The sequence below is a fragment of the Gemmobacter sp. LW-1 genome, assembly GCF_001303875.1.
GTDB classification, from domain to species: domain Bacteria; phylum Pseudomonadota; class Alphaproteobacteria; order Rhodobacterales; family Rhodobacteraceae; genus Gemmobacter; species Gemmobacter caeni.
Genome location: NZ_LJSC01000036.1, coordinates 56,420 through 100,733, shown reverse-complemented (window position 1 = coordinate 100,733; position 44,314 = coordinate 56,420). Strand labels below are relative to the sequence as shown.

The 44,314-nt window shown below is 64.6% G+C and carries 43 protein-coding genes and 1 tRNA gene (1 of these 44 only partly in view); 26 read left to right on the top strand and 18 right to left on the bottom strand.

Going from position 1 to position 44,314, the window contains the following annotated elements:
• The 5 genes from AO684_RS22205 to AO684_RS08780 form a co-directional block, all read right to left on the bottom strand.
• Window positions 1-254, bottom strand: a 254-nt coding sequence (locus AO684_RS22205; protein WP_304437865.1) for a GcrA family cell cycle regulator, incomplete at its 3' end; no start/stop codon positions are given.
• Window positions 255-361: 107 nt separating this feature from the next.
• Window positions 362-1,087 (bottom strand): proteasome-type protease, encoded by a 726-nt coding sequence (locus AO684_RS08795; protein WP_054302380.1) that lies wholly within the window; start codon window positions 1,085-1,087, stop codon window positions 362-364.
• Window positions 1,088-1,156: 69 nt separating this feature from the next.
• Complete coding sequence (locus AO684_RS08790; protein ID WP_054302379.1) at window positions 1,157-1,981, bottom strand: transglutaminase family protein; 825 nt, start codon at window positions 1,979-1,981, stop codon at window positions 1,157-1,159.
• Entirely contained in the window at window positions 1,981-2,931 is a 951-nt protein-coding gene (locus tag AO684_RS08785) for an alpha-E domain-containing protein (protein ID WP_054302378.1), read from the bottom strand. The genes AO684_RS08790 and AO684_RS08785 overlap by 1 nt, the downstream gene beginning before the upstream one ends.
• A gap of 6 nt (window positions 2,932-2,937) precedes the next feature.
• Complete coding sequence (locus AO684_RS08780) at window positions 2,938-4,329, bottom strand: circularly permuted type 2 ATP-grasp protein (RefSeq protein WP_054302382.1); 1,392 nt, start codon at window positions 4,327-4,329, stop codon at window positions 2,938-2,940.
• Window positions 4,330-4,641: 312 nt separating this feature from the next.
• On the opposite strand from AO684_RS08780, the gene AO684_RS08775 reads away from it, so the two are divergent.
• The gene (locus AO684_RS08775) at window positions 4,642-6,468 is read left to right on the top strand and encodes a M3 family oligoendopeptidase (RefSeq protein WP_054302377.1); all 1,827 of its coding nucleotides are present in this window, start codon (window positions 4,642-4,644) and stop codon (window positions 6,466-6,468) included.
• Window positions 6,469-6,509: 41 nt separating this feature from the next.
• Here the strand turns inward: AO684_RS08775 and AO684_RS08770 are convergent, their stop codons facing one another.
• The gene (locus AO684_RS08770; RefSeq protein WP_054302376.1) at window positions 6,510-6,878 is read right to left on the bottom strand and encodes a hypothetical protein; all 369 of its coding nucleotides are present in this window, start codon (window positions 6,876-6,878) and stop codon (window positions 6,510-6,512) included.
• A 71-nt stretch (window positions 6,879-6,949) separates the two neighbouring features.
• Complete coding sequence (locus AO684_RS08765; RefSeq protein WP_054302375.1) at window positions 6,950-7,261, bottom strand: ETC complex I subunit; 312 nt, start codon at window positions 7,259-7,261, stop codon at window positions 6,950-6,952.
• Window positions 7,262-7,609: 348 nt separating this feature from the next.
• Between AO684_RS08765 and uvrB the strand changes: the two genes are divergently transcribed.
• Window positions 7,610-9,787: an excinuclease ABC subunit UvrB gene (gene uvrB / locus AO684_RS08760; RefSeq protein WP_054302374.1), complete on the top strand. Its 2,178-nt coding sequence runs from the start codon at window positions 7,610-7,612 to the stop codon at window positions 9,785-9,787.
• Between the two features lie 45 nt (window positions 9,788-9,832).
• Here uvrB and AO684_RS08755 read toward each other — a convergent pair whose 3' ends face one another.
• A complete protein-coding gene (locus AO684_RS08755; protein ID WP_054302373.1) occupies window positions 9,833-10,150 on the bottom strand; it encodes an antibiotic biosynthesis monooxygenase in 318 nt (105 codons plus the stop codon).
• 49 nt (window positions 10,151-10,199) lie between these two features.
• On the opposite strand from AO684_RS08755, the gene AO684_RS08750 reads away from it, so the two are divergent.
• Complete coding sequence (locus tag AO684_RS08750) at window positions 10,200-10,388, top strand: hypothetical protein (protein ID WP_054302372.1); 189 nt, start codon at window positions 10,200-10,202, stop codon at window positions 10,386-10,388.
• Here the strand turns inward: AO684_RS08750 and AO684_RS08745 are convergent.
• Window positions 10,363-10,665 (bottom strand): hypothetical protein, encoded by a 303-nt coding sequence (locus tag AO684_RS08745; protein ID WP_054302371.1) that lies wholly within the window; start codon window positions 10,663-10,665, stop codon window positions 10,363-10,365. The two genes, AO684_RS08750 and AO684_RS08745, sit on opposite strands and share 26 nt — an antisense overlap.
• A 45-nt stretch (window positions 10,666-10,710) precedes the next feature.
• Window positions 10,711-12,084 (bottom strand): aspartate aminotransferase family protein, encoded by a 1,374-nt coding sequence (locus AO684_RS08740; RefSeq protein ID WP_054302370.1) that lies wholly within the window; start codon window positions 12,082-12,084, stop codon window positions 10,711-10,713.
• Window positions 12,085-12,243: 159 nt separating this feature from the next.
• Between AO684_RS08740 and doeA the strand changes: the two genes are divergently transcribed.
• The 14 genes from doeA to AO684_RS08670 all read left to right on the top strand — a co-directional run bounded on the left by doeA (window position 12,244) and on the right by AO684_RS08670 (window position 24,663).
• Window positions 12,244-13,425, top strand: a complete 1,182-nt coding sequence (gene doeA / locus AO684_RS08735; RefSeq protein WP_054302369.1) for an ectoine hydrolase DoeA — start codon at window positions 12,244-12,246, stop codon at window positions 13,423-13,425.
• Window positions 13,426-13,429: 4 nt separating this feature from the next.
• Window positions 13,430-14,428: a N(2)-acetyl-L-2,4-diaminobutanoate deacetylase DoeB gene (gene doeB / locus AO684_RS08730; protein WP_054302368.1), complete on the top strand. Its 999-nt coding sequence runs from the start codon at window positions 13,430-13,432 to the stop codon at window positions 14,426-14,428.
• Between the two features lie 115 nt (window positions 14,429-14,543).
• Window positions 14,544-15,005, top strand: a complete 462-nt coding sequence (locus AO684_RS08725) for a GNAT family N-acetyltransferase (RefSeq protein WP_054302367.1) — start codon at window positions 14,544-14,546, stop codon at window positions 15,003-15,005.
• 51 nt (window positions 15,006-15,056) lie between these two features.
• Window positions 15,057-15,133: transfer RNA gene (locus AO684_RS08720), tRNA-Arg, on the top strand.
• 30 nt (window positions 15,134-15,163) lie between these two features.
• A complete protein-coding gene (locus tag AO684_RS08715) occupies window positions 15,164-16,012 on the top strand; it encodes a PaaX family transcriptional regulator C-terminal domain-containing protein (RefSeq protein WP_054302366.1) in 849 nt (282 codons plus the stop codon).
• Between the two features lie 182 nt (window positions 16,013-16,194).
• Window positions 16,195-17,400: a 3-oxoadipyl-CoA thiolase gene (gene pcaF, locus AO684_RS08710; protein ID WP_054302365.1), complete on the top strand. Its 1,206-nt coding sequence runs from the start codon at window positions 16,195-16,197 to the stop codon at window positions 17,398-17,400.
• Between the two features lie 18 nt (window positions 17,401-17,418).
• Window positions 17,419-18,417, top strand: a complete 999-nt coding sequence (gene paaA / locus AO684_RS08705) for a 1,2-phenylacetyl-CoA epoxidase subunit PaaA (protein WP_054302364.1) — start codon at window positions 17,419-17,421, stop codon at window positions 18,415-18,417.
• Window positions 18,418-18,475: 58 nt separating this feature from the next.
• Window positions 18,476-18,760, top strand: coding sequence for a 1,2-phenylacetyl-CoA epoxidase subunit PaaB (gene paaB / locus AO684_RS08700; RefSeq protein WP_054302363.1), 285 nt, complete (start codon window positions 18,476-18,478; stop codon window positions 18,758-18,760).
• Window positions 18,760-19,527: a 1,2-phenylacetyl-CoA epoxidase subunit PaaC gene (gene paaC, locus AO684_RS08695; protein WP_054302362.1), complete on the top strand. Its 768-nt coding sequence runs from the start codon at window positions 18,760-18,762 to the stop codon at window positions 19,525-19,527. The genes paaB and paaC overlap by 1 nt, the downstream gene beginning before the upstream one ends.
• Window positions 19,528-19,532: 5 nt before the next feature.
• Entirely contained in the window at window positions 19,533-20,060 is a 528-nt protein-coding gene (gene paaD, locus AO684_RS08690) for a 1,2-phenylacetyl-CoA epoxidase subunit PaaD (RefSeq protein WP_054302361.1), read from the top strand.
• A gap of 33 nt (window positions 20,061-20,093) precedes the next feature.
• Window positions 20,094-21,170 carry a 1,2-phenylacetyl-CoA epoxidase subunit PaaE gene (gene paaE, locus AO684_RS08685; RefSeq protein WP_054302360.1) on the top strand — a complete coding sequence of 359 codons (1,077 nt, stop codon included), beginning with the start codon at window positions 20,094-20,096 and terminating at the stop codon, window positions 21,168-21,170.
• An 8-nt stretch (window positions 21,171-21,178) separates the two neighbouring features.
• Entirely contained in the window at window positions 21,179-21,931 is a 753-nt protein-coding gene (locus tag AO684_RS08680) for a Phenylacetic acid catabolic protein (protein WP_054302359.1), read from the top strand.
• 69 nt (window positions 21,932-22,000) lie between these two features.
• The gene (gene paaZ, locus AO684_RS08675) at window positions 22,001-24,052 is read left to right on the top strand and encodes a phenylacetic acid degradation bifunctional protein PaaZ (protein ID WP_054302358.1); all 2,052 of its coding nucleotides are present in this window, start codon (window positions 22,001-22,003) and stop codon (window positions 24,050-24,052) included.
• Window positions 24,049-24,663: a transferase hexapeptide repeat family protein gene (locus AO684_RS08670; RefSeq protein WP_054302357.1), complete on the top strand. Its 615-nt coding sequence runs from the start codon at window positions 24,049-24,051 to the stop codon at window positions 24,661-24,663. The genes paaZ and AO684_RS08670 overlap by 4 nt, the downstream gene beginning before the upstream one ends.
• A 238-nt stretch (window positions 24,664-24,901) precedes the next feature.
• On the opposite strand, the gene AO684_RS08665 is transcribed toward AO684_RS08670, so the two are convergent.
• The 6 genes from AO684_RS08665 to paaG all read right to left on the bottom strand — a co-directional run bounded on the left by AO684_RS08665 (window position 24,902) and on the right by paaG (window position 29,588).
• Window positions 24,902-25,879: a formylglycine-generating enzyme family protein gene (locus tag AO684_RS08665; protein WP_054302356.1), complete on the bottom strand. Its 978-nt coding sequence runs from the start codon at window positions 25,877-25,879 to the stop codon at window positions 24,902-24,904.
• A complete protein-coding gene (locus AO684_RS08660; RefSeq protein WP_054302355.1) occupies window positions 25,879-26,199 on the bottom strand; it encodes a hypothetical protein in 321 nt (106 codons plus the stop codon). The genes AO684_RS08665 and AO684_RS08660 overlap by 1 nt, the downstream gene beginning before the upstream one ends.
• 104 nt (window positions 26,200-26,303) lie before the next feature.
• Window positions 26,304-26,903, bottom strand: a complete 600-nt coding sequence (locus AO684_RS08655; protein ID WP_054302354.1) for a TetR/AcrR family transcriptional regulator — start codon at window positions 26,901-26,903, stop codon at window positions 26,304-26,306.
• A 104-nt stretch (window positions 26,904-27,007) separates the two neighbouring features.
• Window positions 27,008-28,318, bottom strand: a complete 1,311-nt coding sequence (gene paaK, locus AO684_RS08650) for a phenylacetate--CoA ligase PaaK (protein WP_054302353.1) — start codon at window positions 28,316-28,318, stop codon at window positions 27,008-27,010.
• 29 nt (window positions 28,319-28,347) lie between these two features.
• Window positions 28,348-28,779 carry a hydroxyphenylacetyl-CoA thioesterase PaaI gene (gene paaI / locus AO684_RS08645; RefSeq protein ID WP_200907799.1) on the bottom strand — a complete coding sequence of 144 codons (432 nt, stop codon included), beginning with the start codon at window positions 28,777-28,779 and terminating at the stop codon, window positions 28,348-28,350.
• Between the two features lie 14 nt (window positions 28,780-28,793).
• Window positions 28,794-29,588, bottom strand: coding sequence for a 2-(1,2-epoxy-1,2-dihydrophenyl)acetyl-CoA isomerase PaaG (paaG, locus tag AO684_RS08640; RefSeq protein WP_054302351.1), 795 nt, complete (start codon window positions 29,586-29,588; stop codon window positions 28,794-28,796).
• A 101-nt stretch (window positions 29,589-29,689) separates the two neighbouring features.
• On the opposite strand from paaG, the gene paaN reads away from it, so the two are divergent.
• The 7 genes from paaN (at window position 29,690) to AO684_RS08605 (ending at window position 37,848) form a co-directional block, all read left to right on the top strand.
• On the top strand, window positions 29,690-31,342 hold the full coding sequence (gene paaN / locus AO684_RS08635; RefSeq protein ID WP_054302350.1) for a phenylacetic acid degradation protein PaaN: 1,653 nt from the start codon (window positions 29,690-29,692) through the stop codon (window positions 31,340-31,342).
• 33 nt (window positions 31,343-31,375) lie between these two features.
• Complete coding sequence (locus tag AO684_RS08630) at window positions 31,376-32,515, top strand: ABC transporter substrate-binding protein (protein ID WP_054302349.1); 1,140 nt, start codon at window positions 31,376-31,378, stop codon at window positions 32,513-32,515.
• Window positions 32,516-32,608: 93 nt separating this feature from the next.
• Window positions 32,609-33,481 carry a branched-chain amino acid ABC transporter permease gene (locus tag AO684_RS08625; protein ID WP_054302348.1) on the top strand — a complete coding sequence of 291 codons (873 nt, stop codon included), beginning with the start codon at window positions 32,609-32,611 and terminating at the stop codon, window positions 33,479-33,481.
• Between the two features lie 4 nt (window positions 33,482-33,485).
• Window positions 33,486-34,442 carry a branched-chain amino acid ABC transporter permease gene (locus AO684_RS08620; protein WP_054302347.1) on the top strand — a complete coding sequence of 319 codons (957 nt, stop codon included), beginning with the start codon at window positions 33,486-33,488 and terminating at the stop codon, window positions 34,440-34,442.
• Window positions 34,439-35,215 (top strand): ABC transporter ATP-binding protein, encoded by a 777-nt coding sequence (locus tag AO684_RS08615; RefSeq protein WP_054302346.1) that lies wholly within the window; start codon window positions 34,439-34,441, stop codon window positions 35,213-35,215. The genes AO684_RS08620 and AO684_RS08615 overlap by 4 nt, the downstream gene beginning before the upstream one ends.
• The gene (locus tag AO684_RS08610; RefSeq protein ID WP_054302345.1) at window positions 35,202-35,903 is read left to right on the top strand and encodes an ABC transporter ATP-binding protein; all 702 of its coding nucleotides are present in this window, start codon (window positions 35,202-35,204) and stop codon (window positions 35,901-35,903) included. Before AO684_RS08615 ends, AO684_RS08610 begins: the two co-directional genes overlap by 14 nt.
• Window position 35,904: 1 nt before the next feature.
• Window positions 35,905-37,848 carry a 3-hydroxyacyl-CoA dehydrogenase NAD-binding domain-containing protein gene (locus AO684_RS08605; protein WP_054302344.1) on the top strand — a complete coding sequence of 648 codons (1,944 nt, stop codon included), beginning with the start codon at window positions 35,905-35,907 and terminating at the stop codon, window positions 37,846-37,848.
• Between the two features lie 7 nt (window positions 37,849-37,855).
• Here AO684_RS08605 and AO684_RS08600 read toward each other — a convergent pair whose 3' ends face one another.
• Window positions 37,856-40,726, bottom strand: a complete 2,871-nt coding sequence (locus AO684_RS08600; RefSeq protein WP_152968386.1) for a PAS domain-containing protein — start codon at window positions 40,724-40,726, stop codon at window positions 37,856-37,858.
• A gap of 90 nt (window positions 40,727-40,816) precedes the next feature.
• Entirely contained in the window at window positions 40,817-41,734 is a 918-nt protein-coding gene (locus AO684_RS08595; RefSeq protein WP_054302342.1) for a LysR family transcriptional regulator, read from the bottom strand.
• 100 nt (window positions 41,735-41,834) lie between these two features.
• Between AO684_RS08595 and AO684_RS08590 the strand changes: the two genes are divergently transcribed.
• Window positions 41,835-43,043: an acyl-CoA dehydrogenase gene (locus AO684_RS08590; RefSeq protein WP_054302341.1), complete on the top strand. Its 1,209-nt coding sequence runs from the start codon at window positions 41,835-41,837 to the stop codon at window positions 43,041-43,043.
• 67 nt (window positions 43,044-43,110) lie between these two features.
• Window positions 43,111-44,314, top strand: partial view of an alpha-ketoacid dehydrogenase subunit alpha/beta gene (locus AO684_RS08585; protein ID WP_054302340.1) — the 5' portion only. Its footprint extends 980 nt past the window's final position; only the first 1,204 of its 2,184 coding nucleotides appear in the window; it begins with the start codon at window positions 43,111-43,113; its stop codon lies beyond the right edge, outside the window.

Below are 44,314 nucleotides of genomic sequence, written 5' to 3'. Positions count from 1 at the left end.
TCTGCCGCGCGCGGGGCCGGTTCGGGGGCCGGGCGCGGGGTTTCGACGCGCGGGGCCGGAGCCTCGACCGCGACCTCTTCCTCATCCTCTTTGCCGCCAGCGCCGCCGACACGGTTCGACAGGCCCAGACGGTGAACCTTGCCGATCACCGCGTTGCGGGTCACGCCGCCCAGCTCTTTGGCGATCTGGCTGGCGCTCTGGCCTTCAGACCACATCCTCTTGAGCGTCTCGACGCGCTCGTCAGTCCACGACATGCTGTTCTCCGGCTTGGGTCTCCCGCGGCACGGCCGGGCGCGGGGTCGGACGCTATTTTACCCTGCCACGCCGCAGATACAAGCCATGCAGATGAAGCGCGTCCGCCTCAGACCTCGATCTGGGTAAAGCCGTCGCGCAGGGCTCTGGACCAGGCCTCGCTCATGGCGCGGAACTGTTCGTCCCCGGCCTCGATCCGCCGCCGCATGCTTATCTGGCAGGCGTCACGCTCGATCACGCACATATCTAACGGCATACCGACCGAGAGGTTGGACCGCAGCGTGGAATCCATGCTCAGCAGTACCGCCTTCTGCGCGTCGGCCAGCGAGGTTTCAGGCCGCACCACCCGGTCAAGGATCGGTTTGCCGTATTTGTGCTCGCCGATCTGGAGGAAGGGGGTATCCTCGGTCGCCTCGATGAAGTTGCCCTCGGGATAGATGAGGAACAGCCGCATCACACCGCCGCGCCGCTGACCTGCGACAATCATCGAGGCAGAGGCGCTTTGGCGCATCGCATTCATCTTTTCGTCCACCTCGGTCCGGACGGAGGCCAGCATATTGCCGACGATCTCGGCCACCTTCAGCATGGTCGGCGCCTTCAGGATCGAGGTTTCGCCGTCGGCGTCGGGTTCTTCGATGGCTTCGCGCAAGCGGGCAATGGTGGTTTGCGTCACGCTGAGGCTGCCAGCAGTCATGATGGCGATGACACGCTCGCCCGGCTCTTCGAAAGTGAACATCTTGCGGTAGGTCGAGATATTGTCGAGTCCGGCGTTGGTCCGGGTGTCCGACAGCAGCACCATGCCTTCATTCAGCAGAAGGCCTACGCAATAGGTCATGTTCGTTTCCGTGAGTGGCGTTTGGCGCAACACTAGGGCCGCGCCCACGCGGGCGCAACCATCGCTTTGTTATTGCTGCTCCTGTTGCTGGCCCTGCGTGCAGACGGCGACCCGCACCGCCATGGTTTCAGCGCCGGGGCCGCGCGCGATGCCGCGGATCGGCGCCGCATCCTGTGCGTCGAAGCCGGAGGCAAGCCGGATGTAGCGTTCATCCGGGCAGCAGGCATTGGCCGGATCGAAACCGACCCATCCCAGACCGGGCAACCAGATTTCGGCCCAGGCATGGGCGGCCTCTTGCGCCTTGCCCCCGGCATCCGCGAACAGGTAGCCCGAGACATAGCGCGCGGGCATCCCCCGGTGCCGTGCAATGGCGATCAGGGCATGGGCGTGATCCTGACAGACGCCTTCGCCCAGACCCAGTGCTTCGGCGGCTGTGGTATGCGCCTCGGTCACGCCGGGGCGATAGGCAATCGCCTCTGCCACGGCAGCGGAAAGGCGGTGCGCGGCCTCCAGCGGGCCGTCGGCACCTTCCGCCGCCTCTGACAGATCGACCAGCGCGGTATCGACGCGGGTGGGCAGGGTGTCGCGCAGATAGACTTCGGGGCGCACCGTCTCGCGATGGCCACGCAGAACCCCGGCAAGGTCGCGGGTATCGACCGTGCCGGTGACCTGCACCAGAATTTCACTGACCGGGCCGATGACGGACCAGGCGCTGATCCGGTCGCCCGCGCCGTCGCGGAAGCTACCGCCCTGAAGTCCGTCGCTGACGGTAACCTTCCAGTCCAGTACCGTCTGCCCTTCGAACACCGAAGGCGTCAGGCGATGGCTTTGCACCACACCGCGCACGGGCGCGGCATAGCGATAACAGGTGACATGATCGACGGTCAGACGCATCAGCGCAGATCCCCGCTCAGATAAGATTCATGGATGGCAGTGCCCAGTTCGGCGGAATCGCGGATGAACCGCGACAGAAACTCGTGCAGCCCCTCGTCGAAAATCGCCTCGACATTGGTGGTTTCCAGCTCGTTCAGCATGGCGGTGGCCTTGCCCTGTGCAGGCATGGTGCGGCCATAGGCCTTGGCCAGCCGCGTCAGGTGGTTGCCTACCCCGGAAACACAGGTGATGAGCGAGCGTGGGCTTTGCGGATTCAGGATCAGGAAATCCGCGATCTTGGCCGCCGTCACCTCGCCGCCATAGGCCCAGTGGAAGGCGCGATGCGCCCCCATGGCCCGCAGAAGCGTCGTCCATTGATAATTGTCGAGCCCGGACCCCACGAATTCGATGCGTGGCAGCAGGACGTAATATTTCACATCCAGCATCCGGGCGGTGTTGTCGCCGCGTTCCAGATAGTAGCCGATATTCAGGAAGTTGTAGCCGTCATTGCGCAGCAGCGTCGCGTCGATGGCGCCGCGCACCATGGCGGTGTGGCGCATCACCCATTCGGTCAGGCGGCTGAGTTCCAGCTCGCTGCGCGGGGTGCGTTCCAGTTGCCGCAACTCCTGAAAGGCGGTGTTCAGCGCGTCCCAGACCTGGCTGGTCAGCGCTGTGCGCACGATGCGGCCGTTTTCCCGCGCCGCCGTGATGCAGCTTGCCACCGAGGAGGGGTTGTCGCGGTCGAAGAACAACCAGCTTTCAAGGTTGCGCTGTACCGGGTCACCGTATTTGTGGGAAAACCCGTTGGCCGTGCCCGAGGATTGCAGCAGGCTGTCCCATTCGTTGCGATAGCCATGGGTGGAGGGCATCAGCGTGATGCGCGATCCCACTTCCAGCAACCGCGCCGCAATGTCGGCGCGTTCCATATAGCGGGCGATCCAGTAGAGGTTGTCTGCGGTTCTGCTCAGCATCAATGATTACTCCGCCAGCACCCAGGTATCCTTGACCCCGCCGCCCTGCGACGAGTTCACCACAAGGCTGCCGTCTTTCAGAGCCACGCGGGTCAGCGCGCCGGGCACGAGGTCGATGCTTTCGCCGACCAGGCAATAGGGCCGCAGGTCCACATGGCGTGGTGCGATGCCTTCGGCCACGAAAGTCGGCGTCGTGGACAGCGCAAGCGTCGGCTGAGCGATATAATTGTCGGGATCGTCGAGAATCTTCAGCCGGAAGGCCTCGACCTCGGCCTTGGTGGATTTCGGCCCGACCAGCATGCCGTAACCGCCTGAGCCATGCACCTCTTTCACGACCAGTTCGGGCAGGTTGTCGAGCACATATTTCAGATCATCCGATTTGCCGCATTGCCAGGTCGGCACGTTGTTCAGGATCGGCTCTTCCCCCAGATAGAAACGCACCATTTCGGGCACGAAAGTATAGACAGCCTTGTCATCCGCCACGCCCGCACCGGGTGCGGAACAGATCGCCACCCCGCCGGAGCGGTAGACATCCATCAGCCCCGGCACGCCCAGCATGGAATCCGGGCGGAAGCACAGCGGGTCGATGAAGGCATCGTCAATCCGGCGATAGATCACATCCACCTTCTTCGGGCCTTCGGTGGTGCGCATCCAGACAAATTCGCCCTCTACGAACAGATCCTGCCCTTCCACCAGTTCGACCCCCATCAGATCGGCGAGGAAGCTGTGTTCGTAATAGGCGCTGTTGAAATGGCCGGGGGTCAGCAGAACCACGCGCGGCTCGCCCGTGCATTTCGCGGGCGCGACCGAGGCGAGTGTACGGCGCAGCCTTTCGCTGTAGCTGTCGACCGGCTGGATGCGGTTCTCGCGGAACAGATCGGGGAACATCCGCATCATGATTTCGCGGTTTTCCAGCATGTAGCTGACACCCGAGGGCGTGCGGCAGTTGTCTTCCAGCACAAAAAACTCGTCCGGCCCGGTGCGCACGAGGTCGATGCCGACGATGTGGCTATAAACTCCCTTGGGCGGCACGAAGCCGACGACGGCCTTTTCGTAAGCCTCGTTTTCATACACCAGACGCGCCGGGATGCGCCCGGCCTTCACGATCTCGCCCCGGCCATAGACATCGGCCAGAAACATGTTCAGCGCCCGCGCGCGCTGCTTGATGCCGCGTTCCAGCCGGGTCCATTCCGGGGCGGTGAACACGCGGGGAAACATGTCGAACGGGATCAGCCGATCCGGGTCGCCGCCCTCGCCATAGACCGCGAACGTGATGCCGATGCGGCGAAACAACGTTTCAGCCTCGGCCTGCTTCATCTGCCTGAGCTCGGCCGGCATATGCCGCATCCAGTCTTCCAGCCGCGCATAAGGCGCGCGCACTGCGCCGTTATCATACATTTCGTTGAAATAGGTCGTCACTGAAGCGCCCCCGATCTTGCTGATTTCAGTTAAGCGTCGCCCCGGCGGACATGAAAGCGGCGGTGACGGTTTTCGCGGCAAAAAGGCCCGAAACCTGCCGGGAACAGGGTCATTCGCCTAATATTTGAGCAAATTCTGGTGAATTGCAGGAGCCAAAGCCTTTCGGATGGCCGAATCCGGGCGAAAATTCCCTATCGCGTGCATCAGATTTGCATGGCCCGGAAGGGCCTGAGGCTTGCGCTTGGTCCCTTCGGGAACCTAGATGGGAACAAACATGCTTGAGGTTCCTCCATGACACTTCCGCTTCCTTCGCCGGTTTTCGATGCCAATGCCGCCGGGGGCGGGCTGGGCAATCTGCCCGAATGGGATCTGACCGATCTTTACCCCGCGCCGGATGCGCCCGAAGTTGCGCGCGACATGGCCTGGCTGGAAAAAGCCTGTGCCGATTTCGCGGCGGCCTATGAAGGCAAGCTGGCGGACCTCGATGCTGCCGGGTTGCTGGCCTGCGTGCAGGAATACGAGGCAATCGACGTGATCGCCGGGCGCCTGATGTCTTACGCCGGGCTGCGCTATTACCAGAACACCATGGACAGCGAGCGCGCCAAGTTCATGGCCGATGCGCAGGACCGTGTCACCACCTTCACCACGCCGCTGGTGTTCTTCAGCCTGGAGTTCAACCGTCTGGAAGATGCGGCGCTGGACCGGCTGCTGGCCGCCAATGCCGATCTGGCCCGCTACAAGCCGGTGTTCGACCGGATGCGCGCCATGCGCCCGCACCAGCTTTCGGACGAGTTGGAGCGCTTCCTGCATGACGAAAGCGTCGTCGGCGCCTCGGCCTGGAACAAGCTGTTCGACGAGACGATGGCAGGCCTGATGTTCAAGGTCGCGGGCGAGGAGGAGGAGCTGAACCTCGAAGCCACGCTGAACCTGCTGACCGATACCGACCGCGCGAAACGCGAGGCTGCGGCGCGGTCGCTGGCCGAAGTCTTTGATCGCCATATCAAGCTGTTTGCGCGGGTGCACAACACGCTGGCCAAGGAAAAGGAAATCCATGATCGTTGGCGCAAGATGCCCAGCCCGCAGCATGGCCGCCATCTGTCGAACCATGTGGAACCCGAGGTGGTGCAGGCTTTGCGGGATGCCGTGGTTGCCGCCTATCCCAAGCTCAGCCATCGCTACTATGCGCTGAAGGCGAAATGGCTGGGTCTCGACCGGCTGCAAGTCTGGGACCGCAACGCGCCGCTGCCCATCGAACAGCCGAAAACCGTGGACTGGGATACCGCACGCAAGACGGTTTCCGATGCCTATGCCGCCTTCTCGCCGCGTCTGGCCGAACTGGCCGAGCCGTTCTTCACGCAGGGCTGGATCGACGCAGGTGTGAAGCCCGGCAAGGCCCCCGGTGCCTTCGCGCATCCGACCGTGACGACGGTGCATCCCTATGTGATGCTGAACTATCTTGGCAAACCGCGCGACGTCATGACGCTGGCGCATGAGCTTGGCCATGGCGTCCATCAGCGGCTGGCGGCGGCACAGGGGGAACTGCTGTCCTCGACCCCGCTGACGCTGGCCGAAACCGCCAGTGTGTTTGGCGAGATGCTGACCTTCCGCAAGCTCCTGGACGGCGCCAGAACCCCGGCCGAGCGCAAGACCTTGCTGGCGGGCAAGGTCGAGGACATGATCAACACGGTGGTGCGTCAGATCGCCTTCTATGATTTCGAATGCAAGCTGCATGCGGCGCGGGCGGAAGGGGAACTGACCCCCGACGACATCAATGCCCTGTGGATGAGCGTGCAGGCCGAAAGTCTTGGCCCGGCCTTCGATTTCATGGATGGGTATGAGACCTTCTGGGCCTATATCCCGCATTTCGTGCATTCGCCGTTCTACGTCTATGCCTATGCCTTCGGTGACGGGTTGGTGAACGCGCTTTACGCGGCCTATGCCGATGGTCTGCCGGAGTTCCAGGAGAAGTATTTCGATCTGCTGAAGGCGGGCGGCTCGAAGCACCACAAGGAACTGCTGGCGCCCTTCGGGCTGGATCTGTCCGATCCCGGTTTCTGGCAGAAGGGGCTCGACATGATCGCGGGCTTCATTGACGAGCTTGAGGCGATGGAAGCCTGATCCTGAACCGGCCCTTCGGGGCCGGTTTTCATTTGTGGTCGTCAGAAATGTGCTTTGGGCTCATCGGGTTTGCCCGCCGCCACAGCGAGCAAGCCGCCGACAAGGCAGAAGCCGATCGGGAACATGGTGAAGACGCCAAAGCCGAAGGCCAGATAGATCAGACCCGCCGACAACAGCATCAGAATACCACCCCAGAGCGCGCGCGCCCGCGCCATGGCGCCGCCTGCAATGGCCAGCAACGGGGCGAGGAAACTCGCAAGCCGGATAGTCTGCGCATTCTCGAACTGGCCGAACATCCGCCCGACTTCGGCGTGATTCTGAACGACCTCGGTATAGCCGAAGCTGAAAAAGCCCACGATCATGGCGAAGATGCCGCCAATCAATCCCAATACCAGAGCGGCGTTGCGCATGGCCTGTCCTTTGCTTCGGTCCGGGAAATCACATGGGACCAGCGGTGCGCCCGGTCAAGGGCACGGCAGGGTCAGTGCGTCCAGGCGCTGCGACGGTTGGTGGCGAAATTCTCGCCATAGCCCAGCGGGCGCACGTTGGGTTTACGCTTGTGGGTTTCCAGCACTTCGAACTCGATCCCGTTGTCACGGGCGTAATCTTCCGCAGCTTCGCGGCTGTCGAAGCGCAGCTTGACCTGGGTGGTGGTATCGGTGGTCGAAGTCCAGCCCATCAGCGGATCGACCTCGCGCGCGCTGGCCTGTGCAAATTCCAGCACCCAGCCCTTTGTCTTGGCGGTGCCCGATTGCATGGCGTTGCGGGCGGGCTGGTAGATGCGTGCGCGCATGGGAAGCTCCTTGCAGATCTGCCTTCTTATTGGCGAAAACCGCAGGTTAGGCAAGGGCCGCCGCAGCGAAATCCGCCGCCTGAGCAAGGTCTGTCGGCTGGTCTGGGAGTGTGGTTGGGGTGTGGGGTGCGACCAGCCGACAGTGCGTTGCTTGCCCCGTTACGATGCGGCATTCTGCAAAGCTTCACAACCAAAAGCTGAAATCGATGCAATCAATTTTCTGTAAAATTGATCCGTCCATCTTCAGACTCTGGCAATCAGGGTTAACACTGTCTGAAAGGCAGCAGGTATTCGCCCCTTGAACCGGAACAAAAACGGATCATCTTGAGGGCAAGCCAAGGAATCGCCATGCCGCACAACAATACCAACGCCCCGACCGAACGGCCCGAGGTGCTGACCCGTCCCAAGCTTGAAGGCGGGCGTCGCTTCGTCATGCATTCGCCCTTCCAGCCCGCAGGCGACCAGCCGACGGCTATCGCGGAACTGGTGGGGGGCGTGCAGGCGGGGGAGCATGATCAGGTTCTGCTGGGCGCCACCGGCACCGGCAAGACCTTCACAATGGCCAAGATCATCGAGGAAACCCAGCGTCCCGCCATCATCCTTGCGCCCAACAAGACGCTGGCTGCGCAATTATATGGCGAGTTCAAGGGCTTCTTCCCCGAAAACGCCGTCGAGTATTTCGTCAGCTATTACGATTACTACCAGCCCGAAGCCTATGTGCCGCGGTCGGACACCTATATCGAGAAGGAAAGCCAGATCAACGAACAGATTGACCGGATGCGCCACTCGGCCACCCGGGCGCTTCTGGAACGCGACGATGTGATCATCGTGGCCTCGGTCAGTTGCATCTACGGTATCGGCTCGGTCGAAACCTATTCGGCCATGACGCAGGACCTGGTCGTCGGGCAGATGTATGAACAGCGGCAGGTGATTGCCGAACTGGTGGCCCAACAATACCGGCGCAACGATTCGGGCTTCCAGCGCGGCAGTTTCCGGGTGCGGGGCGACAGTCTGGAAGTCTGGCCCGCCCACCTTGAGGATCGGGCCTGGCGGTTTTCTTTCTTCGGGCCGGAACTGGAAAGCATCGTCGAATTCGACCCGCTGACCGGCGCGAAGACCGATGTGTTCAAGCAGATCCGTATTTACGCCAACAGCCACTACGTCACGCCGCGCCCGACCATGCAGCAGGCGATCAAGGGTATCAGGCTGGAGCTGAAGCAGCGGCTGGAACAATTGGTGGGGGAGGGCAAGCTGCTGGAGGCGCAGCGGCTGGAGCAGCGCTGCAATTTCGATCTGGAAATGCTGGAGGCGACCGGCGTCTGCAACGGGATCGAGAACTATTCACGCTATCTGACAGGTCGCGCGCCGGGTGAGCCGCCGCCGACGCTGTTTGAATTCATCCCCGACAATGCCATTGTTTTCGCCGATGAATCCCACGTTTCCGTGCCCCAGATCGGCGGCATGTATCGCGGTGACTATCGGCGCAAGTTCACGCTGGCGGAACACGGCTTCCGGTTGCCTTCCTGCATGGACAACCGGCCGCTGAAGTTCGAGGAATGGGACGCGATGCGCCCGCAGTCGATCTTCGTTTCGGCCACCCCGGCGGCGTGGGAGATGGAGCAGGCCGGCGGCGTCTTCGCCGAACAGGTGATCCGCCCGACCGGCCTTCTGGACCCGGTGGTAGAGATCCGCCCGGTGGAAATGCAGGTCGATGACCTGCTGGACGAGATCCGCCGCGTCGCGGCGCAGGGGCTGCGGGTTCTGGTCACCACGCTGACCAAGCGCATGGCCGAAGACCTGACCGAATATTTCCACGAACAGGGCATTCGCATCCGCTATATGCACTCGGACATCGACACGATTGAACGCATTGAAATCCTGCGGGATTTACGTCTGGGGGCCTTTGACGTGCTGGTGGGCATCAACCTGCTGCGCGAGGGGCTGGATATCCCCGAATGTGGGTTGGTTGCCATTCTGGATGCGGACAAGGAAGGGTTCCTACGGTCGGAAACCTCGCTGATCCAGACCATCGGGCGGGCGGCGCGGAATGCCGAGGGTCGGGTGATCATGTATGCTGACCGGATCACCGGCAGCATGGAACGCGCACTCGCCGAAACCAATCGGCGGCGCGAAAAGCAGATGGCCTATAACGAGGCGCATGGCATCACGCCGCAGACGGTGAAGAAAAACGTCGAGGATGTGCTGGCGGGTCTGTGGCAGGGCGATACCGATCAGGCGCGCATCACGACCAGGGTGGACAAGCCCATGGTCGGGCAGAACCTCGCGGCGCATCTGGAAGCGCTGCGGGTGCAGATGCGCAAGGCCGCCGAGAACCTCGAATTCGAGGAGGCCGCGCGCCTTCGGGACGAGGTCAAGCGTCTGGAGGCCGTGGAGCTTGCCGTTGCGGACGATCCTCTGGCCCGGCAGGAAGCCGTGGAAGAGGCCGTCGATGCAGCGGTGAAGCAAAGCGGACGGTCCACCGCCGGGCGGGCGGGGCAGCGCGGCGGCAACAAGCGGCGGCGCTGAACCGGCGTCAGCGGACGGGCAGGGCCCGCCCGCCGGGTTGCGGCGTTAAAGAACAGCCGCCACTTCGTACATCACCGGCTCGAAACTGCGGCAGAGCGTGGCGATAACCTTGTTGCGCTGGCGCATCTCGGGGCTGCGCAGCATGGCCTGATAGTCCTCGCGCCGCTGCCATTGCGAATAGTTGCAGATCCGGGTCTGCGCATCATTCATATGCAGGCCCGCCGCGATGAAACCGGGTTGCTTGCTGATGAATTCGCGATAGGCGTCTTCCAGCGCCTCCATCAGGTCATGGGCGGTGCCGGGGCTGAGTTCGAATGTGGTGATGACGGTCTGGCCTTGAAAGGCGGTGCGGATGTCTGGCATGGTTGGCTCCTCCTGCCCAGGCAGCCTAACAGAAAAAGCCAGAGGAAACATGCGCCTCATCGACGCCGACCATCCGATGTTCGCCCGGCCCGTGGTACGCTGGCTGACGGCGGTGCTGCCGCTGATCTGGGCGGGGCTGGAACTGGCGGCGGGGAATACCGGCTGGGCAGTCATGTTCGGTCTGGCGGGCGCGGTTGCGGTCTACGAACTGATCATCGTCGGCCCTTCGGGCAAGTGACGCGGGCGCGCATCTCGCCGCTGTCACCCCGCACGGTCGAAGGCAGCACGTCGCAGCCGGTGAGCCACGGAACCACGGCGATCATGGTCGCCCGGATGTTCGCATGTTCCCCTGGCGCGACCCAGCCTTCGCGGATGACCTCCACCTGATTGGCCTTTCGGTAGACGGTGTAGCGATGGCCGTCGACAACGGTTTCATGCCGTGCGCCGCCGAACATCAGCGGCGCGGGCTGGGCGCCGCAACCGGCGCAGAGCAGGAGCAAAAGCAGGATTCGCATCCTGCCACCTTGCGCGCCGATTGGTTGACGAATGCCTAACGCAGGTTAGCCGAGCACGGATTTCACCGCATCAGCGGCGGCGGCGATCACCGTATCGGCCTCGGCCTCCGTCAGGCAGAGCGGCGGGGCGAAACCAAGAATATCCCCCTGCGGCATGGCGCGGCCGATCACGCCACGATCCAGCAGCGCGGCGGCAATGGCGGGACCGACCTTGCGTGCGGGATCAAAGAAGCGACGGTCGTCGCGGTCTTCGACAAATTCCACTGCCGCCATCAGTCCGGCGCCGCGCACTTCACCGACATGAGCATGCCCGGCCAGCGCATTGGCCAGCCCCCTGCGGAAATGCGCGCCGATTGTGCCGGCGTTCTGCACCAGACTCAGATCGTCGATCAGCCGCAGGTTCGCCACCCCGGCGGCGGCACAGATCGGATGCGCGGAATAGGTCCAGCCGTGGCCCATCGGCCCGAAGTCATCCGATCCCTGCACCAGCACCTGCCACAGCCGATCCGACACGATGGACCCCGACAGCGGCGCATAGGCCGAGGTCAGCCCCTTGGCGATGGTGATGAGGTCCGGCTCCATCCCGTAATGGGTCGACCCGAACATGGTGCCGAGGCGCCCGAAGCCCGTCACCACCTCATCCGCCACCAGCAGGATGTCGTATTTCTTCAGCACGGCCTGAATCGCGGCCCAATAGCCCTCTGGTGGGGGCACAATGCCGCCGGTGCCAAGGATCGGCTCGCCGATGAAGGCGGCGATGGTGTCGGGGCCTTCGGAAAGGATCAACTCTTCCAGCTTTGCCGCGCAATGGGCGCTGAACTGCGCCTCGGTCATCGAGCGATCCTCGCGGCGGAAGAAATAAGGTGCCTCGGTATGCAGGACGGGCGCGCGCGGCAGGTCGAAATGCGCGTGGAACAGCGAAAGGCCGGTCAGGCTGCCGGTCATCACGCCCGAGCCGTGATAGCCGCGCCAGCGCGAGATGATCTTCTTCTTCTCGGGGCGGCCGAGGATATTGTTGTAATACCAGATCAGCTTGATGTTCGTTTCATTCGCGTCCGACCCGGAGAGACCGAAATAGACCCGGCTCATATGGGCAGGCGCGCGTTCGATGATCATGCGGGCCAGGGTGATGCTGGCCTCGGTGCCGTGCCCGACATAGGCGTGGTAATATGCGAGCTCGCGGGCCTGTTCGGCAATCGCTTCAGCGATCTCGGTCCGGCCATATCCCACGTTCACGCAGTACAGCCCGGCAAAGGCGTCTAGGCTGCGCTTACCCGCGGTATCGGTTATATGGCAACCCTCGCCCCCGGCGATGACCCGGCGCGCGCTTTCGCCCCGCGCATGCATGCCCATATGGGTGGAGGGGTGAAAGAAATGGTCGCGGTCCCAGGCATTCAGCTCGTTGTCGTGGTCGGCCATGTCGGTCCTTTCCCTGCGCTTTGCCCCAAGGCTAGACCAAGGCGCCCTGCCGATCCAGCCGCAAGGCCAGGCGCTTGATAATGTCTCCCGGCAAGCTAACCTGCATCGGCGTGACGCGCTGCCAGAGCGGGAATGCGTCGCAGAAGCGGAGGCGTGGAAATGTCGGATGTCATCCTGAAGTTCAGCCGCGAGGAATATGCCGCCCGCCTGGAAAAGACCCGGCGTGCGATGGAGGCGAAAGGGGTCGATCTGCTGATCGTCACCGATCCCAGCAATATGAACTGGCTGACCGGCTATGACGGCTGGTCGTTCTATGTCCATCAATGTGTCGTGGTGCTGCCGCAGGGCGAGCCGGTCTGGTATGGCCGGGGGCAGGATGCCAATGGCGCGCGGCTGACCGCCTATCTGCGCCCCGACAACATCATCGGTTATCCCGATCATTATGTGCAGTCGACCGAACGGCACCCGATGGATCTGCTGTCGCAGATCCTGACCGACCGGGGCCACGGGAAGGCGCGGATCGGGGTCGAGATGGACAATTACTGGTTCACAGCCGCGGCCTTCGCCAGCCTGACAAAGCATCTGCCGAATGCACGGTTCAGCGATTGCACCGCGCTGGTGAACTGGCAACGCGCCTGCAAGAGCCCGCAGGAAATCGCCTATATGCGCACAGCCGCGCGGATCGTGGAAAAGATGCACGAGCGCATTCTGGAAAAGGTCGAGCCGGGGATGCGCAAATGCGATCTGGTGGCCGAAATCCAGGATGCAGGTCTTCGAGGCGTGGAAGGGGCGGGCGGCGATTATCCTGCGATCGTGCCGCTGCTGCCCTCGGGGCGCGACGCCTCGGCGCCGCATCTGACCTGGGATGACCGGCCGATGCTGCGTGGCATGGGCACTTTCTTTGAAATCGCGGGCTGCTATCACCGCTATCATGTGCCGCTGTCGCGCACCGTGTTTCTGGGCAAGCCGACCCAGGCGTTTCTGGAGGCAGAGAAGGCGACGCTGGAAGGGATGGAGGCTGGCCTTGCCGCCGCGAAACCCGGCAATACCTGCGAGGATATCGCGCGCGGCTTCTTCGGCGTGCTGGCGAAATACGGCATCGTGAAGGACAACCGCACCGGCTATGGCATCGGCGTCAGCTATCCGCCGGACTGGGGCGAACGCACCATGAGCCTGCGGCCCGGCGACCGGACGGAACTGCAACCCGGCATGACCTTCCATTTCATGACCGGCCTCTGGCTGGAAGACATGGGATTGGAAATCACCGAATCCATCCTGATCACCGAAACCGGGGTCGAATGTCTGGCCAATGTGCCGCGCCAGCTTTTCGTGAAGGATTGAGCCGATGTCACAGCTTCCTCCGTCGCCGGTCACCGCAACGGTGGATTTCGATGCACAGGGCGTCAGTCATGGCTTCCTGCGGCTGCCCTACAGCCGCGACGATGCTGCCTGGGGCTCGGTGATGATCCCGCTGACGGTGGTGAACAACGGCAGCGGGCCCACAGTGCTGCTGACCGGCGCGAACCACGGGGACGAATACGAGGGGCCGATTGCCTTGTTCGATCTGGCGGCAACGGTGCAGGCCGGGGAGGTCAGCGGGCGGCTGATCATCATTCCGGCGATGAACTACCCGGCCTTTCTGGCGGGAACCCGTACCTCGCCCATTGACAGAGGCAATCTGAACCGCAGCTTTCCCGGCCGCCCCGATGGCACGGTGACCCAGAAAATCGCCGACTACTTTCAACGGGTGCTGCTGCCGGTGGCGGATGTGGTGCTGGATTTCCATTCGGGCGGCAAGACACTGGATTTCCTGCCCTATTGTGCAGCGCATGTTCTGCCCGACAAGGCGGTCGAGGCGCGCGCCTTCGATCTGGTCCGGGCCTTCGGGGCACCCTGGTCGTGCCGGATGCTCGAAATCGACGCGGTCGGCATGTATGACACCGCCGCCGAGGAAATGGGCAAGGTCTTCGTCACCACCGAACTGGGCGGCGGCGGTTCGGCATCGGCGCGGACGGCGGCTATCGCGAAGGAGGGGCTGCGCAACCTGCTGGTCGCCGCCGGGGTGATGCAGGGCGAGGTCGTGCCACGCCCGACCCGCTGGCTCGACATGCCCGATGCCGATTGCTTCACCTTTGCCGAGGATGGCGGGTTGATCACATTTCTGGCCGATCTGGGTGATCGGGTCACGGCCGGGCAGCCCATCGCGCAGATATATCCGACCGGCCGGACCGGGCTTGCGCCGGTGACGGTGACGGCACGCCGGGCGGGCCTGTTCATGGCGCGGCATTTTCCGGGCCTTGTGAAGCCGGGCGATTGCGTGGCTGTGGTCGCGGTTGAAGTGTAACCCTGCCTCCTGTTTCCGCCGCGGCGCGGGTGCTTTACGCTGGCAAACGGCGCTCCTATAGTCCGCGCATCTTCCGCGTAAAGCGGTGAAAATAACGACTGAACGGATGTGCCAGATGCTGACCATCGCGCGGGAAAACCCGACCGGAGCCGACCTTTCGCTGCTGTTTGAACGGCATACCGCCGATATGCATGCGGATACCCCGCCGGAGAGCATTCATATGATGGATGCCTCGGAACTGGATATTCCCGAAGTGTTTTTCTTCGTGATGCGCGATGCGGGCGTGCCGGTGGCGATGGGCGCCTTCAAGCGGATCGACGACAGCCATGCCGAGATCAAGTCGATGCATGTGCTCATTGAACGTCGGGGCGGCGGGCTGTCGCGGCGTCTGCTGGATCATCTGGTGGCCGAGGCGCAGGCGGCGGGGTTCACCCGGCTCAGCCTCGAAACCGGCGTGCAGGATATGTTCGGCCCGGCGCGCGGGTTGTATGAACGCGCAGGCTTCGTGCAATGCCCGCCGTTTGAGGGCTATTGGGATGACCCGAACAGCTATTTCATGACGCGGAGCCTTGCCTAACCGCGATCTGCGCGGCAAAAGGGGCGGGCGCGGGCTCGTCCCGCATTCTCCGGTCCCGTAGCTCAACCGGATAGAGCAAGCGCCTTCTAAGCGCTAGGTTGTGGGTTCGAGTCCTACCGGGATCGCCAGTTTCTCAGGCCATTTCAGGCGGGCAGGCTATGGCCGAAACACTCATCACGACCCTGCGGGACGGGCTGGCGCTCCGGGCGCCCGCAATGATCGTCACGATCTATGGTGATGTGGTGGTGCCGCGCGGGGGGGTGCTGTGGATGGGCACCCTCATCGAGATCGGCGCCGCGCTGGGCTTCAGTGAAACGCTGGTGCGCACGGCGGTGTCGCGGCTGGTGGCCGCCGGGCAACTGGCAGGCGAGCGGGAAGGGCGGCGCAGTTTCTACCGGCTGGCCGAGAATGCCCGACAGGAATTTTCGGCGGCGGCGCGTCTGCTTTATGGCAAGCCCGCCCGCGCGACCGGCTGGCAGATTCATCATGCGCCGGGTCTGACGGAGGAGGCGGCGCGGCGCGGCGCGCTGGCACGCATGGCGGGGGATCTGTGGTTGCGACCCGATCATCCGGGTTTTGCCGCGCCGGGATTGTGCTTTCGCAGCGAGCCTCTGACGGGGATCGCGCTTTTGCCCGAATATGTCGCCGGACTGTGGCCGCTGGACCGTCATGCGACCGCCTATCGCGCCATGATCGCGCAATTCTCGCCGCTGGGGGACCGGCTTGCCTCCGGCCTGCCGGTTTCAGCAGAGACGGCGCTGGTGGCGCGGCTGCTGTTGGTTCATGCCTATCGAGGCGCTTTGCTGCGCGATCCGCGTCTGCCCGAGGCCGCTTTGCCTGACGACTGGCCCGGCGAGGCGGCGCGGACCCTGTTTGCACAGCTTTATCGCACGCTGTCGCCCGCCGCCGATTCGTATATCGGCACCCGGTTCGAGGGCGGCGCAGGCCTTTTGCCTGCCCGAACCGCCGAAACGCAGGCGCGCCTGCTGGCATTGTCCGAGGACTGATCCCGCCAAACCCTTGTCAAAGCGCCGTTTCCCGGCCGACGGCAGGCTGTCAATCAAAACATCACGATGAATCCAATAAATCGCTTAACAGTGTGATGCTTTCGCGCTATACGTTGACCGAGCGGTTGGTGAATTGGGAGACGCACCAGCTTCATCCGATACATGCGAGGGGGAACAGGCCCATGACGGAAGCCTTCATCTGCGACGCGGTACGCACGCCCATCGGGCGATATGGCGGGGCGCTGGCCTCGGTGCGGGCCGATGACCTTGCCGCGCTGCCCCTGAAAGCGTTGATGGAGCGGAACCCCGGTGTGGATTGGTCGGCGGTCGATGACCTGATCTATGGCTGCGCCAATCAGGCGGGCGAGGACAATCGCAATGTGGGCCGCATGGCGGTGTTGCTCGCGGGTATGCCCATCGGCGTGCCGGGCACCACGGTCAACCGGCTTTGCGGTTCTGGCATGGATGCGGTCGGCATGGCCGCCCGCGCCATCAAGGCGGGCGATTGCGATTTCGTGCTGGCCGGCGGCGTCGAAAGCATGAGCCGCGCGCCCTTCGTGATGCCCAAGGCCGAAAGCGCCTTTTCGCGCTCGAATGCGGTCTATGACACGACGATCGGCTGGCGCTTCGTCAACCCCTTGATGAAAAAGCTGTTCGGTGTGGACAGCATGCCGCAGACCGCCGATAACGTGGCCGCCGATTTCGCTGTCAGCCGCGCCGATCAGGATGCCTTCGCCGCCCGGTCGCAGGCCCGTTGGGCCGCCGCGCAAGAGGCCGGGATCTTCGCTGATGAAATCGTGCCGGTCACCATTCCGCAGCGCAAGGGTGACGCGATCATCGTTGCCACCGATGAACACCCGCGCCCCGGCACCACCGCCGAGGCGCTGGCGAAGCTGAAGGGCGTGAACGGCCCGGATCTCAGCGTCACCGCTGGCAATGCCTCGGGCGTGAATGACGGCGCGGCGGCGCTGGCGATCCTGTCGGAACAGGCGGCGCGCGCGCAGGGCCTGACGCCCAGGGCCCGCATCGTCGCCATGGCGGCGGCGGGGGTTGAGCCGCGCATTATGGGCATCGGCCCGGCGCCCGCAGCGAAAAAGGTGCTGGCCCGCGCGGGGCTGACCATCGACCAGATGGATGTGATAGAATTGAACGAGGCTTTCGCCAGTCAGGCACTGGCGACGCTGCGTGACCTTGGCCTGCCGGATGATGCGGCGCATGTGAACCCCAATGGCGGGGCCATCGCGCTGGGGCATCCGCTGGGCATGTCAGGGGCGCGGCTGGTGACGACCGCGATGTATCAGCTTCACCGCACCGGCGGGCGCTATGCGCTTTGCACCATGTGCATCGGGGTGGGGCAGGGCATCGCCATCATTATCGAACGCGTCTGAACAGGGAGGGACCGGCCCATGTATGCACAGATGGTGAAATCCGAGGGGATGAAATCCCGCGAGGACATGACGCCCGAGGAAATCGCGTTTCAGGAACGCATTGACCGGGGCGAGAAGATCGAGCCGAAGGAATGGATGCCGGAAGGCTATCGCAAGACGCTGATCCGCCAGATCGGCCAGCACGCGCATTCCGAGATCGTCGGCCAGTTGCCGGAGGGCAACTGGATCACCCGCGCGCCCACGCTGGAACGCAAGGCGATCCTGCTGGCCAAGGTGCAGGACGAGGCGGGGCACGGCCTTTACCTCTACAGCGCCGCTGAAACGCTGGGCGTCAGCCGCGACGAGCTGCTGGACGCGCTGCATGCCGGGAAGATGAAATATTCCTCGATCTTCAACTATCCGACGCTGAACTGGGCTGACATCGGCGCGGTGGGCTGGCTGGTCGATGGCGCGGCGATCATGAACCAGGTGCCGCTGCAACGTACCTCTTACGGCCCCTACAGCCGTGCGATGATCCGCATCTGCAAGGAGGAAAGCTTCCACCAACGGCAGGGCTACGACATCATGATGAAGATGGCGGCGGGCACCCCGGAACAGAAGGAAATGGCGCAGGATGCGCTCAACCGCTTCTGGTATCCGGCGCTGATGATGTTTGGCCCGTCCGACAAGGACTCGGTTCATTCTGCGCAGTCGATGGCGTGGAAGATCAAGATCAACACCAACGATGAACTGCGCCAGAAGTTCGTTGATCAGACCGTGCCGCAGGCGCATTACCTTGGCCTGACTGTCCCCGACGAGGGGCTGAAATGGAACGAGGAAAAGGGCGGTTGGGATTTCAGCGAACCGGACTGGAGCGAGTTCTTCGCGGTCATCGCCGGCAACGGCCCGTGCAATACCGAACGCCTGGAGGCCCGCGTGACCGCCTGGGAGGACGGCGCCTGGTTCCGTGACGGGCTGATGGCGCATGCGAAGAAGGCCGATGCCCGCCGCGCCGCCGCGCGCATGGCCGCCGAATAATCATCGAACAGGGGGGCGCCTGCCCCCCAAGCCAGACACCCATCACCGGGAGGAACCCATGTCCAGCGAATGGCCCCTTTGGGAAGTTTTCATCCGTGGCCAGCACGGTCTCAACCATCGTCACGTCGGCAGCCTGCATGCGCCGGATGCCGAAATGGCGATCCGCAATGCGCGCGACGTCTATACCCGCCGCAACGAGGGCGTCTCGATCTGGGTGGTGAAGTCGAATGACATCACCGCCTCCAGCCCCTCGGACAAGGGGCCGCTGTTCGAGCCGTCGAATTCCAAGGTCTATCGTCATCCGACCTTCTTCGACATTCCGCCGGAAGTGGGGCATATGTGATGGGCAGCGCAGTCAATCAGGCCGCCTTCTTCGAATGGCTTTGCCGGATCGGCGACAATTGCCTGATCCTTGGCCACCGGGTTTCGGAATGGTGCGGGCATTCGCCGGTTCTGGAGGAAGACATCGCGCTGGCCAATCAGGCGCTTGACCTGATCGGGCAGACGCAGTTCTGGCTTGGCCTCGCGGCCGAGGTGGAGGGCAAGGGCCGCACTGCCGATCAGCTTGCCTATCTGCGTGACGCGGCGGCCTTCCGCAACGTGCTGCTGGTCGAACGTCCGAACGGCGATTTCGGCAATACGCTGATGCGGCAGTTCCTGTTCGACGCCTGGCATATCGAATTGCTGCGCGCCTTGGAGAAATCCTCCGACGCCCGCGTGGCGGAGATCGCCGCCAAGGCGGTGAAGGAAGTGGCCTATCATCTGGAACGCTCTGCCGATCTGGTGATCCGTCTGGGGGACGGCACCGAGGAAAGCCGCGCGCGGATGCAGAAGGCGCTGGATACGCTTTACCCCTATACGGGGGAGCTGTTCATGGCCGATGCCTCGGATGAGGCCGTGGTCGCCGCCGGGATCGCCCCGGCACCGGCCAGCCTGAAGGCGGCATGGGATGCGACGGTTTCGCAAGTGCTGGCTGAATCCACGCTGACCCATCCGGGCGAGACCTATCAGCATAAGGGCGGCCGCAAAGGCGTTCATTCCGAACACCTTGGCTATATCCTGGCCGAAATGCAGTTCCTGCAACGCGCCTATCCCGGCGCGACCTGGTAAGCGCGATGCGGGGGGGGGAGGAACGCCCGAGTGTCGCGGAAATCCGAGGCTGGCTGTCGGAAGTGCCGGACCCGGAAATCCCGGTGATCAGCCTGACCGATCTGGGCATCATCCGCGATGTGGCCTGGCAGGGCGAGACGCTGGTTGTCACCGTGACGCCCACCTATTCGGGCTGCCCGGCGACCGGGGTCATCAACCTCGACATCGAAAAGGCGCTGCGCGACCGGGGCATCACCGATCTGCGGCTGGAGCGGCAGTTGTCGCCGCCCTGGACGACCGACTGGATCACAGCCGAGGGGCGCGAGAAGCTGCGCGCCTATGGCATCGCCCCCCCGATCGACGGCACCGCCGCCGATGGGCGGCTGGCGGGGCGGATCGCGCGGCTTTCGGGCACGTCGAACCTGACCATCGCCTGCCCGCGCTGCGGCTCTACCCAGACCCGCAAGGTCAGCCAGTTCGGCTCGACCCCCTGCAAGGCCAGCTATGTCTGCAACGACTGTCTGGAACCCTTCGACTATTTCAAATGCATCTGACGATGCGCCCGACCCAATAGGCAGGAGCCCATCATGGCACGCTTCCACTCCCTGAAGGTCACCGAGGTCCGCCGCGAGACGCGCGACGCCGTGGTGGTGACCCTCGCCCCGCGCGACGAGGACCGCGCGCTGTTCGACTTTACCCAAGGCCAGTATCTGACCTTCCGCCGCGATTTCGACGGCGAGGAACTGCGCCGCAGCTATTCCATCTGCGCCGGCAAGGATGAGGGCGTGCTGCGCGTCGGCATCAAGCGCGTCGATGGCGGCGCCTTCAGCACATGGGCGAACGAGAACCTCGCCCCTGGCGACGAGCTTGAGGCCATGCCGCCGATGGGCAAGTTCTTTACTGCGCTCGAACCCGAGGCGGCGAAACACTACCTTGGCTTTGCAGGTGGTTCGGGCATCACGCCGCTTCTGTCGATCATCAAGACCGTACTGGCGCGCGAACCTGCCAGCCGGTTCACGCTGGTCTATGCCAACCGCCAGATCAGCACGATCATGTTCCGCGAAGAGCTTGAGGATCTGAAGAACCTCTATCTTGGCCGCCTCTCGGTTCTGCATGTGTTGGAAGCCGAGGCGCAGGACATCGACCTGTTCACCGGCCGGGTGGATGGCGAGAAGATGAAAGCGCTGTTCGAGCACTGGATCGACGCGAAATCGGTGGATACCGCCTTTATCTGCGGCCCTGAGCCGATGATGCTGGCTATCGCCGCCAGCTTGCGCGACCATGGGCTGAGCGACAGCCAGATCAAGTTTGAACTGTTCGCCAGCGGCCAGCCGGGCCGGGCGCGTGCCAAGGCCGTTTCCAAGGTCGCGGTGACGCCGGGCAGCGGCACGCAGGCCACCGTCACGCTCGACGGCGCGACCCGTAGCTTCGAGATGCCGCGCGGGGGGCAGTCGATACTGGATGCCGCTATCGCCGCGCAGATGGACGCGCCCTATTCGTGCAAGGCGGGCGTCTGTTCGACCTGCCGCTGCAAGGTGCTGGAGGGCGAGGTGGAAATGGCCGTGAACCACGCGCTTGAAGATTACGAGGTCCGCGCGGGCTATGTGCTGTCCTGCCAGGCGATCCCGCTCAGCGACCGTGTGGTCGTGACCTATGACGAATGAGGTCTGAAATGTCCGACACGATGAATATCGAAGACTATCTGGCGCAGGGCGGTGTTCTGACCGCGCCCGGCAACGTGCCCGCCCGCTATCGGGGCGAGCTGATGCGGCTGATGGGGTCGTTCGTCGACAGCGAACTGGCCGGGTCGGCGGGCTTTGCCGCCTCGATCAACTTTGCGCCCGGCATCAAGGAACGCATCAGTGCCAGCCGGATCACGCTGGAAAAGGCCGATCATGCGGAGCGCGTGCTGGACGTGATGGGCAGCTTCGGCACCGATACCAAACGCTATCAGGGCCAGCATGACTGGGCCGCCCGTGTGGGTCGCGACGCCGATCTGGGCGCGGCGCGGCAGGCGGGCGACATGCGCCTGTCGGTGTTCCATTACCCGATCACCGGCTGGGCGGATGCGGTGGCGATGAACGTGCTGATGGGCCTTGCTACCGGTGTGCAGATGACCGAACTGACCCGCGTCTCTTACGCGCCGCTGGCCGAGGTCTTCCGCGAGATCGCCCCGCGCGAGGCGCGTCACACTGAGCTGGGGCTGGAGGGGCTGGAGCGTATCGCCGCAGCGGATGCGGGCCGTTCTGACGCCAAGGCCGCCATCGCCTATTGGCGCCCGCGTGTCGCCGCAACCTTCGGCGTCGCAGGTTCCGGCCGCTATGATACGCTGCGCAAATTCGGCCTGCGCCATAGCCCGAACGAGGCCCTGCTGTCCCGCTGGGAGGCGCTGGTGGCCGAGAAGCTGGCCCCGCTGGGCCTCTGACACGCTACCTGCGGGCGCGGTGGAACAGGGCCGCGCCCGTTGATGAACGACAAATCTGAAGGAAACGCCATGACCGCCGCGCCGCGCCGTCTTGAAAGCTATCTCTGTGGCCACTGGATGGCCGGGCAGGCCGAGGGGCAGACGCTGCTCGATGCCGCCACCGGGGCGCCGGTGGCGATGATCGATTCCACCGGGCTCGATTTCGCCGGCGCGCTGGATTACGGCCGCCGCGTGGCCGGCCCGCGCCTGCGGGCCATGTCCTTCCACGACCGCGCCGGGATGCTCAAGGCGCTGGGCCTGAAGCTGATGGAATGGAAGGAGGAGTTCTATACCGAGAGCTTCCGCACCGGCGCCACCCGCGCTGATGGCTGGATCGACATCGAAGGTGGTATCGGCACGATGCTGACCTTCGCGTCGAAAGGCCGCCGCGAATTGCCGAACACCCGCGTGCTGACCGATGGTGAGGTGGAGGTGCTGTCGAAGGATGGCAGCTTTGTCGCGCAACACATCCTGACGCCGCTGACCGGCGTTGCGGTGCATATCAACGCCTTCAACTTCCCCATCTGGGGGATGCTGGAAAAGATCGCGCCCACGCTGCTGGCCGGTGTGCCCTGCATCGTGAAACCCGCCAGCCAGACCGCCTATCTGACCGAGTTGATGGTGCGCCGCATCGTCGAAACCGGCATCCTGCCCGACGGCGCGCTGCAACTCGTCTGCGGCTCGGTCGGCGATCTCCTGGATCATGTGACGGGGCAGGACGCCGTCACCTTCACCGGCTCGGCCTGGACCGGGCGCAAGTTGAAATCGCACAAGGCGATTGTCGAAAACTCGGTCCGCTTCACTATGGAGGCCGACAGCCTGAACGCCTCGATTCTTGGTCCCGATGCCGGGCCGGGCACGCCGGAATTTGACCTGTTCGTCAAGGAAGTTGCGCGCGAGATGACGGCGAAGGCCGGGCAGAAATGCACCGCCATCCGCCGCGTCATCGCCCCCCGCGCCCATGTTCAGGCCTTGGTGGAGGCGCTGCGGGACCGGCTGGGCAAGACCCTGCCGGGTCTGCCGGGGGATGAGGCCACCCGCATGGGCGCACTGGCGAGCCTCGACCAGCGCGACGAGGTCCGCGCCCGCATCCGCGACCTGCAAGCCGATGCCGAGATCGTGGCTGGAAACCCCGACGATGTGCGCGTCGCCTCGGGCGATGCGACGCAGGGCGCCTTCCTGAACCCGGTTCTGATGTATTGCGACCGCCCCTTCACTGCCACGGCGGTGCATGATGTGGAGGCCTTCGGGCCCGTTTCCACCGTCATGCCCTATGACGACCCGGCCGAGGCGGCGGAGCTGGCCGCGATGGGCAAGGGCTCGCTGGTCTCCTCGGTCTTTACCGATGATCCGAAAGTGGCCGAGGAGGTGGTGCTGGGCCTTGCCCCGTTCCATGGCCGCGTGCTGATCGGCAACCGCGCTTCGGCGAAAACCTCCACCGGGCATGGCTCGCCGCTGGCGCCGCTGGTCCATGGCGGCCCCGGTCGCGCTGGCGGTGGCGAGGAGATGGGCGGCATTCGCGGCGTCAAGCATTACATGCAGCGCACCGCCGTGCAGGGCAGTCCGCGCCTTCTGTCGGCGGTGACGGGCCGCTGGATCGAAGGCGCGCCGGTCACCCATGACATCCATCCTTTCCGCAAATCGCTGGCTGAGTTGAAAATCGGCGACCAGCTCGTTACCGAGAAACGCGAGGTGACACTGGAGGATGTGGAGCATTTCGCCCATTTCACCGGCGATACCTTCTATGCCCATATGGACGAGGCCGCCGCCAAGGCAAACCCGTTCTTTGACGATCGCGTGGCGCATGGCTATCTGATCGCGAGTTTCGCGGCGGGGCTGTTCGTGGAACCGAACCCCGGCCCGGTTCTGGCCAATTACGGCGTCGATAACCTGCGTTTCCTGACCCCGGTCTATTTCGGCGACACGCTGCAAGTGCGGCTGACCTGCAAGGAGATCAACCCGCGTGCCAATGCCGAACATGGCGAGGTGCGCTGGGATTGCCAGGTGACCAACCAGAACGGCGCGGTGGTGGCGCAATATGACGTGCTGACCATGGTCGCGAAGCACTGGCCCGCCGCATGAGCCGCGTCTACGCCTATGACGGCGTCGTGCCGGTGATCGACCCCATGGCCTTTGTCCATCCCGAGGCGGTGGTCATCGGCGATGTGATCATCGGCCCGGCGGTCTACGTCGGCCCTGGCGCCGTGCTGCGCGGCGATTTCGGCCGCATCGTGCTGGAGCGTGGATGCAACGTGCAGGAAACCTGCGTGGTGCATTCCTTCCCCGGCAAGGATGTTGTGGTCGAAGAAAGCGGCCATATCGGCCATGGCGCGGTGCTGCATGGCTGCCAGATCGGCAGGAACGCCATGGTGGGCATGAATGCCGTGGTGATGGATGAGGCGGTGGTGGGCGAAAACACCATCATCGCCGCCATGGCCTTCGTGAAGGCGGGCGCACAGATCCCGCCCAACAGCCTTGCTGTCGGCTCGCCGGCCAAGGTGGTACGGGAACTCAGCCCCGAAGAAATCGCCTGGAAGCGGCAGGGCACCGGCGTCTATCAGCGCCTCGCGTTGGAGGCCCGCGACAAGCTCCGCCCTGCAGTGGCGCTGACCGAAGCGGAACCCGACCGCCGCCGCACCACCGCACCGGAATATGATCCGCTGGAGCTCGCCCGCGCGGGGTTCGAGAGGTAGGGCGATCCGCCGCCTGAGGCGCACGCTGTTCGTGCGGACGGTGGCTCGGCCAACTGGCCCGGCCAAAATGTGAGATAGCGATGTCGCGCTGCCATGCCTCGCTATTGGCTGCGCCCCTCTTGCTTTCAGCCTGTGTCGCGGATGGAAGCGATGTGCGTGACTCGACATGTGGCGAGGGTGAGGGGTGTTGCTTTCGCCCAAGGCGCGGAGCGATCAGCCCTGAGCAGCAATGGCGTTGCTACCGCGCTTCGGACCGCAATTCCCGGACGACGCGAAATCCGTAAGACGGCAAGGTGAAATCTTCAGAACCAAAGCGGCGGTGTGCCGGGCGCAGGCTGTCCATTGAAGTCTGATAGGAGCCCCCTTTTTCCACGCGGCGGCAGGTGGTGGTTGCGCGTGCCTGCGCCAGATAGGCGCTGTCGCTGGACAGGCCCAGATGTTCCGGCGTCCAGCAGGACAAGGTGTATTCAAAGACGTTCCCGGACATATGCCGCAGCCCCCAGCGGTTTGCCGCGTCCAGTTCATCGACGGTGACGGGGCCGTTCGGATCGCGCAGCTCGGGCATCGGGTGGCCAAGGATGTTCTCGGTTCCTAGCCGCGAGAAATTCGCCTGATCCGATGTCAGCGCATCGCCCTGTGCGAAGGGTGTCTCGGTGCCCGCCCGTGCAGCATATTCCCATTCCGCCTCGGTCGGCAGCCGGTAGACCGTCTGTCCGACCTTCCGGTTCAGCCAGTCCACATAGGTCTGCGCATCTTGCCACGAGATATTGATGACGGGATGCCGCGGCCCGAGGCGGATATAGCCGTTGATCGTGACGACCCGATGATCAGGAACACGGCTGCATCCGCCATCGTCGACACATTCCATCCACTCGGCATGGGTGGTTTCGTTCCGCGCCATGGCGAAGGGAACATCCATCTCGACCCGGTGGCGCGGATGTTCGGCGGGCAGGATGTTCACCTCGCCCGGTTTCCTGCGCCCGAACTGGTCTTTCGCTTTGTCGTAATAGAACGGGTTGCGGGATTCTCCCGGGATCGCCCCCATTATAAAGTTGCCGGGCGGCATGACGATCATTTCGGGACAGGCATCACATTCGCGGAATATCGAGAGCGGAGTAAGGGACGCGCCCGAAGCCTCTGCCAGCGCACCGGAGGGGATCAGTACCGCAAGCGAGAGTGCCGTCACGATCAGGCGCCGACGGCAGGCGGGTGGCATCACTTGCATCTGGTCTCAAGCGTCAGAGCCATGGTCGCGATCTGCTTCTTGACGCGGCTCTGGTTCGGCAGACGCTCGATCGCCGACATGTTGTTGACGCCCCTGTACCAGGAGTCGAAAAGCAAAGCTGTGATGTCGTCGTCAAGTGTCGCTTCGGCAAGGCGGTGGGCACAGAGGCACTTGCGCTGATCCATGCCATTCGCGCGGCCCTCCCTGATCATCTTTTTGCAGATCTCAGCGCCCGACGGGGCTGCGGCGGCAGGGCCGACCGAGAGAAGGATCGCGGCCAGGGTCGCGGTGGCGCGGAGGATGCGTCGCATGGGTTGAAATCCTTCAAGGTAATGCGCGCGGAAATTGCCACACGCATCTTGGAAGGGCAATTGAAAACCCATGATTGCCAGGTGATGCCCAGAAGGGCGGTGCTTCACCGCACCGCCTTGATGCCTTCGAGGATCAGTGTCGTCGCTAAGTCGGCGTAATCGTCGCGGCTGATGCGGCCGCCTTCCTTGAACCACATGTAGACCCAGTTCATCATGCCAAACAGCGACATGGTAACGGGCATCAGCAGCGGGCGGTCACTGCTGTCGAGGTCCGGGTTGATCTGACGCAGCACGGTGGAAAAGCGTTTGACGATGCGGCGCTCGACGCCGGTGATTTCGGCCTTCTGGTCATCAGACAGGGCGGCGGCGGCATTGAGCTGCACCTTGTGCTGATTGTCGGCACCGCGATAGTTTTCCAGCACGGCCCCCACCAGTTGCCGCAGGCGGTCGGCCGGGGGCAGGGTGGGGTCGTCGGCCTCTTCCGTGGCGGTCTCCAGCCCCTCCAGATGCGTCATGATGATCGCGAAGATCAGCGCATCCTTGCTGGGGTAGTAATGATACAGCAGCGCCTTAGACACCTGCGCATGCGCGGCGATCTGGGACATGGAGGCTTTCTCCATCCCCTGTTCGGCAAAGACGGCGGCGGCATTTTCCAGAATGCCACGTTGCTTTTCTTCGAAATCTGTCGCTCTGGTCCGAGCCATATTCTCGCTTTCCTGCCATTCTGGCCGAAAAAAGGGGGCAGGGCCCCCGTTTCTGCTTTAGCGGCAAGTCGCGGCCGAGTCACCCCGGCCGCGGAAATTCACCGTCATTCCTTGGGGCGGTTGTCGATCACGCGCTTGGCCTTGCCTTCCGACCGGGCCACCGCATTCGGGTCACGCACTTCGATTTTGGTCGAGACGCCGACGACCGACTTGATGTGATGCGCCAGTTCCTTGGCCGACTTCGCGCGGGCGTCCTCGGCTGTCATGTCGGGGGTGCATTCAACGTGGACGGTCATGTTGTCCATCCGGCCCGAGCGGGTCAGTTCGATCTGGAAATGCGGGGCGAGGCCCTTGCACTTCAGGATCTGCTCTTCGATCTGGGTCGGGAAGACGTTGACGCCGCGCAGGATGATCATGTCGTCGCTGCGGCCGGTGATCTTTTCGATCCGGCGCATGGAACGGGCAGTGCCGGGCAGCAGGCGGGTCAGGTCGCGGGTGCGGTAACGCACCATCGGCAGACCTTCCTTGGTCAGCGTGGTGAATACCAGTTCGCCCATCTCGCCGTCGGGCAGCACCTCGCCCGTCACCGGGTCGATGATTTCCGGGTAGAAATGGTCTTCCCAGATGTGCAGCCCGTCCTTGGTTTCCACGCATTCCTGCGCGACGCCCGGCCCCATGACCTCGGACAGGCCGTAGATGTCGACCGCGTGCATGTCGAAAGCCTGTTCGATTTCCTCGCGCATGGCGTTGGTCCAGGGTTCGGCCCCGAAGATGCCGACTTTCAGCGAGGATTCGCGGGGGTCGAGGCCCTGACGGCGGAACTCATCAAGGATCGACAGCATGTAGCTCGGCGTCACCATGATGATGCGCGGCTTGAAGTCGTTGATCAGCGTGACCTGCCGTTCGGTCATCCCGCCCGAGATCGGCACCACAGTGCAGCCCAGCCGTTCCGCGCCGTAATGCGCGCCCAGACCGCCGGTGAACAGACCGTAGCCATAGGCATTGTGCAGGATGTCGCCCGGACGCCCGCCCGCAGCCCGGATGGACCGCGCGATGAGGTTCGCCCAATGGTCGATATCGGCGGCGGTATAGCCCACCACGGTCGGTTTGCCGGTGGTGCCGGACGAGCCGTGGATGCGCACCAGTTTCGTCTGTGGCACGGCGAACATGCCGAAGGGATAGGTGTCGCGCAGATCCTGCTTGGTGGTGAACGGGAACTTCGCCAGGTCCTTCAGCGACTTCAGCTCCTCGGGGTGCACGTCGTGCTCGATGAAGCGGTTGCGGTAGAAGGGCGAGTTTTCATAGGCGTGTTTCAGCGACCGCTTCATGCGGTGGAATTGCAGCGCCTCGATTTCATCGCGCGAGGCGTATTCGATCGGGTCCAGATCCTGCTTGCGCGGCGTCAGGTCTTCCATGGTGTCCTCCCTTGGAAATGCGGGTCCGGTCAGGCTTCGACCGGCAGATGGCTGCCCTTCACGACTCGCGAATGACCGCGGAATTCCGCGATAGGCTGGCCGTGCTGGTTGGTGATGCGGATGTCGTAGATGCCGGACCGGCCCTGACGTGACAGCTCGGTCGCAGTGGCGACAAGGCGGTCGCCGATGCGGGCGGGGGCGATATAGGTGATCGAGCAGTGCTGGCCAACCACCACCTGATTGTGGCTGTTGCAGGCGAAGGCAAAGGCGCTGTCGCCCAGCGTGAAGATGAAGCCGCCGTGGCAATTGCCGTGGCCGTTCGACATGGCATCGGTCACGGTCATCGCAAGGGTCGCCTCGCCGGGGGCGATGTGTTCCAATTCCATCCCCAGCCGCTGCGAAGTGCTGTCATTGTTCCACATCGCATCGGCGCAGGCGCGCGCGATGTCCTGCGCGGTCATTTCGGCCATGTCCTTCATTCCCCCCTGAACTCCGGCTTGCGCTTTTCGAGGAAGGCGGTCACGCCCTCGGCATAATCGGCGCTGCGGCCCGCGATCTGCTGGCAATCGCGCTCCATGTCCAGTTGCTCGTCAAGGCTGTTGCTGCCCGCAGCCTGTATCAGCCGCTTGGTCATGCCAAGGCCCAGCGTCGGCCCGGCGGCAAGCGATTGCGCCAGCGCAGTCGCCTCGGCGAGCAGATCGGCGTCCTCCACCGCTTTCCAGATCAGGCCCCAGTCGGCGGCCTTTTCGGCCATAAGCGGTTCCGCTGTCAGGGCCAGCGCCTTGGCGCGCGCCTCGCCCAGAAGGCGGGTCAGGCTCCATGTACCGCCGGCATCGGGAACAAGGCCGATCTTGGCGAAAGCCTGGATGAATTTCGCGGATTTTGCCGCCAGAACGATGTCGCAGGCAAAGGCGATATTGGCACCAGCCCCGGCGGCGACGCCGTTCACCGCGCAGATCACCGGCTTTTCAAGGCTGCGGATCAGGCGCAGATTCGGGTTGTAGAAAGTGTCCAGCGTATAGCCCAGATCGGGGGCAGGGCCGCCCTTGCGCGGGTCGCGGTTGCCCAGATCCTGCCCGGCGCAGAAGCCACGCCCGGCGCCGGTCAGCAGAACGGCCCGCACCTCCGCATCGTCATGCGCCCGCTGGAAGCCCGTGCGCAGCGCAAGGTGCATCTCTTCGTTGAACGAGTTCAGCTTGTCGGGGCGGTTCAGCGTCAGCGTCAGCACGCCGTCGGCCAGAGTGGCCTGAACGGTATCGGATTGGGTCATCGCTCTCTCCCTTGCCCCGAAATCATGGGGCCCTCGAAAATTCATGTTGCATAAACCGACCGGCCGGTCAATGATAAAGCGCAGCCTGGGAGGAGGATGCCATGACCGCCCTGTTCGATCGCCACCGCGAGATGCTGGACGATGCCGTGAAGGCCGTCCAGAGCCGTGCCTTCTGGACCCCGTTCCCCGAGGTGCCCAGCGGTAAAATCTATGGGGAAACTGCGAAAACGGATGGCGAGGCCGCCTATGCTGCGTTGCTGGGGCAGCCCTTCGCGCTGCCCGGTCATCCCGAATCGCGTCGGGCGGGGGCCGAGGTTTCGCCCTTTGGTGGCGCCTTGGGAATCACCTATCCGGCGGCGGACGTGCCTGCCCTGATTGCCGCCGCTGAAGCGGCCGCCCCGGCGCTGGCCGAGGCGGGGCCGGAGGCGCGGGTGGGGATCTGTCTGGAAATCCTGACCCGGCTGAATCGGATCAGTTTTCTTCTGGGCAATGCCACCATGCACACCACCGGGCAGGCCTTCGCCATGGCGTTTCAGGCGGGCGGCCCCCATGCGCAGGATCGCGGGCTGGAGGCGGTCGCTGTCGCCTGGTCCGAGATGACGCGCTTCGCCCGTGATGCGATCTGGGAAAAACCGCAGGGCAAGGCCGCGCCCTTGGTGCTGGAGAAACACTGGACGCTGGTGCCGCGCGGGCTGGCGCTGACCATCGGCTGCAACACCTTCCCGACGTGGAATTCCTATCCCGGCATCTTCGCCAGCCTCGCCACCGGCAATCCGGTGATCGTGAAGCCGCATCCCGGCGCCATCCTGCCGCTGGCGCTGACCGTGCGCGTAGCGCGCGAGGTTCTGGCCGAGGCGGGTCTGCCCGCTGACGCCGTGCTTCTTGCGGTGGATGAACCGGGGGCCGAGGTCACGAAAGCATTGGCCAGCGATCCGGCGATCCGGCTGATCGACTATACCGGGTCGGCCACTTTCGGCGGCTGGCTGCGCGACAATGCCCGGCAGGCGCAACTGTTCACCGAGGAAACCGGGGTGAACAGCATCACCCTCGCCGCGACGGATGATTACGCGGGCATGTGCGCCAACCTCGCCTTCTCGCTGTCGCTTTATTCCGGGCAGATGTGCACGGCGCCGCAGAACATCTATATTCCCAGAGGTGGGATCGACACCGACGAGGGGCATAAGAGCTTTGACGCGGTAGCGGCGGCGTTGGCCGGGGCCATTGACGATCTGCTGGCCGATCCGGCCCGCGCGGCGGGCGTCTCCGGCGCGCTGGCCAATCCGGCCACCGCCGCCCGGCTGGAAGGTCTGCGCGGGCAGGGCAGGGTGGTGCGCGACAGCGCGGGCGAAGGCCGCCTGCGCTCGCCCCTGCTGCTGGCGGTCGAGGATGGCCAGCCCGGCCCGCAGGACGGCGAATGCTTCGGCCCTGTCGCCTTCCTGATCGCGGTCGCGGATGCCGATGCGGGCATCACGGCGGCGGCGGAGATCGCCCGCCGCAAGGGTGCCATCACCGCCGCGCTTTACGACACCGATGAGCCGCGCATCGCCCGTGCGATCCGGGCTTTCGCAGACGCGGGGGTGAATCTGTCGATCAACCTGACCGGCAATATCTTCGTCAATCAATCCGCCGCTTTCAGTGACTTCCATGTCACCGGCGGCAATCCGGCGGGCAATGCCAGCCTGACCGACACCGCCTTTGTCGCCAGCCGCTTCACCCGCGTGATGTGGCGCCGCCCCCTGCGGCAGGCGACCTGACCGTTTTCTCGTTTCTTTGGGAGGAGGAACCCCATGAACAGACTGACCACCACCGCAATCGCCACCCTGATGGCGCTGGGCCTTGCCCCGGCGGCGCAGGCCGAAATCAAGATCGGTGCCACGCTATCGGCCACCGGCCCGGCCTCTTTCCTGGGCGATCCCGAGGCCAAGACGCTGGAAATGCTCGTCGAGGAAGTGAATGCCGCAGGCGGCATCAACGGCGAGATGCTGGAACTCGTGATGTATGACGACGGCGGCGACCCGAACAAGGCGCGCACCTTCGCCACCCGCCTCGTCGAAGATGATGAGGTTGCCGCGATCATCGGCGGCACCACCACCGGCACCACCATGTCGATCATCCCGGTGGCGGAAGATGCGGAAATCCCGTTCATCTCGCTGGCAGGTGCGGTGGACATCATTGACCCGGTGAAAGCCTGGGTGTTCAAGACCCCGCACACTGACCGCATGGCCTGCCAGAAGATCTTCGAGGACATGCAGAAGCGCGGCGTGACCAAGATCGGCATGATCTCGGGCACCGACGGCTTCGGCGCCTCGATGCAGGCGCAGTGCAAGGGCGTGGTGGGGGATTACGGCATCGAGATCGTGGCAGATGAAACCTACGATCCCAAAGACGCCGACATGACGCCGCAACTGACCAACATCAAGAACACCGCTGGTATTCAGGCCGTGCTGAACCCCGGCTTCGGTCAGGGTCCGTCCATCGTGACGCGCAACTACAAGCAGCTTGCCGTCGGCCTGCCGCTGTATCAGTCGCATGGTGTGGCCTCGAAAGGCTTCATCGACCTCGCGGGCGTGGAAGCGGCTGAAGGCGTGCGCCTGCCTGCCGCTGCACTTCTGGTGGCCGACATCCTGCCCGACAGCGATCCGCAGAAAGCGGTCGTGACCGCCTATCGCGACGGGTTCGAGAAGAAGACCGGCACCCCGGTTTCGACCTTCGGCGGCCACGCCTATGACGCGTTCATGATCCTGAAAGGCGCGCTGGAAAAGGCGGGGGCCGAGCCTGCCGCGATCCGTGATGCCATCGAAGGCACCACCGGCTATGTCGGCACCGGCGGTATCGTGAACATGACGGCAGAAGACCACCTTGGTCTCGACCTGACCGCGTTCAAGATGCTGGAAATCAAGAACGGCGACTGGACCATCGTGGAGTGATCCAGCGTCGGGCATCCCTCGACTGACTTTCATTGACGGGACGGGGCGGTCTTTGGCCGCCCCGCGATCCCTGCCAGCCGGAGAGCCTCCTGCATGTCGGAACTATTGCAATTCCTCTTTTCCGGGGTGACGGTCGGCGCGGTCTATGCGCTTGTCGCGCTGGGCTTCACGATCATCTACAACGCCTCTGATGTCGTTAACTTCGCCCAGGGCGAGTTTGTCATGCTGGGTGGCATGGCCACGGTTTTCGCCCATGCCGCAGGGCTGCCGCTGCCGCTGGCGGCGCTGGTCGCCATCGTCGGCACCGCTGCCGTGGGGGTGGCGCTGAACCGGCTGGCCATCGAACCCGCACGCGGCGCGCCGGTCGTGTCGCTGATCATCATTACCATCGGCGCCTCGATCTTCATTCGCGGTGCGGCGCAACTGGTGTTCGACAAGCAGATCCACACCTTCCCGGCCTTTTCGGGTGACGATCCGATCCGCATTCTGGGCGCGACGATCCTGCCGCAAAGCCTGTGGGTCATCGCGGGGGCGGTGCTGGTTTTCGTGGCGCTCTGGCTGTTCTTCACCCGAACGCTCCTGGGGCGGGCAGTGCTGGCGACCTCGAACAACCGGCTGGCGGCGCAGCTTGTGGGCATCAACACCAATTTCGTGATGACGCTTTCCTTTGCGCTGTCGGCGGGCATCGGGGCCCTGGCAGGTGTTCTGGTGACGCCGATCACGCTGACCTCGTATGACGTCGGCCTGACGCTGGCCCTGAAGGGCTTTGCCGCCGCCATGCTGGGCGGCATGGGCAACCCTAAGGGCGCGCTGGCGGGCGGGCTGCTGCTGGGCCTCCTGGAGGCGATGACGGCGGGCTACCTGAGTTCGCAATACAAGGATGCGGCGGCTTTCGTGGTCATCCTCGCGGTGCTGTTCCTGATGCCGCAGGGACTGTTCGGCCGCAAATCCACGGATCGGGTGTGACGCCATGAAACTGACCCCGAAAACCGCAACCCTTCTGGTGCTGGCCGCGCTTGTGGCGATCACTCCGTTCTTCTTCCCCTCGGGTTACTATTACCGCGTGGGCGCCCTGATCTTCGTCAATGGCCTTGCCGTGACCGGCATCGTGATCCTGACTGGCTATGCCGGACAGGTGAGCCTTGGCCACGCCGGGTTCGCCGGGATCGGCGGCTATGCCTGCGCGCTGGCGCCGGTGCATCTGGGCCTGCCGCCCGCGCTGGCCGTGGTGCTGGGCGCCGTGATTTCCGCCGCTCTGGCCTGGCTGGTGGGGCGGCCTATCCTGCGGCTGAAAGGCTATTACCTGGGTGTTGCCTCGCTGGGCATGGGCATCCTGATTTCCATGGTGCTGAACAACGAACGCTGGCTGACGCGCGGCCCTGACGGGATCGACGTGCCCGACCTCGGCCTGCGCGGCGTGCTGAAGGACTGGGGCCTGAACCTGTCGAACGGCGAGTTCTGGTATTTCTTCAGCGGCATCGTGATGATCCTCGGCGCATGGGCCGCGCTGAACCTGCATCAAAGCCCGACCGGCCGCGCCCTGCGTGCGCTGCACGGGTCAGAAATCGCCGCCCGGACCGTGGGCGTGGATGTCAGCCGCCTGAAGCTCCAGGCCTTCGTGATCTCGGCGGTCTATGCCTCCGTTTCCGGCTCGCTGCTGGCCCTGCAAAACAAGTTCATCACCCCCGATGTCGCGGGCTTCATGCACTCGATCGAGATGGTGACCATGGCGGTTCTGGGCGGCGCGGGTTCGGTGCTGGGCGCGATCTTCGGCGCGGGCATCCTGACGCTGCTGCCGCAGGTTCTGACCGTCTTCGCCGAATACGAACAGATGGTGCTGGGTCTGGTGATGATGCTGGTGATGATCTTCCTGCGGGAGGGGCTTCTGCCTTCGATCCTGCGCAAGCTGCGGGGGACCGGGGAATGAGCCTTCTTGACATCAAGGGTCTTGGCATCACCTTCGGTGGCCTGCGCGCGGTGAACGAGGTCAGCTTTTCGGTCAATCCCGGTGAGATCGTCTCGGTCATCGGGCCGAACGGGGCGGGGAAGACCACGCTGTTCAACATGATTTCGGGCGTCTATCTGCCCGGCGCGGGACAGGTGGTGCTGAACGGCGAGGATGTGACGGGCATGCGCCCCGATCTTCTGGCCCGGCGCGGCATGAGTCGGACCTTCCAGAACCTGCAAATCTTTCAAAGCATGACGGTGCTGGAAAATGCGATTTCCGGCTATCACCTGCAGGAACGCGGGCCGGTGCTGGCCGATCTTCTGGGCCTGCCTTCGTCGCGGCGGCGCTCTAAGGCAGCCGAGGAAGGCGCGCGGGCGCTGCTGGCGCGGGTGGGGCTCGAACGCGCTGCCGAACGCGAGGCGGGGAACCTGTCTTACGGCGCGCTGAAACGGCTGGAGATTGCGCGCGCGCTGGCGCTGAACCCCAAGGTTCTGTTGCTGGACGAACCCGCCGCAGGCTGCAATGCCGTGGAAACCGAGGAGATCGACCACCTGATCGCGGAGGTCGCCAAATCCGGCGTGGCGATCCTGCTGGTGGAGCATGACATGAAGATGGTCATGCGGATTTCCAGTCACATCGTGGTGCTGGACCATGGCGAGAAGATCGCCGAGGGCGACCCGGCCACGGTCAGCCGCGACCCGGCGGTGATCGCGGCCTATCTGGGAACGGAGGCCGAGAATGCTGACGGTTGAGGGGCTGCGCTCGCGTTACGGGCGCATCGAGGTGCTGCATGGCATCGACCTGCATGTGGACAGCGGCGAGATCGTCACCGTGGTCGGCGCCAATGGCGCGGGCAAGACGACGCTTCTGCGCTGCCTGTCGGGCGTGCAGCCGGTCACGGGCGGCAGCATCACCTTTCGCGGTGAGGCGCTGACGCCGGTTCCGGCCTACAAGCGGCTGCGGCGCGGTCTCGCGCAATCGCCCGAGGGGCGGCAGATCTTCACCAACCTGACGGTGGAGGAAAACCTGCGGCTTGGCGCCTTCCTGTTCTCGGATGACCGGGTGGAAAAGGACATGGAAGATGCCTTCCAGATGTTCCCGATCCTGAAGGAAAAGCGCAATCTGGCGGCGGGCGGCCTGTCGGGCGGCCAGCAACAGATGCTTGCCATGGCGCGGGCGCTGATGGGGCGGCCGTCCTGCCTGCTGCTGGATGAACCCTCGATGGGTCTGGCGCCCATTGTCGTGCAGCAGATCTTTGACGTGGTGAAGGGTCTGAAGGCGCTGAACGTCACTGTCCTGCTGGTCGAACAGAATGCCTTCGGTGCCTTGAAGATTGCGGATCGTGGCTATGTGATGGAAACAGGGCATATCACCATGAGCGGGACGGCGGCCGAGCTGATCGCCGATCCGCGCATCCGCGAAGCCTATCTGGGGATCTGAGATGAGCGTTGTAAGCATCGAACGCGAGGGCGAAATCGCCGTCGTCACCGTGGACAATCCGCCAGTCAACGCGCTGGGTCAGGCGCTGCGGCAGGGGCTGTGGGATGCGGTGGCCACGCTGGACGCCGACCCGGATGTGCGGGCGGTGGTGCTGATCTGCGCGGGCCGCACCTTCATCGCCGGGGCCGATGTGCGCGAATTCGGCAAGCCGCCGGTCGAGCCGCATCTGCCCGATGTGGTGAACCGGATCGAGGGTGCGGTGAAGCCCTGGGTCGCCGCCATTCATGGCAGCGCGCTGGGCGGCGGGTTCGAGGTGGCACTGGGCTGCCGCTTCCGGGTGGCACTGGATGGTGCTTCGGTCGGCCTGCCCGAAGTGGGGCTGGGCATCGTGCCGGGGGCTTCCGGCACGGTGCGCACACCGCGCGTGGCAGGGGCTGCGGCGGCGGTGGATCTGGTGACGACCGGCAAGCCGGTGAAGGCCGCGAAGGCGCAGGCGATGGGGCTGGTTGATGCGGTGCTGTCCGGCGATCTGCGCGAAGGCGCCATCGCCTTCGCACGAGCCGCGCTGGAGGCCCCGCTGTCGCTGCCCGCCTCGGAACGTCCTGTCACGGATCCGGGGGCGGCGTTCTGGGCCGAACAGCAGGCGGCGGTTGCCAGGCGGGCGAAGGGCGAGGCCGCCCCGCTGCGCGCGCTTGCCTGCGTGCAGAAGGCGGTTCAGGCGCCCTTTGCTGAAGCGCTGGCCTTTGAACGCGCGACCTTTCTTGACCTGCGCGGCTCTGATCAGGCTGCCGCGCTGCGCCATGTGTTTTTCGCCGAACGTGCCGCGCCGCGACCGGCGCATCTGGGCGAGGCCAAGCCCTTGCCCCTGCGCAATGCCGGGGTGATCGGCGGTGGGACCATGGGGGCGGGTATCGCCGCAGCACTGCGCGATGCGGGCCTTCCGGTCGTGCTGATCGAGCGCGATGCCGAGGCGCTGGCGCGCGGGCTTACCAACCTGCAAACCATCTTCGATGGCGGGGTCAAACGCGGCAAGCTGACGCCCGAACAGGCGGCGGCGCGTGTGGCGGGCGTCAGCGGCGCCACCGATTACGCTGCGCTTGCCGACACCGATCTGGTGATCGAGGCGGTATTCGAGGAGATCGGCGTGAAACGCGCGGTCTTTGCCGACCTTGCCCGCCATTGCCGGGCCGATGCGGTGCTGGCGACCAATACCTCCTACCTCGATCCGCGCGCGATTGCCGAAGGGCTTGCGAACCCCGGTCGCTTCATCGGGCTGCATTTCTTCAGCCCGGCCAATGTGATGAAACTGCTGGAAATCGTGCCGACACCCGAGACCGCGCCGGAAACGCTGGCCACCGGCTTTGCGCTGGCGCGGGCGCTGGGCAAGATTCCGGTGCAGGCGGGCATCTGCGAGGGCTTCATCGGCAACCGCATCCTCAAACGCTATCGCGCTGCCGCCGAAGCGCTGGTGCGGCAGGGCGTGGCGATTGCCGAAGTTGATGCGGCCATGCGCGGCTTTGGTTTTGCCATGGGGCCTTTCGAGGCGCAGGATCTGGGCGGGCTCGACATTGCCTTCCTGCAACGCGAGGGCGCGCGGGCGGCAGGGCAGGACGTGCCGGAAACGCTCGGCGATCTGCTGGTGCGTGCGGGTCGCAAGGGGCAGAAAACCGGCGGTGGCTGGTATGATTATGCGCCGGGCGACCGCAAGCCGCAGGCATCGGCCAGGGTGGCCGAGGTGCTGGCGGTTGCCATCACCGCGGGACCGGCGCTGGATCGTGCGGCCATTGCCGAACGGCTTGTCGGTGAGATGGCCGCCGAGGGGGAGGCGATCCTTGCGGAGGGTATCGCGCTCAGCCCGTCCGACATCGACCTTGTGGAAATCCATGGCTACGGCTTCCCGCGCTGGCGTGGCGGGCCGATGCACTACACCGCCCGCAAGGGCTGATGAACCTTCAGGGGCGGGGCGCTGCATCCCCATGCAGCGCCTCGTGCAGCCGCAGCCCGAGGTCGCGGCGCCGGTAGGGCTTCGACAGGAGCCTTGCGCCGGAAACGAGACTGCCGCGCCGCAGGATCGCATTTTCCGAATAGCCCGAGGTGAACAGGATCTTCAGCCCCGGAAAATCGGCCAGCACACGTTCGGCCAGCACCAGCCCGTTCATCTCACCCGGCATCACCACATCGGTGAACAGCAGGCTCACATCCCCGGCAGCGCGGATCGCCTCCAGCGCAGCGGCGCCATCCGCGACAGCGGTGACGCGATAGCCGAGGCTTTCGACCAGCCTCGCCACATGCGGGCGAAGCGCGGGATCATCCTCGGCCACGACCACATGCTGACCGGCCCCCATGGGAATGGCCTCTGCCGGGTCTGCGAGCGAGCCGACATGGGCCTCTGATCCCTGGCGACTGCGCGGCAGATACAGCCGGACGGTGGTGCCCTGTCCCGCCTCACTGTAAAGCGTCACATGGCCGCCCGACTGGCTGACGAAACCATGCACCATCGACAGGCCAAGCCCGGAGCCGCGCCCGACGGGCTTGGTGGTAAAGAAGGGGTCGAAAGCCCGCGCCGCGACGTCCGGCAGCATGCCTGTGCCGGAATCGGTGATCGACAGCCGCAGAAACTCGCCCGTCCGCGCGTCGGGATTGGCGGCGGCATAGCTGCTGTCCACCACGCAGTTTTCGGCCTCGATGACGAGATCGCCGCCGTCGGGCATCGCATCGCCGGCATTGACAGCAAGGTTCAGAAGCGCGGTCTGCAATTGCGTCGGATCTGCCTCGACCGGCCAGAGGTCGTCGGGTGTGACGACCGAAAGCCTGATATAGGCGGGCAGGGTACGGCTCAGCATGCAGCGCAATTCGGTCAGAACGCTGGCGCTGGCCAGTGCGCGTGGGGCAAGCGGCTGACGGCGGGCAAAGGCCAGCAGGCTGTGCACCAGTTCTGCGCCGCGTTCGGCGGCCTGCACGACCTGCGCTGCCGGGGCCTGCGTTTCGGCATCCTCAGCCGTATCCGCCAGCAGTTCGGCATTGGCCAGAATGACCGACAGCAGGTTGTTGAAATCATGCGCCACCCCGCCGGTCAGCTTGCCCAGGGCCTCCAGCCGCTGCGCCTGTTGCAGCTTGGCGGCAAGCTCCACCTCATCGGTGATATCCTCGATTGCCCCCACGATACGAAAGGCCTCGCCCTCGTCATCGCGCAGAGCCAGCGCACGGTCGCGGACATGGGCATAGCTGCCGTCCGAGCGGCGCAGCCTGTATTCGGCGCGCCAGTCCTCGCGCCGTCCGGCGATGAAAGTGCGGAACTGGCGCAGAACCTGCGGCGCATCCTCGGGATGCAGCGACTGTGTCCAGATACCGGGCGACGGCTGCTCGCCTTCCCATTCGGCGCCGAAGATCGCCACCGCGCCTTCGCTGTAAAGTACGGTGCCCGCGCGCAGGTCAATTTCATACACGACATCGGAGGCCAGCCGCAGCACCGCGCGCAGGCGTTCCCCCTCTTCGCGCAGGCGCGTGACATCGACGATGGAGCCGATCAGCCGGTGCAACCGGCCATCCGGGCGGCGCTGGGCCAGCGCGCGGTCGATGACATGCGCCACCGATCCGTCACCCCGGATCACCCGGTAGGCATATTCCCAGCGGTCATCCCCGCGCGTGATCGCCGTATCGCGGAGATGCAGGATACGGGGCAGATCGTCAGGGTGGATCGCCGCGCGCCAGCTGCCCGGACCGGATGCCGGGGCAAACGGGTCCAGCCCGAAGGTGCGGCTGTAGCTTTCGCTGCGCCAGGTGCGGCCGGTCTCCGGCTCCCAGGAATAGATCACATCCTGCGAAGCCTCGGCCGCGAGACGAAAGCGTTCCTGCCCCTCGCGCAGCGCAGTCATGTCGACCATCGAGCCGACGCTGCGCAGTGCGCGACCGTCGGCATCGCGCAGGAACCGTGCGCGGTCGACGACCCAGACATAGCTACCGTCGGCGCGGGCAAACCGGTATTCCTCGGTCCAGTGGTCATCGGTTCCTGTTCGGGCCGCTTCAAAGCGTTCGCGCAGGCGTGGCGCATCCTCGGGGTGCACGCGCGACATCCACCAGTCTGTCTTTTCGACGCCGGGCACATCGGCATGGCCGTATTGCCGGAACAGCGCGTCACTCCACCAGATCTTGTCTTCGACAAGATCGTGGATGAACAACACATCGGTTGAGGCCGAGGTGGCAAGCTGAAACCGGGCCTCGGCCTTGTGGACGGCGCTGACGTCGATCATCGTGCCGATCATGCGGCGGGCCTGCCCGGCCTCGTCGCGCAACAGGAAACCCCGGTCGATCACATGGGCTGCCGTGCCATCGGCGCGCAGAAAACGATAGGCCTCCTCCCATGTCTCCAGATCGGGGGGGACGGGCGACAGGACGGCGGCGGCGATGCGCGGGCGATCCTCGGGATGGATGCGGCCCAGCCAGTTCTGCACAGTGCCGGGGAAGTGGGTGGTATCATAGCCCATCGCCTTCGTGGCATGGGCAAACCAGTCCAGACGGCCGCTTGTCATGTCCCAGTCGAACATCACATGCCCGGCGGCACGCAAGGCAATGCCCGCGCGGTTCTCATGCCCGCATTGCGCGACAAGGATTGAGCGGCGCCTGTCGTTCAGCCGTAAGGGCAAGGTCCAGCAGGTGATGGCAAGCCGCCTGTTCACCGCCCCGATCACCTCTGCCGCTGTGGCGGGGGGGAAGCCGGGGAACATGTCTTCGGCGGCGGCATTGGGGATGATGGGCCCGTCTGTCGTTTCTGGCAACAGCCAGGCCGGAGCTTCGAGTGCCGCCAGATATGCCAATGCGTCCATGAAGATCGCCCCATTCAACCAGGGCGAGTATCTGCCGATTGTCGTTGAAAGGAAATCCGGTCCGGCAAGGATCTGGCATCCGTGGCGCGTTCACCACGCCAGAAGCTCTTCTGCCGCGCGGCCCGAAACCTCCTGGATCAGCCAGTCGCGGAACGCGACCAGCGGGGGGTAGTTTTCGCCGATGCCGGGCCAGACGAGGTAGTAGCTGCCGACGCTGGGCACCGGCCCGCCCCAGGCCTCGACCAGACGGCCATCGGCCAGTTCCGCCTTGGCCAGAAACTCGGGCAGCAGGGCCACGCCCATGCCGTAGATGGCCGATTGAATCATCGGCGCGAACTGGTCGAACAGCATCCCCAGCGGGATCGAGGCGGATACGCCGTGGTACGAGAACCAGCTGGCCCAGGCATTCGGCCGGGTCTCCAGCTGCAAAAGCGGCAGGCCGATCAGGTCGCGCGGGCTGTCGATGGGGTGGCTGGCCAGAAAGCCCGGCGCGGCGCAGGCGATCATCCTTTCGTCGAAGAGTTTCGCAAAGCCAGCCTCGGGCCAGGTGCGATCCCCGAAATGGATGGCGGCGTCAAAGCCTTCTTCAGCGAAATCGAAGGGCCGCAGCCGGGTGCCAAGGTTGATCGTCACCCCCGGATGTGCCGCCAGAAAGCGCGGCAGCCGCGGCGCCAGCCAGCGCGTGCCGAAGGTCGGTAGGATCGACAGCGCCAGCGTGCCGCCCCCGGTGGTGGATCGCACCCGCATCGAGGCGCGGCTGATCAGGTCCATCGCCTTTGCCACGTCGCGCGCATAGGCCAGCGCATTTTCGGTGGGCACCAGCCGCCGCCCCTCACGCCGGAACAATTGCACGCCAAGCTGTGCTTCAAGGTTCTGCACAAGGCGGCTTACCGCGCCCTGCGTCAGGGCAAGGTCATGGGCGGCGGCAAGGGTCGATCCGGTGCGGATGACGGATTCGAAGGCCATCAGCAGCGAGATCGAGGGCAAAAGGCGGCGAGGGGTGGCCATGTATGCTTTCCATGCATAGGATAACGTCAATCTATCGTTATTCTGTCGGTGAACAATCCCTTATAGACATATCCAACCGCTTCACCCGAAAGGCAAAGACATGGCCCTGAAACCGAAAGACGCCCCCGACCTCGGCCGCTTCGACTGGGAAGATGCTTTCCGTCTGGAAGACCAGCTGACCGAGGACGAGCGCATGCTGCGCGATGCAGCCCGCGCCTATGCGCAGGACAAGCTGCAATCCCGTGTGATCAAGGCCTTCGCCGATGAAGAGACCGATCCGGCCATCTTCCGCGAGATGGGCGAAATGGGCCTTCTGGGCGTGACCGTGCCGGAGGAATACGGCGGGCTTGGCGCCTCCTATGTCTCGTACGGGCTGGTGGCCCGCGAGGTGGAGCGCGTCGATTCGGGCTACCGTTCGATGATGTCGGTTCAGTCGTCGCTGGTGATGTATCCGATCTACGCTTACGGCTCGGAAGAACAGCGCATGAAATACCTGCCGAAACTCGCCTCGGGCGAATATATCGGCTGCTTCGGCCTGACCGAACCCGATGCGGGGTCCGACCCGGCCGGGATGAAGACCGTCGCCCGCAAGACCGCCAATGGCTATGTCCTGAACGGCGCGAAGATGTGGATCTCCAACGCACCCATCGCCGATGTCTTTGTAGTCTGGGCGAAATCCGAGGCGCATGGCGGCAAGATCCGGGGTTTCGTGCTTGAGAAAGGCATGAAAGGTCTCTCGGCACCGAAGATTGGTGGAAAGCTCTCCCTCCGCGCTTCGGTGACCGGCGAGATCGTGATGAAGGATGTCGAGGTCGGCGAAGATGCGCTGCTGCCGGGCGTCGAGGGGCTGAAAGGGCCGTTCGGCTGTCTGAACCGCGCCCGCTATGGCATCTCGTGGGGCGTGCTGGGCGCAGCCGAGTTCTGCCTGTCGGCGGCCCGCCAGTATGGCCTTGACCGCAAGCAGTTCAACAAGCCCATCGCCGGGACGCAGCTTTACCAGCTGAAGCTTGCGAACATGCTGACCGAGATCAGCCTTGGCCTGCAAGCCTCGCTGCGCGTCGGCCGTCTGCTGGACGAGGCCAATGCTGCGCCCGAGATGATTTCCATCGTCAAGCGCAACAACTGCGGCAAGGCACTGGATATCGCCCGCTGGGCCCGCGACATGCACGGCGGCAACGGCATCCAGCAGGAATTCCAGGTCATCCGTCATATGGTGAACCTGGAAACGGTGAACACCTACGAAGGCACCCATGACGTGCATGCCCTGATCCTGGGCCGCGCCGTCACCGGCCTGCAAGCGTTCTTCTGAGACGAAGCCGGGGCGCGCGGCGATCTGCGGCGCGCGCCCCGGCCAATGATCAACAACAGGGGCCGGCATGGATCGCGCCGATATCGTTCACGACAATTTCCTGCGCCGCATCGCGTCGCGGGACTTTCCGCATGGCCGCGCTCCTTCGGGGGCGCTTTCGGCGTTTCAGGCGGTGGAAATCTACCGCGCCGCCTGTCTGAGCCGGGCGCTGGACCGGCAAAGCCGGGTGATGCAGCGGGCCGGGCAGGGGTTCTATACCATCGGCTCGTCCGGGCATGAGGGGCTGGCGGCGGTGGCTGCCGCGCTGCGCCCGACCGACATGGCCTTCCTGCATTACCGCGATGCCGCTTTCCAGATCGGCCGCAGCGCGCAGGTGCCGGGGCAAAGCATTGCATGGGACATGCTGCTGTCCTTCGCGGCGTCCAGCGAAGACCCGATTTCCGGCGGGCGGCACAAGGTGCTGGGGTCCAAGGCGCTGAGCATTCCGCCGCAGACATCGACCATCGCCTCGCATCTGCCCAAGGCCGTGGGCGCGGCCTATGCCATTGGCGCCGCGCGGCGGCACCGGCCCGAACATGCCGAACTGCCCGACGATGCCATCGTCTATTGCAGCTTCGGCGATGCCTCGGCCAACCATTCCACCGCGCAGGGTGCCTTCAACACCGCGCAATGGACCTCGTATCAGTCGATCCCGCTGCCGCTGCTGTTTGCCTGCGAGGACAATGGCATCGGCATTTCCACCAAGACGCCGAAAGGCTGGATCGGGGCGAGCTTCCAGAACCGTCCGGGGCTGAAGTATTTCGCCTGTGATGGGCTCGATATCTTTGACACTTTCGCCACAGCGCAGGAGGCGGCGCATTATGTGCGGACCCGGCGCAAGCCCGCCTTCCTGCATATCCGCACCATCCGGCTTTATGGCCATGCCGGGGCCGACATGCCCACGACCTACATGCCGCGTGAGGAGGTGGAGGCCGAAGAGGCGCAGGACCCGCTGCTGCATATGGTACGCGGGCTGGACCAGATGGGCGCGATGACGGCCGAGGCTGCCTTGCAGGTCTATACCGACACCAATGCCCGTGTGGCCCGCATCGCCGCCGAGGCCGTGACGCGCCCGCGTCTGCATGATGCGGCGGGGGTCATGGCTTCGCTGATCCCGCCGAAGCGCGATTGCGCGCCGACCAACGGCCCCTCGTCCGAGGCGCGTGCGGCGGCTTTCGGCAGCGACATGAAGCAGATGGCCGAGCCGCAGATCATGTCGCGCCTCATCAACT

Excerpts from the sequence above, each read along its gene's own strand:
- AO684_RS08765 (WP_054302375.1), bottom strand. The coding sequence starts at position 7,261 with ATGCGCGCACGCATCTACCAGCCCGCCCGCAACGCCATGCAATCGGGC.
- AO684_RS08595 (WP_054302342.1), bottom strand. The coding sequence starts at position 41,734 with ATGGCCACCCCTCGCCGCCTTTTGCCCTCGATCTCGCTGCTGATGGCC.
- paaC (WP_054302362.1), top strand. The coding sequence starts at position 18,760 with ATGGGCAGCGCAGTCAATCAGGCCGCCTTCTTCGAATGGCTTTGCCGG.
- paaB (WP_054302363.1), top strand. The coding sequence starts at position 18,476 with ATGTCCAGCGAATGGCCCCTTTGGGAAGTTTTCATCCGTGGCCAGCAC.
- AO684_RS08680 (WP_054302359.1), top strand. The coding sequence starts at position 21,179 with ATGTCCGACACGATGAATATCGAAGACTATCTGGCGCAGGGCGGTGTT.
- paaK (WP_054302353.1), bottom strand. The coding sequence starts at position 28,318 with ATGGAAGACCTGACGCCGCGCAAGCAGGATCTGGACCCGATCGAATAC.
- AO684_RS08615 (WP_054302346.1), top strand. The coding sequence starts at position 34,439 with ATGAGCCTTCTTGACATCAAGGGTCTTGGCATCACCTTCGGTGGCCTG.
- paaI (WP_200907799.1), bottom strand. The coding sequence starts at position 28,779 with ATGACCGCGCAGGACATCGCGCGCGCCTGCGCCGATGCGATGTGGAAC.
- uvrB (WP_054302374.1), top strand. The coding sequence starts at position 7,610 with ATGCCGCACAACAATACCAACGCCCCGACCGAACGGCCCGAGGTGCTG.
- AO684_RS08670 (WP_054302357.1), top strand. The coding sequence starts at position 24,049 with ATGAGCCGCGTCTACGCCTATGACGGCGTCGTGCCGGTGATCGACCCC.
- pcaF (WP_054302365.1), top strand. The coding sequence starts at position 16,195 with ATGACGGAAGCCTTCATCTGCGACGCGGTACGCACGCCCATCGGGCGA.
- paaZ (WP_054302358.1), top strand. The coding sequence starts at position 22,001 with ATGACCGCCGCGCCGCGCCGTCTTGAAAGCTATCTCTGTGGCCACTGG.
- doeA (WP_054302369.1), top strand. The coding sequence starts at position 12,244 with ATGTCGGATGTCATCCTGAAGTTCAGCCGCGAGGAATATGCCGCCCGC.
- AO684_RS08620 (WP_054302347.1), top strand. The coding sequence starts at position 33,486 with ATGAAACTGACCCCGAAAACCGCAACCCTTCTGGTGCTGGCCGCGCTT.
- paaE (WP_054302360.1), top strand. The coding sequence starts at position 20,094 with ATGGCACGCTTCCACTCCCTGAAGGTCACCGAGGTCCGCCGCGAGACG.
- AO684_RS08625 (WP_054302348.1), top strand. The coding sequence starts at position 32,609 with ATGTCGGAACTATTGCAATTCCTCTTTTCCGGGGTGACGGTCGGCGCG.
- AO684_RS08750 (WP_054302372.1), top strand. The coding sequence starts at position 10,200 with ATGCGCCTCATCGACGCCGACCATCCGATGTTCGCCCGGCCCGTGGTA.
- AO684_RS08745 (WP_054302371.1), bottom strand. The coding sequence starts at position 10,665 with ATGCGAATCCTGCTTTTGCTCCTGCTCTGCGCCGGTTGCGGCGCCCAG.
- paaN (WP_054302350.1), top strand. The coding sequence starts at position 29,690 with ATGACCGCCCTGTTCGATCGCCACCGCGAGATGCTGGACGATGCCGTG.
- AO684_RS08780 (WP_054302382.1), bottom strand. The coding sequence starts at position 4,329 with ATGTATGATAACGGCGCAGTGCGCGCGCCTTATGCGCGGCTGGAAGAC.
- paaD (WP_054302361.1), top strand. The coding sequence starts at position 19,533 with ATGCGGGGGGGGGAGGAACGCCCGAGTGTCGCGGAAATCCGAGGCTGG.
- AO684_RS08740 (WP_054302370.1), bottom strand. The coding sequence starts at position 12,084 with ATGGCCGACCACGACAACGAGCTGAATGCCTGGGACCGCGACCATTTC.
- AO684_RS08605 (WP_054302344.1), top strand. The coding sequence starts at position 35,905 with ATGAGCGTTGTAAGCATCGAACGCGAGGGCGAAATCGCCGTCGTCACC.
- AO684_RS08630 (WP_054302349.1), top strand. The coding sequence starts at position 31,376 with ATGAACAGACTGACCACCACCGCAATCGCCACCCTGATGGCGCTGGGC.
- AO684_RS08590 (WP_054302341.1), top strand. The coding sequence starts at position 41,835 with ATGGCCCTGAAACCGAAAGACGCCCCCGACCTCGGCCGCTTCGACTGG.
- doeB (WP_054302368.1), top strand. The coding sequence starts at position 13,430 with ATGTCACAGCTTCCTCCGTCGCCGGTCACCGCAACGGTGGATTTCGAT.
- AO684_RS08715 (WP_054302366.1), top strand. The coding sequence starts at position 15,164 with ATGGCCGAAACACTCATCACGACCCTGCGGGACGGGCTGGCGCTCCGG.
- paaG (WP_054302351.1), bottom strand. The coding sequence starts at position 29,588 with ATGACCCAATCCGATACCGTTCAGGCCACTCTGGCCGACGGCGTGCTG.
- AO684_RS08655 (WP_054302354.1), bottom strand. The coding sequence starts at position 26,903 with ATGGCTCGGACCAGAGCGACAGATTTCGAAGAAAAGCAACGTGGCATT.
- AO684_RS08775 (WP_054302377.1), top strand. The coding sequence starts at position 4,642 with ATGACACTTCCGCTTCCTTCGCCGGTTTTCGATGCCAATGCCGCCGGG.
- paaA (WP_054302364.1), top strand. The coding sequence starts at position 17,419 with ATGTATGCACAGATGGTGAAATCCGAGGGGATGAAATCCCGCGAGGAC.
- AO684_RS08770 (WP_054302376.1), bottom strand. The coding sequence starts at position 6,878 with ATGCGCAACGCCGCTCTGGTATTGGGATTGATTGGCGGCATCTTCGCC.
- AO684_RS08600 (WP_152968386.1), bottom strand. The coding sequence starts at position 40,726 with ATGGACGCATTGGCATATCTGGCGGCACTCGAAGCTCCGGCCTGGCTG.
- AO684_RS08660 (WP_054302355.1), bottom strand. The coding sequence starts at position 26,199 with ATGCGACGCATCCTCCGCGCCACCGCGACCCTGGCCGCGATCCTTCTC.
- AO684_RS08785 (WP_054302378.1), bottom strand. The coding sequence starts at position 2,931 with ATGCTGAGCAGAACCGCAGACAACCTCTACTGGATCGCCCGCTATATG.
- AO684_RS08795 (WP_054302380.1), bottom strand. The coding sequence starts at position 1,087 with ATGACCTATTGCGTAGGCCTTCTGCTGAATGAAGGCATGGTGCTGCTG.
- AO684_RS08610 (WP_054302345.1), top strand. The coding sequence starts at position 35,202 with ATGCTGACGGTTGAGGGGCTGCGCTCGCGTTACGGGCGCATCGAGGTG.
- AO684_RS08790 (WP_054302379.1), bottom strand. The coding sequence starts at position 1,981 with ATGCGTCTGACCGTCGATCATGTCACCTGTTATCGCTATGCCGCGCCC.
- AO684_RS08665 (WP_054302356.1), bottom strand. The coding sequence starts at position 25,879 with ATGCCACCCGCCTGCCGTCGGCGCCTGATCGTGACGGCACTCTCGCTT.
- AO684_RS08755 (WP_054302373.1), bottom strand. The coding sequence starts at position 10,150 with ATGCCAGACATCCGCACCGCCTTTCAAGGCCAGACCGTCATCACCACA.
- AO684_RS08725 (WP_054302367.1), top strand. The coding sequence starts at position 14,544 with ATGCTGACCATCGCGCGGGAAAACCCGACCGGAGCCGACCTTTCGCTG.